This window comes from Enterovibrio gelatinilyticus (assembly GCF_028683095.1).
GTDB classification, from domain to species: Bacteria; Pseudomonadota; Gammaproteobacteria; order Enterobacterales; family Vibrionaceae; genus Enterovibrio; species Enterovibrio gelatinilyticus.
The window spans coordinates 172,603-228,874 of record NZ_JAJUBC010000006.1 but is presented as its reverse complement, the minus strand read 5'-3'; the positions used below and the strand labels follow the sequence as shown (position 1 = coordinate 228,874).

At 44.8% G+C, this 56,272-nt stretch carries 52 protein-coding genes (1 of these 52 cut by a window edge); 22 read left to right on the top strand and 30 right to left on the bottom strand.

The features are described from left to right. Positions 1-139: 139 nt before the first annotated feature. The gene (locus LRP50_RS07730) at positions 140-766 is read right to left on the bottom strand and encodes a tRNA-uridine aminocarboxypropyltransferase (RefSeq protein ID WP_274163880.1); all 627 of its coding nucleotides are present in this window, start codon (positions 764-766) and stop codon (positions 140-142) included. Positions 767-815: 49 nt separating this feature from the next. Here LRP50_RS07730 and rrtA point away from each other — a divergent pair, with 49 nt between their 5' ends. Continuing rightward, a complete protein-coding gene (rrtA, locus tag LRP50_RS07725; protein WP_274163879.1) occupies positions 816-1,391 on the top strand; it encodes a rhombosortase in 576 nt (191 codons plus the stop codon). 49 nt (positions 1,392-1,440) lie between these two features. On the opposite strand, the gene LRP50_RS07720 is transcribed toward rrtA, so the two are convergent. Further along, on the bottom strand, positions 1,441-2,655 hold the full coding sequence (locus tag LRP50_RS07720; RefSeq protein WP_274163890.1) for a pyridoxal phosphate-dependent aminotransferase: 1,215 nt from the start codon (positions 2,653-2,655) through the stop codon (positions 1,441-1,443). Between the two features lie 409 nt (positions 2,656-3,064). Between LRP50_RS07720 and LRP50_RS07715 the strand changes: the two genes are divergently transcribed. Genes LRP50_RS07715 through menE form a run of 6 tightly spaced genes read left to right on the top strand, consistent with a single transcriptional unit; the run spans position 3,065 to position 10,284 of the window. Then, entirely contained in the window at positions 3,065-4,381 is a 1,317-nt protein-coding gene (locus tag LRP50_RS07715) for an isochorismate synthase (RefSeq protein WP_274163878.1), read from the top strand. Between the two features lie 8 nt (positions 4,382-4,389). Continuing rightward, entirely contained in the window at positions 4,390-6,195 is a 1,806-nt protein-coding gene (menD, locus tag LRP50_RS07710; protein WP_274163877.1) for a 2-succinyl-5-enolpyruvyl-6-hydroxy-3-cyclohexene-1-carboxylic-acid synthase, read from the top strand. Beyond that, on the top strand, positions 6,179-6,997 hold the full coding sequence (menH, locus tag LRP50_RS07705; protein ID WP_274163876.1) for a 2-succinyl-6-hydroxy-2,4-cyclohexadiene-1-carboxylate synthase: 819 nt from the start codon (positions 6,179-6,181) through the stop codon (positions 6,995-6,997). Before menD ends, menH begins: the two co-directional genes overlap by 17 nt. Before the next feature lie 10 nt (positions 6,998-7,007). Continuing rightward, entirely contained in the window at positions 7,008-7,874 is an 867-nt protein-coding gene (gene menB / locus LRP50_RS07700) for a 1,4-dihydroxy-2-naphthoyl-CoA synthase (protein ID WP_274163875.1), read from the top strand. Positions 7,875-7,885: 11 nt separating this feature from the next. Beyond that, positions 7,886-8,869 carry an o-succinylbenzoate synthase gene (gene menC, locus LRP50_RS07695; RefSeq protein ID WP_274163874.1) on the top strand — a complete coding sequence of 328 codons (984 nt, stop codon included), beginning with the start codon at positions 7,886-7,888 and terminating at the stop codon, positions 8,867-8,869. Continuing rightward, complete coding sequence (menE, locus tag LRP50_RS07690; RefSeq protein WP_274163873.1) at positions 8,848-10,284, top strand: o-succinylbenzoate--CoA ligase; 1,437 nt, start codon at positions 8,848-8,850, stop codon at positions 10,282-10,284. The genes menC and menE overlap by 22 nt, the downstream gene beginning before the upstream one ends. Here menE and LRP50_RS07685 read toward each other — a convergent pair. The 3 genes from LRP50_RS07685 to LRP50_RS07675 form a co-directional block, all read right to left on the bottom strand. Then, on the bottom strand, positions 10,277-12,142 hold the full coding sequence (locus LRP50_RS07685; protein WP_274163872.1) for an MFS transporter: 1,866 nt from the start codon (positions 12,140-12,142) through the stop codon (positions 10,277-10,279). The two genes, menE and LRP50_RS07685, sit on opposite strands and share 8 nt — an antisense overlap. Positions 12,143-12,174: 32 nt before the next feature. Next, on the bottom strand, positions 12,175-12,774 hold the full coding sequence (locus tag LRP50_RS07680) for a TetR/AcrR family transcriptional regulator (protein ID WP_274163871.1): 600 nt from the start codon (positions 12,772-12,774) through the stop codon (positions 12,175-12,177). A 136-nt stretch (positions 12,775-12,910) separates the two neighbouring features. After that, complete coding sequence (locus tag LRP50_RS07675) at positions 12,911-13,306, bottom strand: NINE protein (protein WP_274163870.1); 396 nt, start codon at positions 13,304-13,306, stop codon at positions 12,911-12,913. 268 nt (positions 13,307-13,574) lie between these two features. Here LRP50_RS07675 and LRP50_RS07670 point away from each other — a divergent pair, with 268 nt between their 5' ends. The 3 genes from LRP50_RS07670 (at position 13,575) to LRP50_RS07660 (ending at position 16,393) form a co-directional block, all read left to right on the top strand. After that, a complete protein-coding gene (locus LRP50_RS07670) occupies positions 13,575-14,465 on the top strand; it encodes a Tim44 domain-containing protein (protein WP_274163869.1) in 891 nt (296 codons plus the stop codon). Positions 14,466-14,830: 365 nt separating this feature from the next. After that, a complete protein-coding gene (locus LRP50_RS07665; RefSeq protein WP_337992901.1) occupies positions 14,831-16,018 on the top strand; it encodes an MFS transporter in 1,188 nt (395 codons plus the stop codon). 132 nt (positions 16,019-16,150) lie between these two features. Then, positions 16,151-16,393, top strand: coding sequence for a TIGR02647 family protein (locus LRP50_RS07660; RefSeq protein WP_028024923.1), 243 nt, complete (start codon positions 16,151-16,153; stop codon positions 16,391-16,393). Between the two features lie 138 nt (positions 16,394-16,531). On the opposite strand, the gene LRP50_RS07655 is transcribed toward LRP50_RS07660, so the two are convergent. The 6 genes from LRP50_RS07655 to dinG all read right to left on the bottom strand — a co-directional run bounded on the left by LRP50_RS07655 (position 16,532) and on the right by dinG (position 22,956). Further along, positions 16,532-17,950 carry an alanine/glycine:cation symporter family protein gene (locus LRP50_RS07655; RefSeq protein WP_274163868.1) on the bottom strand — a complete coding sequence of 473 codons (1,419 nt, stop codon included), beginning with the start codon at positions 17,948-17,950 and terminating at the stop codon, positions 16,532-16,534. A gap of 464 nt (positions 17,951-18,414) precedes the next feature. Then, entirely contained in the window at positions 18,415-18,576 is a 162-nt protein-coding gene (gene rsmS / locus LRP50_RS07650; protein ID WP_274163867.1) for a pleiotropic regulatory protein RsmS, read from the bottom strand. Positions 18,577-18,581: 5 nt separating this feature from the next. After that, entirely contained in the window at positions 18,582-19,496 is a 915-nt protein-coding gene (locus tag LRP50_RS07645; protein WP_274163888.1) for a histone deacetylase family protein, read from the bottom strand. Between the two features lie 11 nt (positions 19,497-19,507). Next, positions 19,508-20,056, bottom strand: coding sequence for a primosomal replication protein (priC, locus tag LRP50_RS07640; RefSeq protein ID WP_274163866.1), 549 nt, complete (start codon positions 20,054-20,056; stop codon positions 19,508-19,510). 26 nt (positions 20,057-20,082) lie between these two features. Then, entirely contained in the window at positions 20,083-20,856 is a 774-nt protein-coding gene (locus tag LRP50_RS07635) for a sulfite exporter TauE/SafE family protein (protein ID WP_274163865.1), read from the bottom strand. A gap of 24 nt (positions 20,857-20,880) precedes the next feature. Further along, entirely contained in the window at positions 20,881-22,956 is a 2,076-nt protein-coding gene (dinG, locus tag LRP50_RS07630) for an ATP-dependent DNA helicase DinG (protein WP_274163864.1), read from the bottom strand. A 517-nt stretch (positions 22,957-23,473) separates the two neighbouring features. Here dinG and LRP50_RS07625 point away from each other — a divergent pair. From LRP50_RS07625 to LRP50_RS07615, 3 genes are all read left to right on the top strand, one after another. Beyond that, on the top strand, positions 23,474-24,478 hold the full coding sequence (locus LRP50_RS07625; RefSeq protein ID WP_274163863.1) for a porin: 1,005 nt from the start codon (positions 23,474-23,476) through the stop codon (positions 24,476-24,478). Positions 24,479-24,545: 67 nt separating this feature from the next. Beyond that, the gene (locus LRP50_RS07620) at positions 24,546-25,178 is read left to right on the top strand and encodes a YccT family protein (protein ID WP_274163862.1); all 633 of its coding nucleotides are present in this window, start codon (positions 24,546-24,548) and stop codon (positions 25,176-25,178) included. A gap of 22 nt (positions 25,179-25,200) precedes the next feature. Beyond that, entirely contained in the window at positions 25,201-25,593 is a 393-nt protein-coding gene (locus tag LRP50_RS07615; protein WP_274163861.1) for a hypothetical protein, read from the top strand. A gap of 6 nt (positions 25,594-25,599) precedes the next feature. On the opposite strand, the gene LRP50_RS07610 is transcribed toward LRP50_RS07615, so the two are convergent. Then, positions 25,600-25,986, bottom strand: coding sequence for a TraR/DksA family transcriptional regulator (locus LRP50_RS07610; RefSeq protein WP_274163860.1), 387 nt, complete (start codon positions 25,984-25,986; stop codon positions 25,600-25,602). A 282-nt stretch (positions 25,987-26,268) separates the two neighbouring features. Here LRP50_RS07610 and LRP50_RS07605 point away from each other — a divergent pair, with 282 nt between their 5' ends. The 5 genes from LRP50_RS07605 (at position 26,269) to recR (ending at position 30,824) form a co-directional block, all read left to right on the top strand. Next, the gene (locus tag LRP50_RS07605; protein ID WP_274163859.1) at positions 26,269-26,667 is read left to right on the top strand and encodes a YbaN family protein; all 399 of its coding nucleotides are present in this window, start codon (positions 26,269-26,271) and stop codon (positions 26,665-26,667) included. A gap of 135 nt (positions 26,668-26,802) precedes the next feature. Then, complete coding sequence (apt, locus tag LRP50_RS07600; RefSeq protein ID WP_274163858.1) at positions 26,803-27,348, top strand: adenine phosphoribosyltransferase; 546 nt, start codon at positions 26,803-26,805, stop codon at positions 27,346-27,348. A gap of 105 nt (positions 27,349-27,453) precedes the next feature. After that, entirely contained in the window at positions 27,454-29,739 is a 2,286-nt protein-coding gene (gene dnaX / locus LRP50_RS07595; RefSeq protein WP_274163857.1) for a DNA polymerase III subunit gamma/tau, read from the top strand. A gap of 134 nt (positions 29,740-29,873) precedes the next feature. Continuing rightward, positions 29,874-30,203 carry a YbaB/EbfC family nucleoid-associated protein gene (locus LRP50_RS07590; protein ID WP_028024937.1) on the top strand — a complete coding sequence of 110 codons (330 nt, stop codon included), beginning with the start codon at positions 29,874-29,876 and terminating at the stop codon, positions 30,201-30,203. 18 nt (positions 30,204-30,221) lie between these two features. Continuing rightward, a complete protein-coding gene (gene recR / locus LRP50_RS07585; protein WP_274163856.1) occupies positions 30,222-30,824 on the top strand; it encodes a recombination mediator RecR in 603 nt (200 codons plus the stop codon). Positions 30,825-30,924: 100 nt separating this feature from the next. Here recR and LRP50_RS07580 read toward each other — a convergent pair whose 3' ends face one another. Then, positions 30,925-31,479 (bottom strand): regulatory protein ToxS, encoded by a 555-nt coding sequence (locus LRP50_RS07580; protein WP_274163855.1) that lies wholly within the window; start codon positions 31,477-31,479, stop codon positions 30,925-30,927. Then, the gene (locus tag LRP50_RS07575; RefSeq protein ID WP_274163854.1) at positions 31,470-32,363 is read right to left on the bottom strand and encodes a transcriptional regulator; all 894 of its coding nucleotides are present in this window, start codon (positions 32,361-32,363) and stop codon (positions 31,470-31,472) included. The genes LRP50_RS07580 and LRP50_RS07575 overlap by 10 nt, the downstream gene beginning before the upstream one ends. Positions 32,364-32,611: 248 nt before the next feature. On the opposite strand from LRP50_RS07575, the gene htpG reads away from it, so the two are divergent. The 4 genes from htpG to LRP50_RS07555 all read left to right on the top strand — a co-directional run bounded on the left by htpG (position 32,612) and on the right by LRP50_RS07555 (position 38,043). Next, positions 32,612-34,519: a molecular chaperone HtpG gene (gene htpG, locus LRP50_RS07570; RefSeq protein ID WP_274163853.1), complete on the top strand. Its 1,908-nt coding sequence runs from the start codon at positions 32,612-32,614 to the stop codon at positions 34,517-34,519. A 279-nt stretch (positions 34,520-34,798) separates the two neighbouring features. Then, positions 34,799-35,443: an adenylate kinase gene (gene adk / locus LRP50_RS07565; RefSeq protein ID WP_028024942.1), complete on the top strand. Its 645-nt coding sequence runs from the start codon at positions 34,799-34,801 to the stop codon at positions 35,441-35,443. Positions 35,444-35,650: 207 nt separating this feature from the next. Then, on the top strand, positions 35,651-36,622 hold the full coding sequence (gene hemH, locus LRP50_RS07560) for a ferrochelatase (protein WP_274163852.1): 972 nt from the start codon (positions 35,651-35,653) through the stop codon (positions 36,620-36,622). A 116-nt stretch (positions 36,623-36,738) separates the two neighbouring features. Beyond that, entirely contained in the window at positions 36,739-38,043 is a 1,305-nt protein-coding gene (locus LRP50_RS07555) for an inosine/guanosine kinase (protein ID WP_274163851.1), read from the top strand. Between the two features lie 169 nt (positions 38,044-38,212). Here the strand turns inward: LRP50_RS07555 and LRP50_RS07550 are convergent, their stop codons facing one another. From LRP50_RS07550 to wecB, 16 genes are all read right to left on the bottom strand, one after another. Further along, positions 38,213-38,656, bottom strand: a complete 444-nt coding sequence (locus tag LRP50_RS07550; RefSeq protein ID WP_274163850.1) for a low molecular weight protein-tyrosine-phosphatase — start codon at positions 38,654-38,656, stop codon at positions 38,213-38,215. Further along, positions 38,649-40,076 carry an O-antigen ligase family protein gene (locus LRP50_RS07545; RefSeq protein WP_274163849.1) on the bottom strand — a complete coding sequence of 476 codons (1,428 nt, stop codon included), beginning with the start codon at positions 40,074-40,076 and terminating at the stop codon, positions 38,649-38,651. The genes LRP50_RS07550 and LRP50_RS07545 overlap by 8 nt, the downstream gene beginning before the upstream one ends. Before the next feature lie 78 nt (positions 40,077-40,154). Further along, on the bottom strand, positions 40,155-40,616 hold the full coding sequence (locus LRP50_RS07540; RefSeq protein ID WP_274163848.1) for a hypothetical protein: 462 nt from the start codon (positions 40,614-40,616) through the stop codon (positions 40,155-40,157). Positions 40,617-40,712: 96 nt separating this feature from the next. Beyond that, the gene (locus tag LRP50_RS07535) at positions 40,713-41,108 is read right to left on the bottom strand and encodes a VanZ family protein (RefSeq protein WP_274163847.1); all 396 of its coding nucleotides are present in this window, start codon (positions 41,106-41,108) and stop codon (positions 40,713-40,715) included. A 712-nt stretch (positions 41,109-41,820) separates the two neighbouring features. Further along, a complete protein-coding gene (locus LRP50_RS07530; protein ID WP_274163846.1) occupies positions 41,821-42,870 on the bottom strand; it encodes an acyltransferase family protein in 1,050 nt (349 codons plus the stop codon). 53 nt (positions 42,871-42,923) lie between these two features. Continuing rightward, positions 42,924-45,092: a choice-of-anchor A family protein gene (locus LRP50_RS07525; RefSeq protein WP_274163845.1), complete on the bottom strand. Its 2,169-nt coding sequence runs from the start codon at positions 45,090-45,092 to the stop codon at positions 42,924-42,926. Between the two features lie 80 nt (positions 45,093-45,172). After that, on the bottom strand, positions 45,173-45,907 hold the full coding sequence (locus LRP50_RS07520; RefSeq protein WP_274163844.1) for a WecB/TagA/CpsF family glycosyltransferase: 735 nt from the start codon (positions 45,905-45,907) through the stop codon (positions 45,173-45,175). Positions 45,908-46,120: 213 nt separating this feature from the next. Further along, entirely contained in the window at positions 46,121-47,320 is a 1,200-nt protein-coding gene (locus tag LRP50_RS07515) for a YyaL domain-containing protein (RefSeq protein WP_274163843.1), read from the bottom strand. Next, on the bottom strand, positions 47,317-48,381 hold the full coding sequence (locus LRP50_RS07510) for a glycosyltransferase family 4 protein (RefSeq protein ID WP_274163887.1): 1,065 nt from the start codon (positions 48,379-48,381) through the stop codon (positions 47,317-47,319). Before LRP50_RS07510 ends, LRP50_RS07515 begins: the two co-directional genes overlap by 4 nt. Positions 48,382-48,386: 5 nt before the next feature. Further along, positions 48,387-49,730 (bottom strand): phenylacetate--CoA ligase family protein, encoded by a 1,344-nt coding sequence (locus tag LRP50_RS07505; RefSeq protein ID WP_274163842.1) that lies wholly within the window; start codon positions 49,728-49,730, stop codon positions 48,387-48,389. Position 49,731: 1 nt separating this feature from the next. Continuing rightward, positions 49,732-50,232 carry a serine O-acetyltransferase gene (locus LRP50_RS07500; protein WP_274163841.1) on the bottom strand — a complete coding sequence of 167 codons (501 nt, stop codon included), beginning with the start codon at positions 50,230-50,232 and terminating at the stop codon, positions 49,732-49,734. A gap of 37 nt (positions 50,233-50,269) precedes the next feature. Further along, positions 50,270-51,472, bottom strand: coding sequence for a VpsF family polysaccharide biosynthesis protein (locus LRP50_RS07495; RefSeq protein ID WP_274163840.1), 1,203 nt, complete (start codon positions 51,470-51,472; stop codon positions 50,270-50,272). Beyond that, a complete protein-coding gene (locus LRP50_RS07490) occupies positions 51,465-52,895 on the bottom strand; it encodes an oligosaccharide flippase family protein (RefSeq protein WP_274163839.1) in 1,431 nt (476 codons plus the stop codon). Before LRP50_RS07490 ends, LRP50_RS07495 begins: the two co-directional genes overlap by 8 nt. Then, positions 52,888-54,030: a VpsD family glycosyltransferase gene (locus LRP50_RS07485; RefSeq protein ID WP_274163838.1), complete on the bottom strand. Its 1,143-nt coding sequence runs from the start codon at positions 54,028-54,030 to the stop codon at positions 52,888-52,890. The genes LRP50_RS07490 and LRP50_RS07485 overlap by 8 nt, the downstream gene beginning before the upstream one ends. Before the next feature lie 96 nt (positions 54,031-54,126). Then, positions 54,127-55,365, bottom strand: a complete 1,239-nt coding sequence (gene wecC, locus LRP50_RS07480) for a UDP-N-acetyl-D-mannosamine dehydrogenase (RefSeq protein ID WP_274163837.1) — start codon at positions 55,363-55,365, stop codon at positions 54,127-54,129. Between the two features lie 124 nt (positions 55,366-55,489). Further along, positions 55,490-56,272, bottom strand: partial view of a non-hydrolyzing UDP-N-acetylglucosamine 2-epimerase gene (gene wecB, locus LRP50_RS07475; protein ID WP_274163836.1) — the 3' portion only. The gene runs 354 nt beyond the window's last position; only the last 783 of its 1,137 coding nucleotides appear in the window; its start codon lies off the right edge, out of view — the gene reads right to left on this strand; its stop codon occupies positions 55,490-55,492.

Genomic DNA, 56,272 nt, shown 5'->3' with positions numbered 1-56,272 from the left:
AGGAAAAGCAGTTCCGTTGATTAATTTACTCGTGCCTGTTTTATTCAACCTCAGAGAATCTCGGCTAAACAACTGATGGAAAATTCCTTCTAGGACTCTAGGACTCTAGGACTCTAGGACTCTAGGACCTCAGCTCTTGTCATTCCCCTTTATTTCCATAATGCCGCTCGTAAACCCCTGGTGGCATTTGGCTTATTTGGTATTCAATCATCCCATCAAAGGCTGTTAGCAGGGGCTGATAGCGCAGGGTGTCGCCTGTCATTGCTGAAAGGGCGTGATACCCAGCCTCGACAGTCGATAACCCACCTTCAACTGGCGATTTTCGAATGCGGTAATTTCCTTCGCTAATGTCATCGAGCTTCACCGCAGGTAAGTCATGTAAGTTGCGCGAAAGCTGATACATCTTAAATGCTTTTCGCCATGTGCCGTCGAGTAATATGATACCTCGCGTTTTATGGCTAACCGCTTGCCAGCAAGAGACGGAGGTCGCGTTATCGGACGGGTAGAGCAAAGCAAAGTCGGTGTTGTCTTGTGCCAGCATGGCGTTAAGTTCGGCATGTTCAGAAAAGTCCTCTCCCACGAACAATACGCAATTGGGAAGAGACAACGACAGAATACGCGCGGTGCCAATGGGCTGATTCACTTCTGAAGGGTGTTGAAGCACGATGACGGGCACTTCACTGTCAATGCGTGAAATGAAGTGGCAGATACAGGCCTTATTGGCTTTCCCGCAATGTTCGCAATATCGACTGGCTTTCTTATTCATTACCACGGTACGCTATAACTAAATGAAATCTCGAGCGTTGGAGACACGATTGTCAGTTTCTCGAATATTGGTTCTTTTGGTTGTGATTACCTTGTTCGCACAGGTTCCCGTTGTTCATCAGGCATTGGTTTGGGATCGCCTTGATATACACGCAGGCCAGTGGTGGCGAATCGTAACAGGAAACCTCACTCACACCAATGCTATCCATATGATGATGAATTTAGCTGCGCTTTTTGTGTTGGTGTGGCTTCATCGTGCCTACTATTCATCGCGTGCCTTAATCATGATGCTCGCCAGTATGATGCTCGTCATCGGGCTGGTGATGTTTCTCAGTCCATTTGATTGGTATGCAGGGCTTTCTGGCGTGTTGCATGGGTTGTTTGTGTTTGGTGTCGTTAGAGACATTCAAAACAAGGTGCCGCTGGGATGGTTGATGTTGATGGGGGTGGCAATCAAGCTGGTATATGAAGCCTATACGGGTGGCGACTCCATGACTGCGGCGTTGATTGAAGCAGGGGTGGCGTATCAAGCTCACTGGGCTGGGGCTGCTGTAGGCTTAATTTTCGCGTTAGTATGGAAACAGAGTGGAAGTGAAAATATTCAGGACCTAGGACCTAGGACCTAGGACCTAGGACCGCTTTCCAGCGATCCCAAGTCTTTATGAGCAATCGATATTACTGACTATACGTCGATAAGAAACGCTCAAAACGCCCAATCGCGAGTTCCAAATCGTCAACGCGTGGCAAAGTCACAATGCGGAAATGGTCCGGTTTAGGCCAGTTAAAGCCCGTGCCATGCACCATCAATACTTTTTCCTGCATCAGGAAATCCAGCATCATTTTTTCATCGTCGTAGATTTTATAGCGCTTGGTATCAATTTTCGGGAACAGATAGAGTGCGCCTTTCGGTTTGACACAACTTACGCCTGGAATTTGATTGAGTAATTCGTGCGCTTTGTCTCGCTGCTCAAGCAGACGACCACCCGGCAGAATTAGCTCATTAATGCTCTGATAGCCGCCTAATGCTGTCTGAATCGCGTGTTGCATTGGCACGTTGGCACACAAACGCATTGAAGACAGCATCTCCAATCCAGCAATGTAGCTTTTTGCTTTGTGAAGTGGCCCAGAGAGGATCATCCAGCCAGAGCGGAAACCACATACGCGGTATGATTTTGACAGACCGCTAAAGGTGACACAGAAGACATCAGGTGCCAGTGGCGCTATGGAGTGATGTTGAGCACCGTCATAAAGAATCTTGTCGTAGATCTCGTCTGAGAAAATAATCAGATTATGCTGACGTGCGATCTCCGCAACCTCAAGCAGGAAATCACGGCTATATACCGCACCTGTTGGGTTGTTTGGGTTAATCAGCACAATGCCTTTGGTTTTCGGTGTGATCTTGGCTTTGATGTCAGCCAAGTCTGGATACCAATCTGATTCTTCGTCACACATATAGTGAACAGGGTTACCGCCGGAAAGCGACACGGCTGCCGTCCACAGCGGGTAATCCGGTGATGGAACCAGCAATTCGTCTCCGCTATTTAGTAATGCCTGCATGGACATGACGATCAGTTCGGACACGCCGTTACCTAGGTAAACATCTTCCACATCCAAATCGAGCATGCCGCGTTTTTGGTAGTGCTGAACGACGGCTTTACGGGCAGAGTAAATTCCTTTGGAATCACAATAGCCTTGAGACGTTGGCAAGTTGCGGATCACATCAACCAGAATTTCATCCGGTGCATCAAAGCCAAATGGGGCTGGGTTGCCGATGTTCAGTTTTAGAATTTTGTGGCCTTCTTCTTCGAGGCGCTTAGCCTGTTTCATCACTGGACCACGAATGTCGTAACAGACATTATCCAGCTTGTTCGACATCCCGATATCTTGCATCATGATTCCTGAGCGTAAATTTTGTTATTTGCAGTAAATTACACTAACGAAAGGGGTTATATAAGTAGCTAATAGTAAAAAGCAGCGAAAAGGAGAGAAATCAATGATTAAATCCTGTTTAACCCAGACGTTATGCTAGAACATTCGATTTTCATCATAAACAATAAGGTTGTAGAATAGCTTTCCAACAGGAAATATTATCGAGTTTGTCGCGAATTACCGGTTGTTGGTGTAAAAATCGCCACTTGGGTGATGTTTTGCACGATTAACACGCGTGAAGTGTGTGAGCGCAGGTCGCGGCGGGGTTGGACCCGCTATGAATCCAAGCATATTTCGGTTGCTTGAGTGTCGTTAGCAAACAGCAATACCCAAGGAATCGGGCACTTTGTGAGAATTTAGTGAGGTTAGTGTGACCGATTTAAACCAAGCGATAGCCCAGCTTGTTGATTCCTTGTCGACGTTATCTCCGATCCCTCATCAATTAAGGGTGTCTTTTTCTTGGTCCGATTCGGTCGACCCGATCGAGTGGCTGGATGCCCAACCGATATTTCCCAAATTCTATTGGCAAACGCGTGATACCCGCGATGAAGTGCTAGTGCTTGGTCAAGTGAAGACATTTACTGATCCGCTCGCTGCCGAAACCGTGCTTGCGTCTGGTCAGCGTATATGGGGTGGCCGCTCTTTTGATGGCCGAACTGAGCGCAATCAGCGCTGCTTGCAATCTTTCTTCTTCTTGCCTCAAATCGAGATCGTGCGTCAGGGTGAGGCATGGTCCATTACGGTGAATTTTGGCGATGACCTCCTTAAAACGCAGGCCGCACTGTCAAAGTTGACGCTAGTTCCTCCCCCGTTGTCACCGCCTGAATGTCATATTATCTCTACTGAACATTCCCCGTCTTACCCGCAATGGTCAAACATGATCGATCGTGCCCTGACTCAGATCGATCAGACTGAGCTGCAAAAGGTGGTACTCGCGAGAAAGACGTCTTTGTCTTTAGATAGAACGGTCTCAGCGGCGCAGTTGCTAAAAGCAAGCCGTGATCAGAACAGCGCAAACTTTCATTTTATGTTGGCGTTGGACGCCAAGCATTGCTTCGTGGGCTCGACGCCAGAGCGCCTGTTTCATCGTCGGGCTCAAGCATTATCGACGGAAGCATTAGCAGGCACGATTGGCCGTGGAGCTAGCTCAGAAGACGATTTGGCATTGGCGCAGTGGCTGTTGAATGACAGTAAAAACGCGTATGAGAACCGTCTGGTGGTGGACGACATTTCCGCTCGTCTTACTGATTACTGTGAAACGCTGGCGGTTGAAGAGACGCCGCACCTTGTGCGTTTGCGAAAAGTGCAGCACCTAAAACGTGCGATTGACGCGGTGCTCAACCCTGATGTGACAAGCTCTGCCTTGCTAGATAGCTTGCAACCGACTGCTGCCATTGCTGGGTTGCCTCGCGAGAGCGCGGTTTCGTTTATTGTTGAAAATGAACCGTTTGTTCGTGGTTGGTATAGCGGCTCGGTCGGGTATCTTGGTACACAGCAAAGCGAGTTTTGTGTGGCGATACGAAGCGCGTTGATGATGGGCGATGCGCTGCATCTTTTTGCAGGGGCGGGTATCGTTCCGGGATCCGATGCCCTCAGTGAGTGGCATGAACTCGACAGAAAAGTATCGACCTTGCTTAGTCTTCTAAAACCGCTTCCGGATTCTACGCGCGAGAAAAAAGCAGGATAATCCTTTTGATGGCAAATCATACCGAACTAAACAAAGCCTCTTTAAACCAAGCACAACTAAACCAAGCACAGCTAAGCAAAGCACCGCTAAGTCAAGCGACATTAAACCGCATTTGGTCTCGCCTTGTGCTGACTTCGTTGGTTCGCTCTGGTGTGGTAGATATCTGTATTGCTCCGGGTTCACGTTCTACGCCGCTCACGCTTGAGGCGGAGCGTCTTAAACGTCACAACCCCAATATTACTCTCCATACACATTTCGATGAACGCGGTTTAGGCTTCTTGGCATTGGGTCTTGCGAAAGCTTCTCAGCGGCCTGTTGCCGTGATTGTCACTTCAGGTACTGCGGTCGCCAACTTGTTGCCTGCCGTGGCCGAAAGTCGGCTGACTCGTGAAAAGCTCGTGCTGTTAACGGCTGACCGACCCGCTGAGTTGATCCAATGTGGTGCGAATCAAGCGATCGGACAAAAAGCCATTTTTGGCGAGCATGCCGACCAGTTCTGTGATTTACCGTCTCCGAGCGAAACGATAGCGCCGACTTGGCTGTTGTCGCTATTGAGTGAATCCTTGCATCATCAGGCGGAAAGCGGCGGTAGCTTGCATGTCAATTGTCCGTTCCCTGAGCCTTTGTACGGTGACATGGATGATGCAAGTCATTATCTCGCCCCTGTTTTGCCATGGCTTAACAGTGATAAGCCTTATTTGACGCTGACCAAGATGTCGCCATGCTTGGATGATGTGAAAGCCCAATGGCAAAACAGGGTCAGTCAGAAAGGCGTATTGATCGCAGGTCGCATGACGCAAGACGATCGACGCACTGTCCAAATGCTTGCTGATCAATTGGGTTGGCCGTTATTGACTGATCCGCAAGCAGGAAAAGGCTCGGACTATTCAGGATTTGATGTTTGGTTACAGAATCCGGCCTGTGCAGAATGGCTCAAACACGCGGATTGTATTGTGCAATTTGGCAGTCGTTTGGTGTCTAAGCGCTTAGGTCAGTTTATTTCATCGTTTGTCGGCGATTATTGGCTGGTGGATGATCATCAAGGTCGACTTGACCCTTACCATCAGTCGGCATATCGCATTATTGCCTCACCTTCTGTAGTGGCAGACACCTTGATTCAATGCACATGCCAAATGAACCTGCCCCAACCTGTGAATGATTGGGCGAGAGACTTAGCGAGTGTCAGCCAACAGGTTATGGCGTTACTTCATGAGCAATGCCACTCCTCTTCTGGTGTGTCTGAACTTGCCTTTGCCACCGACGTTGCCGATTGGATAACACCTGATTGCGACGTGTTTATTGGCAACAGTATGGCGATTCGTTTACTGGACATGTGCGCTTGTTTGCCGGATGTGGCAGTGTTTGCAAATCGCGGCGCGTCGGGTATCGATGGCTTGATTGCGTCAGCGGCGGGTGTTCAGCGAACACGTCAAAAACCCATGTTATGTCTGCTTGGGGATACCTCTGCGCTGTATGATTTGAACAGTTTGGCGCTATTGGCAAACAATCCTCAACCGCTAGTGTTGGTTGTGATTAACAATAATGGTGGCGGCATTTTCGATATGTTACCTGTACCGGAAGCAGAGAAAGACACTTACTATCGCATGCCTCATGGCGTTGAATTCTCCCATGCTGCTGCCATGTTTGGGCTGAGGTATGCCAACCCGTCTATGTTGAAGCAAGCACGTCAGGTTTGTCTCGAAGCAATGAATCAAACGGGCACGACGGTGATTGAGTTGACAGTGCCAGCAGGCGAGTGTGGTCGCGACTTGAAAGCCCTTTTTGAAACCGTCCGTCATGCCAACCTGTTGTAGCCAATTGTCGGCTCGCCTTTCTGGGGCTAAAGACCGACCCGCTGTTGTGTTTCTTCATGGCTTGCTAGGTTCAGGCAAAGACTGGCAAGGCGTGGTTGATATTCTCGAACAAGACTTTACGTGTTTGACGATCGATCTTCCTGGGCACGGTGAAAGTAAAAACGTCTGTGTGAAAGGTGTTGGGGAGACCGACGGCTTTGAAGATACGGGCAAGTTAGTGATTCAAGCGATTCAATCCCATCTCAATCAACCTTTTTGGCTCGTTGGATATTCCCTCGGCGCACGAATTGGCATGTATATGTGTGCTTTTCAGCGCTATGCGTTGGCGCGAGGCAAGGCCAACTTACAGGGGCTTATCATTGAAAGCGGTCATACTGGTTTGCCCGTGAATGAACGTGGCGCGAGATTAGAAAACGATGAGCGATGGGCGCGGCGATTTGCTGATGAACCTATGGTTGATGTGCTTCAAGACTGGTATCAACAAGCGGTATTTTCTTCACTAAATCATGAGCAAAAACAAAGTTTGGTGACCATTCGCAGTGATAACCTCGGGACTGAAGTAGCCAGCATGTTGCGTGCCACATCTTTGGCAAAGCAGCCATTGCTGATTGAGCCCCTCAGAACGAGCGGCCTGCCTCTTTATTATTTTTGTGGCGAAAATGACCCCAAATTTGGTGCGCTAGCAATGCATTCGGGATTTGAATTTCTCACTATTCCAGACGCTGGGCACAATATTCACGCTGAACAGGCCACCCTGTATAGCCAGCACGTAAAACGGCTGATCAATAAATTAACGAATTAATGGAAGCATTATGGCGATTACAACAGGTTTAACCGAACAGGAACTCTATGCATCGGTAGAGTGGAACGACTGCTCTGAAGGCTATGAAGATATTCTTTTTCATAAGTCTGTTGACGGGATTGCCCGTATTACGATTAACCGCCCGGAAGTGCGTAATGCATTTCGTCCGCAAACCGTCAACGAGATGATTAAAGCACTTGCTGACGCGCGTTATGACGAAAAAGTGGGCGTGATTGTCCTGACAGGCCAAGGCGAGTATGCGTTTTGTTCTGGCGGTGACCAGAAAATTCGTGGCGACTACGGTGGCTACCGTGACGACCAAGGTACTCACCACCTCAACGTGTTAGATTTCCAACGTCAAATCCGTACTTGTCCAAAACCTGTGATTGCCGCTGTGGCCGGTTATGCTGTGGGTGGTGGTCATGTGCTGCACATGATGTGTGACTTAACGATTGCGGCTGACAACGCTCAGTTTGGTCAAACAGGCCCGAAAGTCGGTTCTTTTGACGGCGGTTGGGGCGCGTCTTACATGGCACGCATCGTGGGTCAGAAAAAAGCCCGTGAAATTTGGTTCTTATGCCGTTTCTACGATGCGCAAGAAGCGTTGGACATGGGACTGGTTAACCATGTTGTGCCTTATGCGGAACTGGAACGTGAAACTGTGCGTTGGTGTCGTGAAGTGTTGCAACACAGCCCAATGGCGCTGCGTTGTTTGAAAGCGGCGTTGAATGCTGATTGTGATGGTCAAGCTGGTCTCCAAGAATTGGCAGGCAATGCAACCATGATGTTCTACATGACGGAAGAAGGTCAGGAAGGGCGCAACGCATTTAATGAAAAGCGTCGTCCTGACTTCGATAAATTCCCACGTAACCCTTAATGAGCAAGGCAATGAGACGCGCGACGGTTTATCGCTATGCTTTGCCAATGGACAGTGGTGTGATATTGCGTCACACCCGTCTTGCCACTCGTGATGGGTTTATTGTCGAGTTGCATCAAGATGGAAAGCAAGGGCGTGGTGAAATCGCGCCTTTACCCGAGTTCAGCCAAGAAACCGCGGATGATGCTGCTGCACAAATTGAGCACGTACTGTCAGATTGGCTTGATGACAAGTTGATCGATTGGGATGCGCTGTGTCCATCGGTTGCTTTTGGTATCACTATGGCTTTGGCTGAACTGAACGGCGAACTTCCAGCACAAGGCAATTTTCTTGCCGCACCGTTGTGTTGCGGTGATCCCGATGAGTTGGTGCAAAAACTGGCTGAGATGCCGGGCGAGAAAGTGGCCAAGATCAAAGTTGGGATGTATGAAGCGATTCGTGACGGCATGGTCGTGAATATGTTTCTTGAGGCAATCCCTGATCTTAAGCTACGCCTTGATGCCAACCGCCAGTGGACGCCAACTAAAGCTCGCCAGTTCGCCAACTATGTGAGCCCTGCATTTCGCTCTCGTATCGTTTTTTTGGAAGAACCTTGCCAAACACCTGCAGAGAGTTTGCTGTTTGCACATGATACTGGCATTGCGATAGCGTGGGATGAAACCGTGCGTGATGATGACTTCGCGCTGAGTGCACAAAATGGCTTAAGTGCGGTGGTGATTAAACCTATGCTGGTGGGCAGTGTGCAAAAGGTTCAAGATCTTGTCGCACAAGCACACGCATTGGGGATGGATGCGGTCATAAGTTCCAGCCTTGAATCAAGCTTTGGGCTTAATCAATTAGCACGTCTTGCTCAATGGCTAACGCCGGGTACTCTGCCAGGTTTAGACACGGTGGATTTATTTGGTGCGCAACTTGAAATACCGTGGCCTCACTGTTCTTTGCCGCTGGTATCGTTGACTGACTGCGAAGTGACATGGCACCACTCAAACCAATAAGTTTTTCACAATGGCCGTGGCATCACTGGATGGATGTGCATCCGGATGAGACGGCGATTCGTTGTGACCGCCAAAACATTAGTTGGCAACAGCTGTGCAGCGACATTGATGGCGTTGAGTTCGATCCTACTCTGTCAAACTCGTCCCTCGTTGCCATTCTCAGTGAAAACCATTACGACACTTTGGTGCAGATGCTAGCGGCGTGGCAACAGGGTTTTGCAACTTTGATGCTAAACCCTGCGTTTTCAGCGTCTGCGCGTTGTGAAATCTTCGAACGTGTTGGTATCGAGGGGTTTATTGACCCATCAAGTGATTTATTAAACGATGCACGAAATGATTCATTGAACCAGCCAGCGTTTTCTACTTGTTTTCGGCAACCCTCATTACCTTCCACTTCCAGAGCCACCGGCTATGATCCCCAGCGTTGTTTGACATTAACGTTAACCTCTGGCTCCAGCGGTTCGCCCAAAGCCGTGACGCACTCTGCCGACAATCACTTGGCTAGTGCGACGGGGCTATTCTCACTCATGCCTTTTGAATCCACCGATTGCTGGTTGTTATCCCTGCCTTTGTTTCACATTTCCGGCCTTGCGATTGTGTGGCGTTGGCTGGCAAAAGGCGCGACGTTAAAAGTTGCTGATACTTCGGGTGACAATCTGATTAACGCGCTGAACGGAGCAACTCACGCCTCGTTAGTGCCGACACAATTGACGCGTTTGGTAGAAGCCGCAAAGCCAACGAGTTTGCATTCGGTCTTGTTGGGTGGCGCGGTGATCCCTCAAGCTTTAGTCGATCGTGCTGAGCAACAAGGTATTGGTTGCTGGTGTGGGTACGGTATGACAGAAATGGCTTCCACCATTACCGCCAAACGCGCTAACGGCGCATTCTCTGTCGGCGCAACCTTGCCATTTCGACAATTGATGCTGTCGGATCAAGACGAAGTGTGGGTGAAAGGGGAAACGCTATCGGCAGGGTACATGGTTGATCGTGCGCTAGTGCCATTGGCTCAAGATTGGTTTCAGACCAAGGATAAGGGCTCATGGGCATCAGAACGCAACGATCTGATGATCATTGGTCGTCTCGATAACATGTTTATCTGCGGGGGAGAAAACGTGCAACCAGAAACGGTAGAGCGTTTATTAGGTCGCTTTGAAGGCATATCGCAACTGTTTATCGTGCCATTGGCGGATACAAGGTGGGGCTACATACCGGTCGCACTTGTTGAGGGTGATACTGATACTGAGGCATTTTTGACATGGTCAAAGACGCGGGTGCCAGCCTATCAATGTCCAAAGGCTGTATTTCCGCTACCCAGCCATTTGCTGTCAGGGGGGATCAAAATCTCTCGTCAGGCACTTTCGGAATGGCTGCATGAACAGATCCATTCACTCCGCAATACCTCAGAATCTAACTGACCTCTCCACGTAACGCTTTTACTGCATTAAACAATCGTTCTGATGAGGCTTCATTCGGTAAGACAGGCGAACCAGCTTCAATGATGACATTGGAGCGACAGCACCTAGGTAGCTTCAGTAAAGCGCGTCCGCCTTCTCGGCTAAAGTAGCTTCCCCATAAGCCTTTTAACGCAATGGGGATAACCGGGACGGGCGTTTGCTTGAGGATCAAGTCAATACCACGCTTGAACGGGATCATTTCTCCGTCCGAGGTCAGTTGCCCTTCTGGGAAAATACACACCAATTCCCCTTCTTCCAGCTGTTCTTTGATTTGATTAAGCGCACTGCGGATCGAGCCACTGCTGAGTTTGATAGGGATTACACGACTGGCTTTGAAAAAATAGTGCAGCACGGGAAGGTGGTAATAGTCTTCGTCCATGACAAAACGAATAGGACGAGGGCAGGCGCCCGCAAGTAGCAAGGCATCCACGTAGCTTACGTGATTACTCACCAACAACGCTCCGCCTTTTTCAGGAATGTGCTGCAAATTTTGATGCTTCACGCGATAAACACTATGACTGAGTAGCCAAACGATAAAGCGCAGCGCGAAAACGGGCACTTGTTTACCGACATATAACGCCACAACGAGATTCATGACGGATAGCGTCAAAAAGAAAGCGGGAATACTCAGTTCAGCAACACCAAGCAACACAATGGCGAGTATGGCACTGACGACCATGAATAAGGCGTTGTAGATATTGTTCGCGGCGATAACTTGTGAGCGCTCACTTTCCGCTGAGCGACTTTGCATCATGGCGTAGAGTGGCACAATGAAGATACCACCAAATATGCCAATGAATAGCAGGTCGACAAATACCCACCAAAGCGAGGGTTCGGATATGAATTCGACAAACGAGTGAGTGGTGGGCGCGATGTGTGGCGTTGAGAGCATGAGGTGAGCGCCAAATATCGTCAAGCCTAACGCTCCAATCGGAACGATACCCGGTTCAATACGATGACATGACAGCTTGTCGCACAGGAGCGAGCCAAGGGCGATGCCAATAGAAAACAGAGTCAACAAAAAAGAGACTGAGGCTTCATTGCCTCCTAAGTAGATCTTGGCGTAATTGGGAAACTGTGTGAGGTAACTTGCACCCAAAAACCAAAACCAACTGATCCCAAGAATGGATTGCAGTACGACTTTGTCTTTGTGGGCAATCGCTAACGTGGTTTTCATTTGACGGATAGGAGAAAATTTCACCTTTAGCGAAGGGTTGCCTGCACTGGCTTCAGGAATATAGCGCGCACTAAGGTAACCGAGGACAGCAAAAAGCACCACCGAGGCCGCTGCGAGCAGTTTAGCGTCGTGTTGGTTAGCAATAACCCCAGCAACGATGGTGCCGAGCAGAATAGCTAAGAAGGTGCCTGTTTCGACCAGTGCGTTACCCGAAATCAGTTCGTTCGGTTTCAATGTTTGTGGGAGCAATGCGTATTTGACGGGGCCAAAAAACGCCGATTGCGTGCCCATTAAAAACAGTAAAAAAAGCAGCAACATGTAGCTTTCGTAGATAAACGCGATCGCCGCCACGCTCATAATGACGATTTCGACTAGCTTAACGACGCGGATAAATTGGGACTTTTCGTACTTATCGGCGAGCTCACCAGCAAACGCGGAAAAGAGAAAAAAAGGAAGGATGAACAAACCCGCGGCGAGGTTGATAAAGAGGTTGGTACTCATACCCAAGGCGCTAGGGGCGGCAAAAGCAACCAGAATTAGCAGGACATTCTTGTAGACGTTGTCATTAAATGCACCGAGTGCTTGCGTGACAAAGTAGGGCAGAAAGCGTTTTTGAGCTAACAGGGCTGATTGCTTCGACATGGAATCTTCTTAAACGGAACCGTTTGAAATAATTAGGCTTCAACCCAGCTAGAGAGATATCCCGTAAGTAGGTTTTCTATCAATTTACCACCGTCGACATGAGCGTCAGTAAAAAGCTTGTCATCCACACTCAAAAGGGTAATACCATGGACGCCAGCCCAAAGTACACGACTGGCTTCGACAACTTTTTCATCACTTTTGTTAGGTGAAAGTTGGCGAAGCAGCGCTTCTAGCAAGCCCGTCATGTTTTGAATTCTGTCGCTATGCCATTCCGGCATTTTGTCGCCTTGCATCGTGTGTTCAAACACGAGTTGCCAACGGTTAGGGTTGGCAGCGGCGAAATCTAGATACAGGTGCGCCAGTGAAAAGAGCGCCTCTTTGGGTGAAGTTGCGTGAGCCAGCTTGTCTTGGGCTTGTTGATGAAGATCATCCAAGGTGCGTGCGACAATATGAAGAAGCAGTATGTTGTAACTGCCAAAGACGTTCACCAAGGTGCTTGGGACGTAGCCGATCATGCCGGCAATTTTTCGAAGGCTGAGAGATTGGTAAGGAGCGGATGCGAGATATTCTTCAACACAACGAAGTGTTAACTCTACCAATTCTTCGCGACTGTGGTCGTTTCTGCGGGCCATTACATCGTGCTGCAAAATAGTGAACAATGTTCGATATTCTAGGAGTGCCTTAATTAAAGGGCAAGTAATGTGCCTCTCAGTTTGAAGATATATACTTAAGCAACTTGAAGATGCTTGCTGAGAGGCATAGGGAATATTAAGAGAAACGTTTGGCGTTTTTGATAGACACTTGGTCGTTTAGTGTCCAAAAGTCATAAATCAATCCGATCAGGAAAAATCCACCCGTAAACAGGTAAAGAATACCGGTAAGCCATTTCCCCATGTACATGCGGTGAACACCGAATAAACCAAGAAATGTGAGCAAAATCCAAGCGACGGAATAGTCATACTGCCCAGTGTTAAAGCGAAGGTCGGCTTCGCGATCCATCGATGGGATCAGGAATAAGTCGATGAGCCACCCAATGCCGAATAGACCCAAGGTAAACAACCAAATGGTGCCCGTCACAGGCTTTCCGTAATAAAAACGGTGTGCACCAAGGAAACCAAAAATCCAAAGTATGTAACCGATAACTTTGCTATGCGTGTCGTTCATAAAACCTCCCCTTGAACAGTTAAGCGGCGAGAGTGTAAATCAACTGTCGCGCAAAGTGACTGATATAAATCGTATTCAGCCACATTTTTTTTCGAAGTCGCTAAAAGAAGAATACTCACTCGCAAAAAATGGGCTGTCTGTGCGGAAAAAGATAAACGATTAGTAACATTTTCCGGGAGGACATGGATTGACTTTATTTGCGATCAGCTTAGCATGAACTTATGTTACGCTTTGTGCGTAGTCTTGAAACTGAACGTAAAGGTTTGCAATGAAACGTTTTTTTGGATTGTTCGCGCTGATGTTTGTGATGGTGGTTTCTGCCCCGCACGCTGAAGCGAAAAAATTTGGTGGCGGGAAATCTTTCGGCAAGAGCTTTAAGACAGCGCCTGCGCCTAAATCTCAACCAACCAACACAAATTCTATCAACAAGCAAAATGACCCGTCTGCTGCGGCGAAATCGTCGTCTAAAAAAGGCATGCTGGGTGGCTTGATGGGCGGCTTATTAGCGGGTGGTCTGATTGCTGCGATGTTTGGTGGTGCATTTGATGGTTTCCAGATGATGGACTTCCTGATCATCGCTGTGATTGCATTTGTGCTGTTTAAGATCTTCAAGAGCATGATGGCTGCGAAAAGTGGCGCAATGAACCAGCCCAATCGTCAGGCTTATGCGGGTAACAGTTCGCAAAAAAGCGATGGCTACTACCATGAGCAACCGCAGTTCCGTGAGTCGACAGCAACGTCTTCTACCGGTGGTGGTTTTGGTGCCGTTAACAATGATGTTCCGTTTAACTTCCCACCTAACTTCGACATGGCAGGTTTCGTAAACGGTTCTCGTGAGCACTATCGTATTCTGCAAGGTGCATGGAATCATAACCAACTTGAAACGATTCAAGAGTATGTGACGCCTGAGCTTTACAATGACTTGTCTGAAGAGCGCCGTAAGCTTGAAGGCGAGCAGCACACTGAAGTGATGTATGTGGACGCAGAGATTGTTCGTGCGGACTACGACAACCAACGCGCCCAACTGAGCCTGCAGTTCAGTGGTCGCTACCGTGATGGTCATGAAGGTGTTGAAGAAGATATCACTGACATCTGGCACTTGGAGCGTGACATGACGCAAGCCAATGCGCCTTGGTTGATTGTTGGAATTCAAGCCTAAGGTTTGTCGCCCATGAGTAGATAAATGTCTGCTCGTGAAAGGCCGCAAAGACCTGTAGACATGAAAAGCAGCTGTTTGTCAGCTGCTTTTTTATTACTCGTAGTCTGTTTCTGTCAGCCTACACATTGGCGTCTTGGCGTCGCGTTCAATCCGCCCTGACTGCTATTTTCACTCAGCCCCCCAGATAGACACAGCTCGTCATCATGCTATTCCACAATATCCCGAGATGTTCTCACCATAAACACGGGAAGTATGCGTGCTGGGAGACATCAATGTTGTTGATGTTTGACGTTAAATATTCTCGTTCGCATATTTGTTGTGACACGGTTAGAGTGTCAAGAAACGCATTCTTGTGGAGTAATAGCGTGAACGCACTGCGAACTCGAACCCATCTTCTGATTGCCATGGCTTTTATCATGGCAATGACCTTTTCTGTTTGGAATGTTCTTCTCAATAATTTTGTCATTGAGAAAGCGGCTTTCACGGGCAAAGAAATTGGTATTTTGCAAAGCCTTCGAGAAGTGCCCGGCTTTCTCGCATTTACGGCGATATATTTGCTGCTTTGGTTTCGCGAGCAGACCTTTGCGATCCTATTTTTGGCTGTAATGTGTGTAGGCGTGGCAGTAACGGGATGGTTTCCTAGCGAGTGGGGGCTTTATCTCACTACCGTGGTGATGTCGATAGGGTTCCACTACTTTGAAACCGTCAACCAGTCATTAACCTTACAATGGGTTGATAAGGATAAAAGTGCGCATTTCATGGGGCAAGTGTTGGCATGGAAAGGTGCGGCTAGCCTGATTGCCTATGGCACCGTCTGGCTGATGATGGAATGGCTCGGGGCAGACTATAACCTTGTCTATATGTTGTTTGGCTTCTTTGGTCTTTGTGCGGTGCTGTTTCTATGGTTCTTTTTCCCGTCTTTTGAATCTCCGCATGTGCAAACGCGCAAACTGATTTTGCGTCAGCGTTACTGGTTGTACTACAGCCTGACGTTTCTCAGTGGTGCAAGACGACAAATCTTCATCGTGTTCGCTGGCTTTATGATGGTTGAGAAGTTTGGCTATTCTGTGGGTGAAGTCAGTTTACTGTTCATTATTAACTACCTCTTCAATATGCTATTTGCCACTAAAATCGGTTCATGGATAGGACGAGTCGGAGAGCGTAGAGCGTTGACGGTGGAGTACATTGGCTTGGCGATTGTGTTTACCAGTTATGCCTTTGTAGAGAACGCTCAAATGGCAGGTGCGCTTTATGTCATTGACCATTTGTTCTTCGCGATGGCGATTGCAATAAAAACGTATTTCCAGAAGATAGCGGACCCACAAGACATTGCTTCTACGGCTGGTGTGAGTTTTACCATCAACCATATTGCGGCGGTTGTGATCCCTGCGGCGCTAGGTTTGGTGTGGTTGTATTCACCGACAGCTGTTTTCTTGGTGGGGACAGGACTGGCGATATGTTCTTTGATTTTGTCTCGCTTTATACCAACGACACCAGATGCGGGTAACGAAGTACGATTTTTCAGCGCGAAGCACGCTCAAGATGTGGCATAAATCAAAATTCTGGCGATTTACCGATATTTGAATACATTGATCGACCAGTTCTTGATCTCGGCACAGATTACTGTCCGTTTGAAGGTCTATATTGACTCAACTGATTGATTGTAAATGATTGCGGGAGGCCTTATGCCATTTACCTCTGAAATGCTTGAAGAAATGAATGTTCTGGTGAAGTTTACGCTTTCAACAGATATGGCTGGAATCAAGGTCCACAGCGATGCCGATCCTATTCTTGTTGCTGCGACTGAGCGACTTTATGAGAAGAAGTTGGTGACAGCAAAAGATGGTGGGTACTTGACGTCTATCGGGCGCGATGCTGTTGAGCATGCGAAAGAAGCGTTGCGCATTCTAAGGTCTGAGCCTCAGTAAGCGCTTCTGATTACGGTTTCTAATGACTTAGCGTCGAAACCATTTTTCTGAACATATAAATACCACATAAATATCAAAGGGAGCCCGAAGGCTCCCTTTTTCGTAAGTCACAAATCCTGTGAGACTAAACGTTGGGTATTACCAAACGTCTTTGTCGATCTCTTTATCGAGTTTCGGGAATTGAGTACGGTCGAAAGTCGGAGTTTTACCGGCTTTACGTTGTGCCTCGTAGTCTTTCAACAGGGCAAATGCCACACCCGATAGGCCTAAGATGGCCACCAAGTTGATGATTGCCATCATACCCATGGACAAGTCGGCAAAGGCCCATACCGTTGGTAGGTCAACAACAGCACCCACCACAACCATTGCAAGTACCGCAACGCGATAGATATTTATCGCCAGTTTGCTTTTGAAGATGTACTCGATGTTTGATTCGCCATAAGAGTAGTTGGCAATCAAAGAGGTAAAGGCAAATAGCAGAATGGCAATGGCAATGAAGCCTGCGCCCCAAGGGCCTACTTCGGTGACCAGCGCCGCTTGCGTTAGCGCGATTCCTGTCACACCACTTTCAGTGTCTAACATGCCTGATAGCAAGATAATAGACGCTGTCGCGGTACAGATGACGATCGTGTCAATAAACACGCCCAGCATTTGCACATAGCCTTGTGCTGCCGGGTGGTTTGGACGCGTAGATGCAGTTGCAGCAGCATTTGGCGCAGAACCCATACCGGCTTCGTTCGAGAACAAACCGCGTTTAATACCTTGCATCATTGCAGCACCAATGGCACCGCCAGCCGCTTGCTCAAAGCCCAGCGCACTTTTGACGATGGTTGCAAAGATTTCAGGCAGAACGCCGATATTAATCGCAATCACGTAAACGGCAACAATCAGGTAGCCGATTGCCATGAATGGCACAACCAGTTCTGCAACGCGTGCGACTGAGCGCATACCGCCAAAGATAATAGGCGCCACACCAACAGCAAGGATAATACCGACCCAAGTGTTATCAGTGCCAAACGCAGTGTTCATAGCAGCGGCAATAGAATTTGATTGAACACCGTTAAATGCTAAGCCAAACGCCACGATCAAGCATATTGCAAATGCAATACCTAACCAACGTTGACCTAAGCCTTTCTCGATATAATAAGCGGGACCGCCGCGGAAGGTGTTGTCATCGTGATTCACTTTGTACGCTTGCGCCAAAGTAGATTCGATGAAGCTGGTGGACATGCCGACAAGCGCTGTCACCCACATCCAAAATACTGCACCAGGACCACCAAGGTAGATAGCGACGGCAACGCCTGCCATATTACCCGTGCCTACGCGTGCAGCAAGGCTTGTACTAAATGCTTGGAATGAAGATATACCACCATTAGCGCCTTGGCGGCTGTCTTTGATGAGGGAGAACATGTGCCCAAATGAGCGGAATTGAATGAAACCAGTGCGAAGCGTGAAGTAGATACCTGCACCGATCAATAGGTAAATCAGTACGCTTCCCCATAGTAAGCCATTCCCGGCATCAACAAAGGAAACGAATCGTTCTTTTAGTTCCATCATAACAAACTCTACTGTCGTCAAAAATAAATAGGCAGCGGAGTGATAAGGAGGTGACAAGGGTTTTGAAACATCCTTTCCAGCTCGCTACCCCGAGTGCATAAACGTCACTCTGGCGACGCTTCCTTGCAGAGATTCTTGGTCCGTAGCGGTGCGCGTCTGTTGCGCTATCTCCAAATCCTTTTGAGCATATCCCTACGGCCAGCTTAACTAATGAGCTAAAGCGCAATAGATACAAAGCGGCAGGATAATACTTCACATTCGGTGATTGAGCATCAGAAAATTTCAATATTTGGTCACTATTCAACCAAATGAGGAGGTTTTGTGGTTAAAAAGCAACACAAATGATAACACTGATTAACATGGGGAGGTTGGTGTGACTTTTATATCATTCTTGTGCGCTGTCAGCGACGTGTTGCTAACAGCAGCTGTGTATGAGTGAAGGCAATCCGGGGGAGGGTAGAACGCTAGTTGTTTTGATCTTGTGCTTTCTTCTCGAAATCAGCCCTAACGATATCTAGTGCCTTCAATACGGTTTCTGGAGCGACCTTATTGCTTTCAAGCAAATAGATAAGATCGACGGCGAGTTTGATGTCGTCAGGGGCTTGCTCTAATCCAGTTTTGCTCATCTCTATTATGTTCCGCTAAGTGGGTAGTATGTCTGTAAGGCTGAAAGCACTAGCTCAGCATGAAGCGGAACGAGCGTCTCTTGGTCGGTACGATACCCCCCTCCAATCACTGCGGCAACGGGAATTTGATGGTCTTGGCATGCAGAGAATACCGCTTGGTCTCGCTGACCAATGCCAGATTGGCAGACTGATAGATAACCCAGTTCATCATCCACGTGAATATCTACCCCAGCATCATAGATCACCATGTCAGGTTGGTGTTGGGCGAGAGCGATAGTCAGACAGGGCAAAAACTCGCGCAGGTAACTGTCACTGTCTGTGCCAATAGGTAAGGGTAAGTCGATATCCGATTCAGGCTTACGAGAGGGAAAATTCTTATCACAATGTACAGACAAGGTGATGATGTCAGATCTGTTTTTTGCTAGCGCTGCTGTCCCATCGCCTTGATGGACATCGCAATCCACAATCATGACTTTTTCAATATGCGGATATGACAAGGCGTGATTTGCGGCAAGAATCAAATCGTTGAATAGGCAAAAGCCGCTACCAAAATCATAATGGGCATGGTGATAGCCTCCCGTAAGATGAATAGCGACACCGTGTTCAATGGCTTTATCCACGGTTAGTGTCGTCCCTCCAAGGGAAGTCAGTGATCGATGTATTAAGTTTTTGCTCCAAGGAAATCCGATACGACGCATTTTCACCAGTGGAAGCTCACCCGACATCAGTGCATTGACATAGTCAGGGTCATGAATAGATTTTAACGTGTCACTGTTCAACAACGTAGGTTCGAACGTTTCAACTGGCCAGCGCTCACTATCAATGTGAGTTTTGAGCAATTGGTACTTTTGAAGCGGGTAACGGTGCCCGTCTGGTAGCGGAAAATTGGAATAAATCGGATGATAAATAACAGGTAACATCATATAGGTAGCTACCCTTTCTTTTCTCTAAAAGTAATACGCGCTTCGATTTTCTTTTTCGATTCACGGCAACGCGCTAATCGGCTTTCTGCCACTAACAAACTTTTTTGCGCGTGCTGTTGCTGCGCAATGGTCTGACTATGTGCCATGTTGGATTCGGCATCGCGAACCATATCGGCAAGGCGTCGTTCCCACTCTTGATGTTGAGCAAGCTCTTGATATAGCTGGCCCGTTGATGTGCCAAATTTTGGGGCAAAGCTCCTTTCTTTTTGACGAATGGATACGGTGGCAATCTCTCGTTGCAGCGCACTGACTTGGTTTACTAGGCGCTCACAAAGATGTTCGGCGCGCATGGCAGAGAGTTTGCCGCTCGATTGCTCTCGCTCCAAGGTGTCGACCACACTTTTAGATTCGGCAACGCATGGGGTAAGCAAGCGAGCAAGGCAGTTAAACAATCGCTCATCGAAAAGCGGCTTGATGCCTTCTCCTCGGCGTCTATCAATCTCTGCAGCTTGTAATCCTAACGCGTGGAGTTGTTCTTTTATTGGGGATAAATCCATGACAATTCTCAATCGAAAATGGCAGACTAAAACCACGCATCAATAGCGAGTTTTACTGACAGTATCACGACAACGGTGATGAACACAGGGCGAATAAAAGCGCTACCAAAACGGATGGCGGAGTGTGCGCCAATGTAGGCGCCAGCCATTAGGCACACGCCCATGGTTAAGCCAATAGCCCAATTCACATGTCCCAAAATAATAAATGTAACAAGAGAGGTGATGTTGCTGGTGAAATTCATGGCTTTTGCCAAACCGGATGACAGCAGCATATTCATCTTGTACATCGACATTGATGAGACCACCCAAAATGCCCCGGTTCCTGGCCCTACCACGCCATCATAAAAACCTAGTGATAATCCTTGTCCCCACTGTTTGGTGTTGAGTTTAGGGTCATCTTTTGGCAGTCGATGATTTTCCACTTTTGATGGAGGGCGACAGATTGTATAAATAGCAATGATAAGGATGATCAGAGGCAGTCCTTTTTCAAGCCATACCGTACTGATGACGTCTACCAATAAGGTACCGAGAACGGCGCCAATCAATGTTGCAAAGAACGCGTGTCGCCAAAATGAGGGAGAAAAAAGTTTTTTTCGATAGTACGTAACGGCGGCTGTTGATGAGGCGAATGTTGCAGCGAGCTTGTTGGTACCCAAAGCAATGTGTGGTGGTAAGCCAATAGAAAGCAATGCAGGAACGGTTAACATACCGCCTCCGCCAGCCACTGCGTCAATAAAGCCCGCGGCAAATGCCACCATGGCCAGAATGGCGATGGTGGAAGGTTCAAGAATTTCAAGCATGAAAGTTGGGCTCAATAAGGGTGGTTAATATTCAATGACACGTTTGAATGGCGGTAAAGCATCAAGCAGTGATTTACCGTAGCGACGGTTAACAACGCGTCGATCTAGCAAGACGACACGACCAGAATCACTCTCTTTGCGTAGCAATCTACCTGCTGATTGTATTAGTTTTTTACTCGCTTCAGGAACAGAAATTTGCAAAAACGGATTCCCGCCTTTTCTTTCTATATATTCAGCATGTGCCTCTTCCACTGGAGATGTCGGTACTGCAAAGGGAATTTTGGTGATAATCAAATTTGTGAGCTGGTCACCGGGTAAATCCAAACCTTCGGAAAAGCTCCCTGTTCCAAAGAGAATGCTGACTTTGCCGTCCTTACAACAGCGTCTATGTGCATCAAGGGTGACAGTGCGAGAGGCTTCTCCTTGTATATGGAGGTGCCAACCATTCTTTTTGATTTGGGCTCGCATTTTCTCGGCCACTTGGTTCATCTGCCAATAGGAAGAGAAAAGGACAAGACTGGCGGTTTGCCCCTCTAAGTATTCCAATAAGACACTAGGCAGCATATCTGTAAACCCGTCTTGTTGGGGTTCAAACGGCAATGATGGAACAACTAATCGTGCGTTTTCTTGGTAATCAAATGGAGAGGGAAGAGCCAAAAAGCGCGTACCATCGTTCTCATCGAGTCCCACTTGACGACAAAAATAGCTAAATGAATTGAGTGCTCGGAGTGTGGCTGACATAAGCCCAACCCCAGCCGCTCGTGACCAAAGCAATTGATCAAGACGCCAGCCGATTTCCAGCGGGGAAACATGTACCACCAAATCGTTTTCGCGTTCGGGACATTGTTGTATCCACCGCGCTAGCGGTGCACCCTTGTCTGAATTTGGCTGCGCCATTAAGGTCCATACTTTTTCGAGATTTTCCATTCGCTGAAGGAAGAAAGCGGACTCTGCTAGCAAGGGGTCGGCGATGCGTGAACTGATCTCCCCATCTTTTAAACGCTCTGAGACTAAATCGTGAAGCTTTGCTTGGGATTGATGGGCTTTTTTTACGGCTTTTTGTAGCTCTTTCGCTTCGGTGATGAGGCTTTCTGGTAGTTCTCCATCTTCAAATCGATAGATACCATCTTTGCTTAAGGGAAGCGATTTCAGCATTTCGCGTACAGAGCGCAAGCCAGGTATGAGAACTTGAATACCTGACTGAAGCGCATCAAGAAAACGGCTACTGCGTTTGATGTCGCCTGCATTCGCAAGTTTAGACGCGGATTGATTGAGTTTCTCCAACCAAGACGCCGCGCCAATCAAACTGGCGGAGGCGGCAGAAAAATCACGAGCAACAATAGGAAGGTGATGTGCCTCATCTATCATGTACAGCGCTTGTTCGGGCTCGGGGAGTATTACGCCACCGCCGAGTTCGAGGTCTGCCATGAGTAGGCTGTGGTTGGCCACCACAACATCGGCTTTGTCGAGAAACTCTCGGGCTTTCGCAAAAGGGCAGCCTCGGTGTGCGCTGAGCCCTGAATGACAGGTGTGTTTATCTGAGACAATGCTCATCCAAACGGTGTCGGGAATGGCTTTGGGCCAGTTGTCTCTATCGCCATCCCATTTTCCGCGAGAATAGGCTTTGTACATATCGTTGATTAAATCGATATCAGACTTTTTAGGTTTTTTTTCAAAAAGTGCTTGTTGCCCAAAGCCCTCTGCACTTGCTGCTCCCGCCAGTTTCTCACCACAACAATAGCGTTGACGGCCTTTAGCCAGAACAAAACTAAACTCTTTCGGAACAATACGTCTAAACAACGGCAAGTCTTTTTCGACTAACTGCTCCTGCAACGCGACAGTCGCGGTTGAGATCACCACTTTTTTATTATTGTTTAATGCAAAAGGTATGGCCCCCATTAGGTAAGCCATTGACTTTCCGATCCCCGTCCCAGCTTCTGCAACCATGATTCTGCGTTTTGGGTTGTACTCGCCCGCAAGGGTTTTTGCCAACTCAGCTACGAGATAATTTTGCGCCTTCCTTGGAATAAAATTCTGCAACTGAGCTTTCAAATTCTCGTAGCTGCAACGGATGTCTTTTTTAACTGATGGACTAAGCATGGAGGACACATAAAGGTAACGGGAACCGCATTATATCACGGTCGGAGAATGTGAATGAGTTCAAGTATTCGATGATTAGTTTTTTGTTTTGAGATTTAGATCACGAATATGAGTTGAACTAATATTAGCTATCACTATGAAAAACATAGTTAATGCCATTCACTGCATGAATGAGGTGTTGGCGATATATTATCCTGTAATTTAGATTATATTTGCTATATTTCAGTTTAAAATACTGATTGAGTAATGCGATCAAGTTTGCAGAAATTTTACATTTCCATTTAATTACCGTGATGTCACTCGAGGGTGTTTGCCTATATATCTGTATTTAAATGCTTTTTTGTTTTTTTGATATTGTTTTTTGTGGATTTGACAGATTTTAGATTTCTCTGCACTCTAAGTTTCGAAGTTAAAGCGTATTTGTTGCAGGGTTTTTGTGACGCTGTGACAAGTACAAATATAAAAGGGATCCTGGAACAGGAATTCCATTCTAATAAAGAAAAGGCAGTGGATTAACATGAAAAAGACAATTCTAGCTATGGCAGTTCCAGCTCTTCTGGTTGCAGGCGCAGCAAACGCAAGTGTAAACCTGTACGATGCAGACGGTGTTGTTGTAGATATGTCAGGTGCAGCAGAGATTCAATTCTACAAAGGCTACAATAAGTCTAACGATGCGTACCTGCGCATTGACGATGCTGACCTAATTTTTACTACTACTATTGCAGTAACTGATAGCCTCGACGCTGTTGCTGGTATGGGCTTCAAATATGAAGGCGATACAAATGACACTGGCGGCGTAGAGAGCGATGAGCTTTACGTTGGTCTTGGTGGTGATTTCGGTACATTGACGTTTGGTCGTCAATTGCTGATCTCTGACGATGCTGGCAACCAAAAAGATTACGAGCTTGGTACTGAGCAAATCGATTTTGTTAAAACAAGCGGCGCGCAAGTAATCAAGTACGTTTACGACAACGGCATGTTCTATGCGGGCGCGAACGTTGATTTGGACAACGATATCAGCGAAGGCACAGACGGTCGTTCGATTGTTGGTGGTCGTGTTGGTGTTCGTTTTGACGCTCTAGATGCTCGTGTATACCTGTACGATGGTGAGAATCTAAGTGGCAAAATTAATGGCACTGCATACACTCTAGACACGTCTGGCTTCAACGCAGAATTGGACTACGCAATCAGCGATGCTTTCGATGTTGCAGTGAGCTACGGTCAAGTTGAATACAAAGTTGTTAGCAGCTCTCTGAAATCTGATGTTGATGTATTTGGTATTTCTGGTGGCTACCAGTTGGATGAAGCGACTTCATTTGCTGTTGGTTATGACATCATTGATGCAGATGGTAAAGGTGGCGTTGCTGACGCGAAAAGCGACAGCTTGTATGCAAACGTTACTTACAAACTGCACAGCAATGCAAAAGTATATGCTGAAGTGGGTGTTACCGATGAAGAAGTTGGTGGTGCTGACGTAGATACTGACACTGGTTACGTGTTGGGTATGGAAGTTAAATTCTAAGAATTCCTTAGAAGAAAAAATATTGAAGCCGCCTTTTTGGCGGCTTTTTCTGTCGGGAGAGTTTTAAATGAAATTGCTGTTCATCGGGCTACTTGCATTATCTGGTGTTGTTAATGCCGCTGAAATTACTGCAAAAAATGGCGTTGAGTTTCTGGTTGTTGATGGTAAGGACGTCAAGAAAATTTCAAGTGATGCCGATAAGAGGTTGGAGTTATCTCCGGGTCGTCACCAGCTTGTTGCTCGATATGACGATGAAGTGAAACGTGGTTCTAAAAACGTCATATTCACGTCGAAGCCCTATGTTTTTGATTTAGACGTGACCAATGAGAACGTAGTGTTGAACGTCCCAAAGTTTAGATTTGAAAGCCAGGCTATAGCTTTTTTCAGGAATCCTGAGTGGGTGCTTGAGAATGTATCTACGGGCAAGACAACTTTCATTTCAAGCACCTTAATGACAGGGAGTGGCTTCGGTGCTTTTAACAATATGGAGCAAGTCGTTGCCGATTATAATCGCCAAAATGGGATCATCATTGAAGGCGGTGAAGCAAAAGATTTAGAAGAGGTTTTGGTTAGCGTTGATAAGAAAGGCAACGTTGATATCAAGGGTGATACAGTTACACAGCTAAAACTTTGGTATACAAAAGCAACCAACGAAGAGAAGAAAGCATTCAAGCGTTGGATGATAGAACAGGACTTTTAATTTTAATATCAAGGATGGTTGTATGAAGCATTGGGCTGTATTGGTTCTTCCTCTCGTATTGGGTGGGTGTCAAAACTCACTGGTAAATAGTTTGCCAGCGTCTGATTATCAGGGAAAAGTTTCTGATGGGCTAAACCAACAACTGTTAGCTTTGAATGATGCCCCAATGCAGTCTTCTCGAGGTGCAACGACGCACTTTATTTATGAAGAAGATAAGGCTTTGCTTACCATTGTAGAAAAACTTCGTAGTAATCGTTGGTATTGGAACATGAACAAAAGTGATGTTGCAGACGATATTAAACTTTATACCTGCGAACAATTTGGTGATGCTATTGACGAAGGGTTGGGCGTACGTACTTGGTTCGTCAATGGCTTTGTTACCGATGTCATTTCTAAAGGTGACTGTAATGAGTAGAAGCCTCTAAAAAGAGGCTCTTACATGGTGGTAGTGATTGTGATTACGACACTCTTCGCAACGCAGTTCAGCAGGATCTTTCTGCAAATCTTCTAAAGCAATGCCCTCTTCGCAGTCTGCACAGAGCCCATAGAGACCTGTGTGGATTGCACAAAGTGCCGCATCAATTTTCTCAAGGCGTAAGCCATCTTCATGCAGAGAGTCACTTTCTCTTCTGCATAGTTTAATCAGATGTGCGGTAGGCACATTTGATACATCTAATCCGGTTAGTGTTATTAACGCATCTTCCAATCTGCTACGAACGGTTTCTTTCTCATTTATGAGCTTTTTTTGTAGCTGTGCTACGATTTCTATATCAAGCATGGTGATGTCTCGGTGTGCGTTATCAGCCAAGTAGTGTAGCTAATCACGATGTTCATGCTCTGATATATATCAAGACAACGCCGATAAACCCTGATGTTTGTCGGTATTTAGCGCGGTAGTAAACGGGTATATTGTCAGGCCACTCAATACATTTTGAAGTTGAAAGGATGCAAACGATGGATGAGAACTATAAAGACCCGTTTAACGCCGTATATTTTCTGGGAATGGTTGCTGTGCTGTTGATTCCAACATTACCAGCGACCCTGACCTGGATTGGCATGCTGAGCAGATAATCTGCAAGCAGGGGGAAGCGTGCAACTCTCTTTAAAACGATTTCTACTGATTGTTATTGGATGGATATCTGTGGTTTTAGGGGTATTGGGTATCTTCCTCCCGTTACTGCCAACAACGCCTTTTATGTTGTTAGCAAGTGCTTGCTTCATGCGTGGTTCACCTCGGATCGCTGCGTGGCTTCATCAACACCCGACGTTTGGGCCCATCATTTGTAATTGGAATGAGCACCGCGCGATTGATCGTAAAATTAAGCGACGTGCTAATGTTTTCATCGTATTGAGCTTCACCCTTTCTGTCGCAGTCGTTCCTGAACTTTGGCATAAATGCATGTTGATTGTGATGGCCTGCGTGCTTTTAACGTGGTTTAACCGTTTGCGTGAAATCGAACCTGTTGCCCACGTCCCCGAAAATACATAACATGGCGGTTTCGTCCCCGTTGTCTGGCGGAGCGTCATGGCATATTGCAATGCACTCAAGCTCTGGACTTATGTAATGGGACATACACGACTTCCTGATTATTCTGGAAGCCACTTATCGTGGTGAGCAGTTATTATGAGCCAAGACAAAATCGCATTTATCAAAGACAGCATCAAAAGCATTCCTGATTATCCTAAGCCAGGCATTATTTTCCGAGACATCACCAGCTTGATGGAAAATGCAGAAGCCTATCAAACAACGATTGCACTGTTGGTTGAAAAGTATCGTGATCAAGGTTTCACAAAAATTGTCGGTACAGAGGCTCGTGGCTTCTTGTTTGGTGCGCCTCTTGCACTTGAATTAGGCGTAGGTTTTGTGCCTGTTCGTAAGCCGGGCAAACTTCCTCGCGAAGTGATCAGTGAAAGCTATGAGTTGGAATACGGTGTAGATACCTTAGAAATTCATGTCGATGCGATTCAATCGGGTGACAAAGTGCTAATGGTTGACGACTTGTTGGCAACGGGCGGTACCATTGAAGCGACGACGAAACTTATCCGTCGCTTAGGTGGTGAAGTGGCTCATGCTGCATTCATTATTAACCTGCCAGAGATTGGCGGAGAAGCGCGTCTTGAAGCGCTAGGTTTGGATGTTTACAGCTTGTGCGAGTTTGACGGTCACTAATTGCCCGATTGAACCTGTATTGAGAGAAGAGCGTGATCGTCAGGATCGCGCTCTTTTTGTGTCTGTGCTAGGATTGCGGAAGATTATCGCCAGAATTTACAACGCATGAGTTATCAGGTATTAGCCCGAAAATGGCGTCCGCATCAGTTTCGTGATGTGGTCGGCCAATCACACGTTCTGACTGCGTTGGCTAACGCGTTAGATCATAATCGATTGCACCACGCTTACTTGTTTAGCGGTACGCGAGGTGTGGGTAAAACAACGATTGCCCGCATCTTTGCAAAGGGACTGAACTGTGAGCAGGGTGTAACTTCTACCCCGTGTGGTGTTTGTTCGACGTGTCAGGAAATTGATCAAGGACGCTTTGTCGATCTCATGGAGATTGATGCTGCGTCACGCACCAAGGTCGAAGATACACGCGACTTACTTGATAACGTTCAATACAAGCCTGCCCGTGGACGCTACAAAGTCTATTTGATAGACGAAGTGCACATGCTGTCTCGACACAGTTTCAATGCGTTGCTAAAAACGCTGGAAGAGCCGCCTGAGTACGTTAAATTCCTGCTCGCAACGACCGATCCTCAAAAGCTTCCCGTGACCATTCTGTCTCGTTGTCTTCAGTTTCATCTGAAGCACCTTGACGGAACTCAGATCAAAGATCAGCTAACACATGTGTTAGAGCAAGAAGCAGTGCCTGCCGAGCCACGAGCGCTGTCGCTGATTGCACGTGCAGCCGAAGGCAGTATGCGTGATGCGCTGTCTCTTACCGATCAGGCAATTGCACTCGGCAATGGGTCAGTGATCGAACAGCAAGTCACCGAAATGCTTGGAACGCTGAGCACGGATCAAGCGCTTCTTTTGTTGGAGGCACTTGCTGAAGGCAATGCTGATCATGTGATGCAGTGTTTGACGCATCTAGCAGAAGTGGGTGTTGAGTGGGACGGGTTGCTAAAAGAAATCGCGTCACAGCTTCATCGTGTTGCAATGGCACAAGCGTTGCCAGAATCTGTTGATGCATCATCACCGGATGCCGAGCGCGTGTTGCTCTTGGCGCAAACGCTGTCTCCGCAAGATGTTCAATTGTTCTACCAAATCACATTGCAAGGCCGTCAGGATTTGCCGTACGCACCGGATGGGCGTGCAGGTTTAGAGATGGTGCTGCTTCGATTACTGGCGTTTCGACCAGTCACTTCGTCACAGTTTGAGCCTTCGACGATAGCCGTGCCAGCGACAGAACCGACAATCCAAGGTTCTGTTTCGCCGTCTGCTCCTGCTTCCGCTGCACATAATCCAGCGCAAGACCGATTGGCATCATTAAAAGCGCAAGTCGCATCGAGCAGAACGCCACAGCCTGCACCTGCACAGCCGCCGTTGGCACCTGTGCCTCAAACCGCGCCAACAAATATCGTTGAACCTCTGGAGGCTAAAGCGCCCGTGCAAACAGGGGCAACGCAACATCAAACGGTATCGCAACCACAAGTGCCGCAGTATCAAGAAGACCCGCAACTGTCATCGCACTTAGCGGCGATGGAGCAAGATGCTCAGCGAGAATATGACCTAGATGTCTATCACCCTCAGGGGCAAGACTCTGCAGGTATGTCGTCTCAACAGTCCCAGCCGCAGAGCAATGCCTCTCAAACACCGGCATCATCGAATTCTGCGACACAAGGCGGTTCGTCAGCGGGGAATTTGTTGGCCGCTCGAAACATGCTAAGAAGTCGTGTTCGTCAGCAAGAGGGCCAATCGCCAAAAAAGGGTAAATCGGTATCGGCTGGCAGCGATTCGCTGTCAGTGATGGAAAGGATCGCGGCAAAACATAAACCCGCCGATCCAACAAAGTTCCAGGCTGCGTCGATGCCGACAACTGATCTGAATGTGGGTGATGATGCGTATCGTTGGAAGCCGACCAAGCTTACGCCTGTGGCCGAAAAAGTCGTTATCACTCCAGAAAAGATCAAACGAGCACTGGCACATGAACGCACGCCGGAAATGCGCGAAAAGCTGGAAAAAGAATCGATAGAGCAAGATACTTGGAGTCAAATCGCTAATGCGCTTGATGTTCCTCGTCTTGTGAAGCAAATGGCACTCAATGCGTCGATGGAACAAGAGGGTCAACAGATCCATCTTTCATTGCGCGCTGAGCAAGAGCATTTGAACACTGAAAAATCACACTCGGTGCTTTGCGAAGCATTGAGTGAGCAGCTTGGGTATACCGTCACTCTTTCTGTTGAAGTGGGAGTGAAAGGAACGACGCCATTGGAATGGCGAGACAAGCTGTATACAGAGAAATTGACTCAGGCGAGTCAGAATTTGACTGAGGATCCAAATGTTCTCTTTATTTGCCAACGTTTTTCGGCAGAGATTGATGAAGAAAGCATTCGACCAATATAACCCCCTAAGAGGCCGTTAATCTCGATACGAATTCTTTGCCATGCACGCGTTGTCTTGTCTGAATGCAAGTGTGGCTTTGAGCTAAGAAAGAGAAACCGTAAGGTAAACGGCCCACAGTGAAAAGAGAGAAAATTATGTTTGGTAAAGGCGGAATGGGCAACCTGATGAAGCAAGCGCAGCAAATGCAAGAGCGCATGCAGAAGATGCAGGAAGAAATTGCAAACATGGAAGTGACCGGTGAAGCAGGCGCAGGCCTTGTTAAAATCACCATCACTGGCAGCCACAGCGTTCGTCGTGTTGAGATCGATGAAAGCCTGATGGAAGACGAAAAAGACATGCTGGAAGACTTGATTGCGGCAGCATTCAATGACGCGGCGCGTCGTGTAGAAGAAGCACAAAAAGAAAAAATGGGCGATGTGACTGGCGGCATGCAGATGCCACCAGGCTTTAAAATGCCTTTCTAACGATTATCGTTACGTATTATGCGTACAAGCCAACTGCTTGAACAATTGATGGAGTCACTACGTTGTCTGCCGGGTGTAGGCCCGAAATCAGCCCAACGTATGGCGTTTCATCTTCTACAGCGCAATCGACAGGGCGGTGTGAGGCTTTCCGAAGCTCTACAATCCGCAATGACTGACATTGGGCATTGTGGTAAATGTCGTACTTTCACGGAAGAAGAAGAGTGCGCAATTTGTACAAACCCTCGTCGTCAGGAGAATGGTCAAATTTGTGTGGTCGAAAGTCCTGCTGATATTGCAGCGATTGAAGCGACAGGCCAATACTCAGGACGCTACTTTGTGTTGATGGGTCACCTTTCTCCACTCGATGGTATCGGCCCATCTGACATCGGTTTGGATTTGCTGGAAAAACGATTGGCGAAAGAATCAATTTCTGAGCTTATTTTGGCAACTAATCCAACCGTTGAAGGCGAAGCCACTGCGCATTACATCAGTGAGTTATGCGTTGAACATGAGGTTGTTGCTAGCCGAATTGCTCATGGCGTGCCGATGGGCGGAGAGCTGGAACTCGTGGATGGCACCACGCTTTCCCATTCTATTATCGGCAGGCATCGCTTAGGTTGATACTTATATCAATCGGATTGAGCGCAGTTAGCATGGCTCCAATTAAAATGGCCGCTTCATTGAAGCGGCCATTTTTTAGTTTTTTTGTCGAGATTAACGATTACGACGATTTACTGTAAAGCACCATGGAACCGTGATTTAAGCTAGTAAGGAGCAACGAACCATCGTTTAGCACATCGATGCGGCGAACTTTTTCTGCCCCCAAGCGATAGAAGGTACGAACCAGCGTCAGATCTTCTTCAGAAAACTCTGTGGTATCACCAGTGGTGACATCTTTGATTTCGCCGAGCTTGAGTTTGAGATAACCGCCACTGACTTCCCACTCCCCAGATTCAGAAACCGACATCACGACTTGAATGTTGTCTGACTCATTCTTCAATATGATCTGAGTGTCTCGTGAGTATGTGTTATCTGGCAGAAATACCATGTTGCTGTTTTGTTCGGTCGTCGTAAGACCCGTTACATCGCGGTAAGACGACTCTTCAATGTAATTGATGGTACGAGAATTCCAGTGTTTAGATAGCAGCAAATTTGCTGTTCTAAAATCTTCGCCAAGATATACCCAGCAACTCCCTAACAGGGAAAGAAGTAATAGAACAAAAGGGGCAAGACGCTTGATTTGGTCTCTTCTTCGGGTTGTATTCATTAACGACATAACGTGTGACTCTCCTCTTGGCTCGTCAGCAGAACGTAGGTGAGGTTATCGTCCGCGTCGCTTGCACTGTGTATGTAGTTTAATGAGATTTGGTTATCTTGACCGCCTGTCACAATCACTTCATCCAATTCACTGCTCTGGCCATAGAAGCTGATGTATTTTGCAACGCAACGTTCAATCACTGGCTTCCACTGACCAATACGCGCGTTTGTGACGGGGACATAAACAGGGACAGATTGGACGTTGAGGATCTCGTGAAAAGCTTCAGATTTTGGCGTTGAATAAAAACTGAAAGCAAGGGGAACGAGTAGGGCCAAAATTAATGCCGCCCAAGACCCTAAAGGAGTTTTAAATAGGTTTGCAGTAGGTTCTTGTTGTGGACTGTGGTTTGGCGCCTCCGCGGGTTCATCGACTGAGGACTGTGCTGGCGCTGAAGGCATAGCTTCATTATTTTCCACCACGTCAGCAGGTTGCTCAACCACGATAGTTTCGACCAACACTGGTTCGTCAACATTCGGTATATCGACAACCATTTGGTCATCGTACGCTTCGACAGAGCAAATTACCTGATAACCGCGCTTAGGAACGGTTTTTACAACCATTGGGTTTTTTGTAGAATCTTTTAGGGCTTTTCTCAGCGTTGAAATAGATTGTGTGAGGCTAGAGTCATCAACTTCAAAGCCTTGTTTCCGCCAAACATAGTCATGGATGCGGTTACGGGTCACGATAGCGTGTGGCTCTTCGATGAGAACCATAAGCACTCGGCACTCGTTACTGCCCAATCGGACCAGGTCATCATTTTCATGAAGGTCGATCAATGAGCTTTCACTGGGAGAAAAGACAAAACGCTCTCCCAAAAGGTAACGATTCGATTTATTGATCATTCGATATTTTTTAACCTGCGCGAATTTCAAACTATTTAGGTGGAAAATGTCTGAACTAGAACGAAATTGAAGGAGATTATACTCGAATTGAGAAAAAGACCTCAAGAAATCAAAAAATGAAATTTAGGACTTGAAAAGCCTCGTTCTGACCCTATTTAGAAAGAGCATACCCAAGTAACTTGTGGGGTACCCAGATTAGGTTGCTTCGGTATATATCTAATAGAGCTAAATATTTGTTTGGAGTCACAATGAGCGATCAAGCCACACAACAACAAAAAGAAACACGCGGTTTTCAGTCTGAAGTAAAGCAACTGCTGCACCTCATGATCCACTCACTCTATTCCAACAAAGAGATCTTTTTACGTGAATTGATCTCAAACGCATCTGATGCAGCAGATAAACTGCGTTTTAAAGCGCTGTCTGATTCCGCTTTGTACGAGAGTGATGGTGATCTACGCGTTCGCCTAAGCGTTAACAAAGAAGCTGGCACCTTAACCATTGAAGACAATGGTATCGGTATGACGCGTGAAGACGTGATCGAGAATTTGGGAACAATTGCAAAATCCGGCACCGCGGACTTCTTCAAACAGCTTTCTGATGACCAAACCAAAGACAGCCAGCTCATTGGTCAGTTTGGTGTAGGTTTCTATTCTGCGTTTATCGTTGCCGATAAAGTGTCAGTAACGACTCGCGCTGCAGGCGCAGATAGCGCTGAAGCCACATTGTGGGAGTCGGCAGGCGAAGGCGATTACACCATTGAAGGTGTCACTAAAGAAACGCGCGGTACGTCTATCACATTGCACCTTCGTGAAGATGACAAAGAGTTCCTTGATGAATGGCGTCTTCGTGACGTTATCGGAAAATACTCTGACCATATCGGCATTCCGGTTGAAATGTGGACCAAGGAGCGCGATGAAGAAGGCAATGAAACGGATGTTGGCAAGTGGGAGAAAATAAACAAGGCGCAAGCGCTTTGGACCCGAGCTAAATCAGACATCAACGAAGAAGAATACAAAGAGTTTTATAAACATCTGTCGCATGATTTTGCTGATCCACTTCAGTGGAGCCATAACCGTGTGGAAGGTAAGAATGATTACACCAGCTTGCTGTATATCCCATCCAAAGCCCCTTGGGATATGTTCAATCGCGACCACAAACACGGCCTGAAGTTGTATGTTCAGCGAGTGTTTATCATGGATGACGCTGCGCAATTCATGCCGAACTACCTTCGTTTCATTCGTGGTTTGATTGACTCTAACGATCTGCCGCTGAACGTGTCTCGTGAAATTTTGCAAGACAACAAAGTGACGCAAACCTTGCGTAATGCGTGTACGAAACGCGTATTGACCATGCTTGAGCGTTTGGCCAATAACGATGCTGAAAAATACCAAAGCTTCTGGAAAGAATTTGGTCTGGTGTTAAAAGAAGGCCCAGCAGAAGACCACGCTAACAGAGAAAAAGTCGCGGGCTTGTTGCGCTTTGCGTCTTCTACCACCGACAGCAGTGAGCAGACAGTATCGTTGGCTGACTACGTTTCTCGCATGAAAGAAGGGCAAGATAAGATCTACTTCTTAACAGCAGACAGCTATCAGGCGGCGAAAAATAGCCCTCACCTTGAGCAGTTTAAAGCCAAAGGCATCGAAGTTGTTTTGATGTATGACCGCATCGATGAGTGGCTAATGAGCTATTTGCCTGAGTTTGATGGTAAGCAGTTCCAAGCCATCACAAAAGCCGATTTGGATTTGAGTAAGTTTGAAGACGACGCTGAGAAAGAAAAGCGTGAAGAAACGCAGAAAGCGTTTGAATCGGTTGTTGAACGCACGAAAACGTACCTTGGTGAGCGCGTCAAAGATGTTCGCACCACCTTCAAACTATCGGGAACGCCTGCAGTTGTGGTGACTGACGAGTTTGAAATGGGTACGCAGATGGCGAAGTTGTTAGCGGCTGCAGGCCAGCAAGCTCCGGAAGTGAAGTACATCTTCGAGCTTAATCCCGAACATGCGCTGATCAAGCAAATGGCCGATGAAGCCGACGAAGCGGTATTTGGGCGCTGGGTGGAAATGCTACTTGGCCAAGCGATGCTTGCTGAGCGCGGTTCCATCGAAGATCCATCTCAGTTTTTGACTGCGGTGAATCAACTTCTGACTAAAGGCTAATTGCAGCCGATTCGTCGATAGATAAATATGAATCAATGAAGTAAGCCCAGCCGAGTTGCTGGGCTTACTTATGTCCTATACCTAAATTCCCTTGTCGTACGTGCTGCACGGTTTGTTGTGGTACAGAGTGGTAAATGTCAGTGCAATCAGCCTTTAGTGGGAAACCGCTCGAAACGTGCTCTGACGTACTAAAACACAGGACGTGAGGTTGTTTAGGTATCCATAACCGTGTATGTTTCAGGTTTTTGCGAAACGCCAAAGTAAAGAAAGGGGATAACTATGCGCATCATTCTTCTGGGTGCTCCAGGTGCAGGTAAAGGCACACAAGCTCAATTCATCATGGAAAAATACGGAATTCCACAAATTTCTACTGGTGATATGCTGCGTGCTGCAATTAAAGCCGGCACTGAAATGGGCAAACAGGCGAAAGCAGTTATCGACGCAGGTAAGTTGGTATCTGACGATATCATTCTGGGTTTGGTAAAAGAGCGCATCGCGCAGGAAGATTGTGCGAAAGGCTTCTTGTTAGATGGCTTCCCACGCACGATTCCTCAGGCTGATGGCCTAAAAGAAATCGGTGTAAACGTTGACTACGTTCTGGAATTTGACGTTGCTGACAGCGTGATCGTTGAGCGCATGAGTGGTCGTCGTGCTCACCTAGCATCAGGTCGTACTTACCATGTTGTTTACAACCCACCAAAAGTGGAAGGTAAAGATGACGAGACGGGTGAAGATTTGGTGGTTCGTGATGACGACAAGGCAGAAACTGTTTTGGCTCGTCTAGGCGTTTACCATGAGCAAACGTCACCGTTGATTGCTTACTACCAAAAAGAAGCAGAAGCGGGCAACACTCAGTACCTGAAATTCGACGGTACCCAGCAAGTGTCTGACGTTAGCGCTGCAATCGAGAAAGCACTAGGTTAATTCCTACTTTTCGATGCAAAAAGGGCAATCTTAGGGTTGCCCTTTTTTGATCTATTTATTCAGCAGCCAAGTATTGAGATGTTGATGTTTTATGTCGAAAAAGCGCGACTTAACACTCAGTGTTTATCACGCTTTGCCTTTGCTGAGAAACCCGCTAATCTTCGCAAAGACATTTTAGTAATAATGCTCTTGTTAAAGCAGGTTTAAATGGAAAATAACAAAAATAATGTTGGCGTGTTGCTAGCGAATTTAGGGACACCCGAAGCGCCAACAGCAAAAGCAGTCAGTACTTTTCTAAGCGAATTTCTTCATGACCAGCGTGTTGTAGATATGACTCGCTGGCTTTGGTGTCCTTTACTGCACGGTATTATCCTTCCCGTTCGTTCGCCTAAAGTGGCAAAACTTTATCAAAGTGTATGGATGGATGAGGGTTCACCGTTGATGGTGCATTCAAAGCGCCAACAAGTCGCCCTTGAAAAAGTGCTGGGTATTCCCGTTGAAATTGGCATGACCTATGGTGCGCCGAGTTTGGCATCGGCGGTAAGTCAATTGCAAGAAAGGGGTTGCGATAAAATTTTGGTGTTGCCGCTTTACCCGCAGTACTCTCGAACCACAACAGCGGCAGTGTTTGATAAGCTGGCGAAATCACTAAAGGATCAGCCAGTGATCCCTGAATTTCGTTTTGTGAATCACTATTACAGTGAAGCCAGCTATATCGATGCGCTAGCGCAATCGATAGAAAGCCATTGGGAACTGAACGGCAAGCCAGACATGTTGGTGTGTTCTTATCATGGCATTCCTAAGCGCTATGCTGATAACGGAGACCCATATCGAGAACATTGCCATGAAACGACAGAACGTTTGATTGCTCGATTAGACGCTGACGTGAAAATAAAGACGACATTCCAATCGCGTTTCGGTCGCGAAGAGTGGCTACAACCCTATACTGATAAAACACTAGAGAAACTGCCAAGCGAAGGCGTTAAGCGTCTTGATGTTATCTCTCCTGCTTTTTCGGCTGATTGCCTCGAAACATTGGAAGAGATTGCGGAACAATGTCATGAGAGCTTTATTGAGGCGGGCGGTGAAGAGTTTCGTTTTATTCCGTGCTTGAATGATTCCCCTGCACACATCGACATGATGCGTCAGTTAGTGGAACGTCACACCCAGGCTTGGTAGGGTTCAATTGAGAGATTGTTGAGTTTCTATCGCACCAATTTGTACGCTGGATGTTCCCACTTTAAATTTGTGTGATAGAATTCTCATTTTCGCCCCCAACAACGACGCATCGAATCATGAAATTCCCAGGCCAACGTAAGTCTAAGCATTATTTCCCTGTACATGCCCGTGATCCCTTGCTTGTCCAAGCGAGTGAACAACGTAAGCTAAAACGCCCTCATGTTATTGGTATTGATCAGACCCTAGTTGATATCGAAGCTAAGGTTGATGATGCGTTTTTGGCTAAGTATGAATTGAGTAAAGGCCATTCATTAGTGATTGATGACAAGCGCGCCGAAGCCTTGTATCAAGAACTAAAAGAAAACAACATGATTAGCCACGAGTTTGCAGGGGGTACGATTGGTAACACACTGCACAACTACTCGACGTTGGCCGATGATAAATCAATATTGCTTGGTGTGATGAGCCGCGATATTACAATCGGTAGCTATTCATACCGCTATTTGTGTAATACATCTAGCCGTATGGATCTGAATTACCTCCAAGCGGTTCAAGGGCCAATCGGCCGTTGCTACGCCCTTATTAGCGAAGAAGGTGAACGAACTTTTGCGATCAGCGAAGGCTTGATGAACCAACTGTCGCCAGAATCTATTCCTGAACACATTTTCAAAAACGCCTCCGCATTGGTGCTGACCGCTTACCTAGTACGTTGTAAAGAGGGCGATCCTATGCCTGAAGCAACGATGAAAGCGATCGAGTACGCGAAAAAATATGACGTGCCAGTGGTTATGACCATGGGTACAAAATACGTGATCCAGAATAACCCACAATGGTGGCGTGAATTCCTGGCAGAGCACGTATCAGTGGTCGCCATGAATGAAGAAGAAGCAGAAGCACTGACGGGTGAGTCAGATCCGCTTCTTGCCGCAGACAAAGCCCTTGAGTGGGTCGACATGGTGCTTTGTACCGCAGGACCTATTGGTCTATACATGGCGGGTTACACCGAAGACAGTGCGAAGCGTGAAACAACGTTGCCATTGTTACCGGGCCCAATTGCAGAATTCAACATGTACGAATTCAGCCGCCCAATGATGAAAAGAGATTGCGACACCCCGTCCAAGGTATATTCGCATATTGCCCCATACATGGGTGGCCCAGAGCGCATCAAAAACACCAACGGTGCTGGTGATGGCGCACTGTCAGCCGTGCTTCACGATATGTCAGCAAACCGTTACCACCGTGATAACGTGCCAAACTCTAGCAAGCACAGTTTCCAATACCTGACTTACAGCTCGTTCTCGCAAGTGTGTAAGTACGCTAACCGTGTAAGCTATGAAGTATTGGCACAGCATTCCCCGCGTTTATCGCGTGGTCTTCCTGAGAGGGAAGATTCGTTAGAAGAGGCTTACTGGGAACGCTAATCTCTTCGTCCTTGGCTCCGATACTGCGTTGGCTGAGCTCACTGGCTCCGGTCACTTAGTGAACTAAGCTCCCAGAGATCCGTTTGCTTGACGCCTTGTCTCAGCACCAATGACATTGAGATTTCTCAGACATAAAAAAACCGCCGTTATGGCGGTTTTTTTATTGCTGCTAAGTTAGCTTTTTCACCCAAGCAGTAGTTGCGCGAACCAAGGTGTGAAACAGTACATCGAAGGATGCTTTGGGCTGGTGGACGGGGTCGTCTATATCACCTTGACCAATCCATTGCCCTAAAAGCATTGTTTTGCCTCTTGATCCAGGAGAAAGCAGAGCGACTTCATCGACGTGTTCGTGTGACATCACTAAGATTAAGTCAAACTGACCGCATAATTCTGGAGTGAGTTGCCGAGCAGAATGCCCTGAGATGTCAAAGCCATGCTCTGCACACACTCCTTGAGAGTGTTGGTGTGCTCTCGCATTCAACAAATTGCTAGACGCAACCATGGTACCGGCTGATTCGATGACGTGATTAGGTAGATTCGCTTTCAGCAGTGCCTCTGCGACCGGTGATCGGCAGATGTTAGCAGTACAAACAACGAGAATACGATCAAACATGCTCAGTGCTCTCGACATAGTGTTTGCTGCGTTGAGATGAACCTATTGTTACCAATTTACCTGTTGCCGGTAAGACCGCACTCGCGTTGGCGAGGAACAGAATCAATATAAATGTCAGCGCGTTGGCCATGGGCTGAAGATTAAAATCGACACTAATGTGGATAAGCATCCCTATGATAGACATGATGCAACCTAGTGCGATCCCTTTCATTGTTTTACTGTGTCGTGTTCTGATTGTTGAAAAGGCACGCCATAAAGCGTAAAGCACGACAATACCTAGCAGAAGTGTCGCCGGAATACCCGCTTCAACCATAAATTGAATATAGTCATTATGCGCGTGGTCGTAGAATCCAATGTCTGCTTTTGAATACATCGGAAAAATTGTATAAAAGCTTGCCATGCCCGTCCCTGTGAAAGGGAAGTCCTTAATAATATCAAGCGACCAAATGACGACTTGGTCTCGAGACTCCGCACCGAGAGAGGTTTCGACGAGACGTTGTTTGACATTCTCTAGACCAAACAACGCGCCAACAACGATAGTGTCTATCGCAATAACACTGCCAACCAAAGCGGTTAACGCGCGAGGTTTGTTCTTATAAAAAACAAGCGCGATGATCCCACCGATAGCGGTCGCTGCGAAAAAAGCCGTATTTCCCATGCGAGAGCGTGTCATGACGAGCGCGATAACCATGATAACGAGACACAAACGTATGTACATTTTCCGGCTTAAAATACCTTCTAATAGCCGTTTTATGAAGACAAAGCGCGAGTCAGAAGGACTAGTGTGTAGTTGAGTAGCAATTAAACCTAAGCCCATACATAATGCCATCATGAGATAATTGGCTAAGTGGTTTTTATAGACAAATGAGCCTGTTGCAATCCCTTTCTCGGTAAAGCCAAATACTGGACTTTCTGTAATATCAAGCAGGACCACCATTGCTGCATAGAAAGCTTGCAGAGTGCCGCTTATCACGATTATCAACACCACTTGCTTAAGTCGCTTGCTCGAATTAACGAGAAAAATGGCATTAAAAACCAGCATGGTGTAGGCAATGCCTTTAAATAGCGAAGCTAACGTCATTCGCGAATCTAAGGAAATAAACCCTTCTGGCGCACCGACAAGCTGGTATATTTCAGCGCTTTTGCTTGAAAGGATCGATAACCATTCCCAGTGTATTGGTAGTGTTTGAACAAACACCCACAGTTGAAATGTCATGAGACCGAAAAGCAGTGTTTTGTATTGCTTTAGTGGTTCAAAAGGTAGGTTTCCACGATAAGCGATAATCAGCATTATCGATTGAAGTGCTATCCATATTTCGGCTATAGACCAAGCCCAGTCCCTGTTGCTACCAAGCGGAATTGGCAACCAAACTATAAGTGCAAGAAGGGAGTAGAAAGAGAGTTTTTCAAACGTTGCCATACAAATCGCTCAGAATGCGAATACAAAAAAAGCCCAACAAGTGATGGGCTTTAAAAACAAATACCGAGAGCATATCGGTTAATTTGGTGAGATGACATTCTCACCACCGCCACCTTGGCCACCCACTGCCGGAGCAGAAGGGGGAGCAGGGCCGACTGCAGCAGTTTGTATACCTGCAGCGGTCGCTTCTGCGATTTGAGTCGGATCGACCCCTGCCAACAGAGCGGCAGTCGTAATGTTTTCGCTTGCAACTCCTGCATCACGTGCAACTTGCGCGATTTCCAATGCGCTATCCGGCGCCGCTGTCATTGCTGCTTGAACTGCCAACTGAGGGTCGACCCCTTCAATGTCCAACAAAAGCGTTAAAATTTCGACAGCAAGCTCTGCATTCTCAAACAAGACGCTTTGGTAAGTTTCCTCAGTCGGAACATCACCAAGTTGCGACACGATAGCGTCACGTTGTTCGTCACTTTCGAATGCAAATGCCATCGAAGACAAGGCTAAGGTTGTCACACCAAAAATGGTGGTTGTAATTTTCATGATTATTCCTTGAAAGTGGTTTCAAGAGTCTGATTTAAAGACTATATCAAAGTTAAGATGATAAAAAGTGGGTATGGCGATACTAGAAAAACGCAATCAGCGAAACGCTTTTGTTTTTGAATGAACCGTCGCAATTGCGCTGCAAAAAAATGTACCAGAAAGCAAACCAAAAACGTTAACGGTCATATCTAGCCACGAGAACTGACGTGAAGGAATGAGTGACTGTAATGACTCATCTGCGACGAGCAGCATCAAAACGAAAAGGGTAGGAAGTGGCAATCCAAAACAACGGTTACTTTTAGATGTAAGTCGGCAAAGTATGCCTAAGAAAAAAGAACCACAAAGATGGAGATAGATAGCACCACCTATCATGATTTCAGCTTCTCGGACTTGGTCTCCCAAAATATCTGCAGATTTTAGAACCGAGGCACTGCCAAAAATAACCACGAAAACGACGAGTATGGACAAAGGGACTTTAGAAACATTAGCCACAAGCTTGCACCTTAATCCTATTAAACGCCAACAGGTTGCACATGCGTTGTTTGCCTTCTGAGTATGTGATCATGGTGTTTAGCGCGTTACGATATCGCCAACCGTTTGCTAGAGAAATGAGCTGCCGAGAGGCATCAACTCTATTTTCCAACTGCATGGATTCCCAATTAGAAAAGGCTCTGTCAATCAACATAAGATGGCTTGATAGTGAAAAAGGCCCAAAGAGAGATGCGAAAGAGCGAAGTCTTTCTGCATCCGTCGGAGTTTCTGCAAGCTTGACCAATTCTACATATGTATTTGACCAAGTGGGTCTGATATGTGTGCTTGACGTTAACAATGCGACAAAATCTAGAGAATTTTTCATGTCATCATTTATGTAGGACAGCCATTGGTTGAGCAAGACAAAGTTATTTACACTGGACGCAGTAGTTTTTGAACCATTCGGGTTAAAATTACCTAACTTTACGTCATTGGGTCGTAAAACTGGATTGGGATTATTGGAAAAATAGTTGAGCCTTGACGTGATAGCACTCGTTGTAAGTGCACTATGAAACGCAGTATAGCTTGAATACAATAAAAATAGGGACAGAAATATGAATGCAATGTTTAAAAAGTTAGGTTTCATAAAATATAGTATATCTTCATGTGAAGGAGTAGTAATCACTTTAAGGAAGAAGTAAGCCCTTATCGAAACAAGGGATAAGGTGGTGTGTTAATAGCCAGTTATATATCGGCTATATTTCGGGGCTAATTTTTTTATGAGAATGGCAATGGCAATACAACAAACCATTATCGAGAACAAAAGAATGGAATATGTAAGCCAACTTCCATTGTCAAATCCAAGATCTGTTTTTTTATTTAACATGCCCAACGCCCATGCAAAGTAAATATGTAAAAAATAGATTGAAAAGCTGGTTGATGCGATTAAAGTGACAGCTTTGCTGTTAATGTTGTCATATCTCTTCAGATATGTCATAAGAAATAAGCAAAGTAACAGTTTCTGTATGTAGATGAGATCTATTCCGGAAAGCACCATGGCAGATTTATGATAATTTCCGCTGTGACCAGAAATGGTTTGTATGAAAGCTAAAAGAAGAACAGAAATAAATAATTGTGGCTCTATTCTATTTAATGCTTTAGTGCATTTCTCATAGTGAACAGAGCAAAATATCCCAGTCAAATAAACAGGTGTGTAATATACTAAGTGTTGAATTATAGATATATTATCAATTGGTCGGTGAATAAATATAGCCACAATAGTCAAGGCTGTAATAATAAAAATTTGAGTAACGACATTAAGGTATGCAAACTTTCGATGCAGTGGAGCCATGGAGAATAGCACCATAGCAAATGGGATATACCAATATGCTGCCATAAACCGGCCTGTTGCATAGTATTTTAATGCTGGAATGATATAAAAGTTGATCAAACCATCACCTTGTGGGTAAAAAAAACCACCCCAGTCTTGCTTAAAACTAAGAACATGATAAACAAGTGGGATAAAGCCAAGAATGACATATGGAAAAAAAACGTATTTTATCTTGTTGCTGTAAAATTTCTTGAAATTATAATTTCGGCAAAATACGTGAAAAAACAAAAAGCCAGATATGAAAACGAATAGGGAAGTTCCGCCTGCTACTAAATTTCGAAAAAAAACACTGCCGAAGTTGTCAAACTGAATCCCAGCGGCATTATACAAATGAGCTGCAACAATGAATACAATCGCGATAACTCTAAAATAAGTAAATGAATTTAAGTGCATGTTATATCCAAGGAAGGCGGAATGAACCGCCTTTGGTATATTAAAATTAACGGCTATTTTAATGTGCTATTTCGATAGGAATTATTTACTTCCCAACTATTAAGTGCTTGCTGTGGTAAAGAACCATCTTGTTCAATGTTAGTTTGATGATAAGAATGTTGGTTCCATATGCGAGTAGCTCCCTTCCAAGGGAGGTCATCTGAGGTGGCACCAAACACTCTAACACCTTTATGGGTGTTCCATTTGGAACTAAAGTCATTTGCTACGAAGATCAATTCGGCGTTATTGTCACCTTCTAGATCGGCAACAATAGGATATTCCCAAAGCGTACTGGTGGAGTTAGCTGTTTCAAACAATATTTTTCCAGTTAGTGAATCTAAAATGCCTACTTGGTTATGATCTTGATAGATAACTTCATCACGACCATCTCCGTTGAAATCGAAAGCAGTTACACCAACCTTCCCGCTACCTGAATCATCAATGCCAATTTCCCATATGAGATCGCCTGCCGCATTTAGCATCACCAACTTTTCATATCCTGAGTAAGCTATTCCAGGTTTACCTGAAGTAAGAAAAGCTCCGATAGTCTGTGCACCACCACCATTAGACGATATGTTCCGTTTTTCCCATTTAACAGATCCGTCGTGATCTAACAGTGCTAACGTCTGATAAGTCGCAAACGTACCTGGTATGGAGACGATTATTTCTGGCTCTGCATCTTGGTCGAGGTTAGCCACAACAGAGAACCATGCGGCATCATGACCTTCGTATGACCAGATTTCGTTACCTGATGCATCATAGAGGATGCCATTTGCAACAAAGTTTAGAATTTTGTCGCCATCTGCATCAAATACTGAATAGTCGGCTTTCCAGCTATCAAGAGTGTAAAGTAAGCCAGAAGAATAATTGTAAACGGACGTACCCGTTAGGATCTCAGCAACACCATCTCCATCAAGATCAGCAATGCTTACATTTCCAACTTTGTTATCAATTTTGGGAAAGATTTTTTTAGTGTTTCCATCGTTACTAACAACGCGGATTTCATTTACAGACTTGTCAGAAACCACGATATCAACATAACCATCGCTGTCTAAATCTGCCAACGCGGGTGTAAATCGGGGGTCAGAGTATATCGGACCGTTTTCGTAGTCCCAAAGTTCTTTACCATCGATTCCACTAAGCGCTCGTACTATGCCAGGCTTGGTGTATTGACTTCCTGCGAAAGTAACCACGATGACATCAGCGATATCAGAGCTATCGATTTTACCGTCGGTATTATCATCATTCAGTTGTGCGACCAGAGGTGTCCCCATTACTTGGTCGTATTCTGGTTTAAAAGTGCTGTTTTGCCAGTGCCACTTCAACTCGGCGTTTATCGGGTTTGGTTCTTTGCTTGGAAGGTTACCGTTAAACGGCAGGTAGCCTAGAGACATAGATCCCTTCCAACTATTCGCTATAATTCCAACATTGGACGAACCGGACGGAGCAGTTATGTCTGCTTTTGGTGCTAAGACCATACCTTCCAAAGCAACCCCAGAAATGTTTAACGAGGTTGCTTCGTACAAATTGAAGATGGTTTGCTGTCTGGTAAGAGCGAAGTCACTGAGACTGATATTACTTAGCGGTGCGAAATTTTGCTTGTTTCCACTAATGTTTACTAGCACAGTCGCGGTTTCGGGAACGCATTCAAGGGCGAGAGTATGGGCTTTTTCAAGTTGAGTTCCGTTAAGATTGAAAACTTGGAAATCACTGCTGCAGTCACCCTCCAGGTATATACCTCCCCATTGATAAGCCACCGTACCAACATTCTCTTTCTCGCTCAGGTCTAATGACAGGGCGCGATGAGCATCTTTTAGTTGATTAAAGTCGATTGGGAGTACTGCTGAACCAGAAATCGAACTGCCAGCGTCGAGGCCTGAGTATATGGTTTGCGATACTTGCGAAATATCACCACCAACGATGATGCTACCTTTATATACGCGCCCGGATTGGTAAGACAGGTCACCACCAACAATCAATGAATTATCTTCTGGAGGAAATTCATTGTAGCCATGCATGATACTATAACCATTGAAATAGGCATCTTTTCCTATGGCAATAGGCCCATCACTAGAGGAGTGAGGGGACGTGAAATCTTCAAAAACAAGTGCACTGTATTCTGTTGGAAGTGCGATAATCTTAGAGCTAAATATCATAAGTATTAAGCAAAATGTCTTTTTCATTAGTTTTCCTTGAATAGACAAATATGAAGTAAGCCTATTAAACATAGATATGAGACTACAATAGACCATATGACTGATAGTTATTTGCTTGAGAACCTTTCTTTCATAAGTAGTAATGCATACTTTGAATTTGTTACCAAGTATCGCTTCCACATACGACGAGGTTCTTGAAATACACGGTATAGCCACTCTAAACCAGCCTCTTGCATCCATGTTGGAGCGCGACTGACTTTTCCAGCGACCACATCGAAAGTGCCACCTACACCCATAACGAAATCTACACCAAGCTGATCTTTCCACTTATTAATGAAATTTTCTTTTTTAGGTGAGGTTATCGCAACGAAAAGTAGTTTTGCACCTGACTCTCTGATCTTATTCACAACCTCTTGTTCATTATGCCAAAAGTAACCGTCATGAAATCCAGCGATATTGAGGTCAGGGTACATTTCAAGGAGTTTTTTGTTCGTTGTAGAGACGACCTCTTGCGTTGCACCTAACAAGAAAATAGGAAAGCCCCGATATACGCTCATCTCCAATAACTGATGAAATAGGTCTATTCCTGCCACGCGTTCTGGTACTGTGTGCCCTAAAAATCTTGCTCCGAAAACGACACCCATGCCATCGATATTAATCACATCACATTCTCTGACGGATTCAGCTAATGTGGGATTTTTTCGCATGTTAACGATCTTTGCGACGTTAACGACAACATGCTGAATAAATTCGCCCTTGATAATTTTTGATTCAATATGAGAAACAGTGTCGGACATTGTTGAAATATCCATAGGAGTTTCTAAGAATTCAATACGTTTCATAAACAGCCCGAAATGATATTAGTTAGTGATTGAGAAAAAAATAATAAACAGAAGTTATTCAGCAGTGATTTTGTATGGTTGATTTTTATGGAGTGCTATATGGACTTTACGCCAATAAAATCAGAGCTTTAATTGTCAAGGAGTATGAGGTTTTTTATAATGGATGGCTAAAATCGATAACAGTAAACCGACAATTTTACAATGACTGCTGAATTATTTAGGTTCAGTTTTATTTATATAGTTAGATGTTTCACTATTAAAGAAAGATAAAGAATAATAAACCCATGCTTGCGTCCATCGAAGATAATCGACGTTGTTTGTGAACAATTTATTCTTTTGGTAAATAAAACGTTGCTTACGAGGTAAATATAAAGTATCGAATGAACGATAGATGATTTTTTTAGCTAGATCTATATCGTCTTGGGTTCTACCAACTTTCAATAATGTGATTATTGCCTGCGAGACACTATGCATATCAAGAGGATAACGATTGTTGTTATAATATTTGGCTGTCCCATCTTGCTCGAACAAGTGCTGCTTGTAGTAATCGAGTCCTTTTTCTATTGATGCTTGGAATTCTTGAGTACTAAGCGCATCGCTCAGCATCCAAAGTGCTTCTAAGTTATAGCCAGTGTGAAATCCGTCTATAAACTGATGATGGTGGCGGGAACCATAGACCCATGATCCATCGTTACTTTGCTCTTTTATCGATTGCCTTGCAGCTTTTAGTGCTAATTCCTTGTAGCTATCGTTACCGGTTAACGAGGCTACCTTCGCAACCCATGCAGCTCCCCAAAGGCTTGCATTGTGAACAAACGCTTCTTCACCAGGAATATAGGCAAAGAATTGGCGGCCTTCATGCTCAGTGTATAAATGCTTGACTATGAAATGAGCACTATCTAAAGCTGGCTCCAGGTATTTTGTGTTTTCAGTTACCTGACTTAATGCATACAGAGCCTGCGCTACATAGATCGTCGTAATAACATTTGGTTTGCCTTTGGGAACGAAGAAAGCGCGAGCATTCCAATCGAAATGATATCCCCAACAACTGTGTTGCCAAATGGCCACATCACTTTGCTTGGTTAACAACCAATCGGCTAGATGAGTCGCCTCGGCTAAGTATATTTTATCACCTGTTGCTTTATAGTTTTCTAGCAAGCCCAAAATAAATAAACCGATGCCCTTTGGATTTCGCTTAGGTCTAATACCAAATAAAGGGCGCAGGTTTATCGCTAGACGTTTGTGTAGTTGTGTCCATGCAAGACCAAAAAATCCTTTTTTTAATCTAGGGAATAGAGAGAAAAATACACTGTTTAGGCCATCGAAAGGATCGTATCCGGAGAAATCGTTTTTCTTTGCTTGATTCATTATTATTGTAGGGATATGGTTTTGTAATTGTTGTCTAGATTTCATACGTCCAATAGCTCTTTATAGATAGAATCTAATTTAGGGAAAACTGCCTTCTTACTGAATGAATTGCCAAATTTTAAATGGGCGGATTGAGAAAATTCTGCGTTGGTCTGGCGATTATCAATGAGGAGTTGTAAATGAGATGCAAGAGTATCAATATCACCGGGTTGAACTAGAAGGCCTTCCAAGCCGTGTTCAATAGCGTCTGGGATACCACCTGCTGTCGAAGCTACAATAGGGACTCTTGCAGACATTGCCTCTATGACACCCATTGGAAAGCCTTCATTGTAACTAGGCAAACAATATATATCCGCTTTACTTAACCACGTTTCTTTTTCCTTACCTGATATCCAACCAAGAAAATCAACATTGTTAGATATCCCCAAAGAAGCTACCTGATGTTTGAATTCTGCGATATCTCCATCACCTCCTAAAGCTAATCGAGCATGAGGGATATCTTTCAAAACAATCGAAAAAGCATCAATCAGATCCTTAACTCCTTTTCTTTTTCCGAGCCGACCAAGAAATAGTATTAACCCTTGCTCTGCATGAGACCGATCAATTTCCAATGAACTAACGGAATTGTAAACAACCCGGGCTTTACTTGGATTGTCAATAATGGTTTTCATCCATGATAACCATTGACTTGACAATACAATAACGACATCACTCAGATTGAATGTTTGCCTAATGCGTAACTGTTTATTGGCGTTGCATTCACAAACATAAAAATTTTGAAACTCTGCTCCATGAAGGTGGAGAACAACCTTTGCATTATATAATTTTGCCAATCGAACAAATAGAGACTTTCTGAAATAACTTCCTCTCGATGCCATGTGTATATGGACAATACCAACATTGTAGAAAGAGAGAAGATAGGTCAATTTAAACACTGCGGTAGCAAATAAAAATAGCTTATTTGCACCAAAAAATAGTGATTTATTCGTATGTGAGGTGACAAATTTCATATCCCACTTCTGAAAAAAACCATCATTTAATACATTCAGTACTGTTGCAATCCCGCCCATCTCCTGCATACCTGTAGCAACAGTGATGTTAATCATACGTTTCACAGTGATTCCTCAATAGTGCAAATTGCTTGGCGAGTCTTCCCATTCTTGGTCTTCTGTATTTTTTCAACTATTTTTACCGATATTTCCATTGACTTACCTAAGCGGGCTTTTGTGTTATTAATTAATATCTGCTGTTGCTTATCATCAAAGATTAAGGGGTCGACGACTGCTTCGACTTCTATATGGTTCCATACACTTTGCAAGAACTGTGTTGCTAACAGGCCTTCCACACCTTTCGGTATATGGTTCAATATGTGAACTCTTTGTCCATCTTCTCCAATTAGGTAGTCTCCGATGCGACCTTCGATCCGATCTATGATGGGGAAGACACGCCCACAAGGACATTGCTTTTCATCAGAAAGATATACATAGTCGCCGGTTCGGTAGCGAATAAGTGGTTGAAGATCATTATTGAAATTAGTGCCAACAATTTCATGTCGGCCATTTCCAACATCAATAAGTTCTACGTGAGAGTAATCACTGATTATATGATAACGACCATGTTCGCAATTTCCGATGGCTGCTACTCGCTCAAAGAGGCCATACCAGTCGAAAACTTTACATTTAAATCGCTTCTCTAGAAGTTGTCTGTCTTCGCTACTTAAGGACTCAGAAGAGGTTACGATTGATTTGAGGTTTCCTGGGTAGTATTGATCATTAACTTCCAAATATTTCGCTAATGTAACAATAGAGGATGGGTATGCCTGTATAATATCTACGCCATAATTCACCATTGCATCAATATATTTTTTCAAGTTCTTCGGTGACATATGAAAAGAAGATAGCATTATGATTTTTTCAAACCAAGAATAACGCCAAAAAGGTCCTTCTTTTTGGTCTGGTGGCACTATCATGTCACCACGGATCCATGCTCGTTTATCGCCAGCTTTAAATCCTGCCCAGTTAAGATGTCGAGCTACAAACGCTTGCTCTCGAATCACTGAGGTCATATCTTGTCTAATAACTAATGGTGTGCCCGTTGTACCGCTTGTTGCTCCAGAGACGATAACACCGCGATGATTGTCAGATAAGAAATTATCTGCATGTTCTCTAATCTCCACTTTACTTATTATTGGGAAATCAGCAAGATTATAAGTTGTTGATACCATGGTGCGTTTGTAAAATGGAACGTGTTTTGTGGCTTGTACCAATGTATGAGTTAATTGAGTATCAACAAACGATCTCATTACAGATGCATCGAATTCATTCTTTTGAATATCGTTTAAAAGAATGAATTGATCCTTTCCCTCTCTTAATATTTTTCTAATCAATGCTCTACAAGATAATAATCCATTTTGGATAGGGATAGGTGATTTTTGATATATGTTTTTCGTAAACATTTCAGTCCTTATTTGTGGACATATATGGAGCTATGTCATCCAGGTAACTTTCATTTTTTAAAATGTCATATTCTAAATCGTGAATGTTCCCAATGATTTTGGCAGGTATTCCTCCAACAATGGATCCACTTGGAACACTTTTAGTGACAACTGAGTTAGGTGCAATAATAACCTTATTTCCTATCTCAACAGGCCCAACAATGACTGAGCCAGGGCCTAGAAAAACATCATTACCTATATTTGGTACTTTTTTATAAGGGCCTTTGCCAACGATTTTACAGCCAATACCAATTCGGCATCGTTGACCTAGTTTTGCATTATCAATAATAACGACGCCGATCCCTTTTACTACCAAAAATGAATCTTTCCCAATATCTGCTGTTGGAGGTAATTTTGAATTGTATAGTACAAAAATTAATAGTTGAATGATTTTTGGTAGAAAAGGAACTTTCTTTAAGTGAAGCCATCGTGCTATGCGATAGAAAAAAATTGCGTTTGGCATAAGTATCTCTTCAAATTTTAAGAATTTAGTGGAGAGTCTAAATCTTAACTTTTTCGCGTAATCTAAAACAAAGGTATAAGGCAGAGAACATAAAAAGTAATGCAGGTGTTTTTGTTGAAAGAGAGTTGTTTGATATAGAAACAATTAAAAAAGTTAAGATAGATAAGAAAGCAAGGCCACGAGCTTTTATTGCAAGAGAAAATAGAGTTATTAATAACATTGAAAGTAAAGGTAGCGTTCCGATAAGACCAAATTTATATATCCATGCAATAATAAAATTTTCTATCACAGAGATCCCTAAGTATAACTCAATGGCACTTTGTAAATTATTCGATGCTCCCCAAAACCACTCACTAGGTGAGAGTTGATCCAATAAGTAAAATACCGTGAATCTTGCTGAGGCACTTCCATCAATATGCAGTTTACTCATTATCCTTTCTGATATCCCGCTTTCTATAAGAGCAATGCCAACAAAAATGCTTGAAAAGTAAAATAGACAAAGCATGGCCGCTAATCGCTGCTTGCTTATTTTAATTCCTTGAGTGAAAAATCGAAATACGTAAGGAACACAAGCAATGGATGATGATAGCAACAAAACCCCTATTGCAGCGCGTCCACCGAAGGCAAACATAGCCAATAAAATCATGGCAAGATAGATAACAATAGGGATGCAAGTTTTATTGAAAAGTAATAACGTTAGACCAGCGGTAATAAATGCATTATTTAACGGGTGGGTTAATAATGCAGTTGAACGAAAGTAAGAAAATGATGAAAATTCAACATCAACAAGGTGCGATCTGGTTATAAATTCAAATACAGCAAGGGTGGAGTTAAACAGAAGAAGCCCAGCGATTAGAGACAATAATCGTTGGCATTCTTCTGTATTTAATCGAGACAGCAATAGCAAAAATAACAAAGGTGTAAGGAAGGTGTCGATAATATAAGCCATACCCGATGTACCATAGCGGAACAAACCATAAAGTATGACAAAACTCACCATGGTGACAGAGAATAGCCAAGGTTTTGCTAACGTATTTAAATAAAATAGTTGTTCTTTCATTCCTTCTTTTAAGGTAAATAATCCAATCGTTAGCAGTATAATGTAGGAGTAAATATGTATTTTTAATAAGGGAGTTCCTCCTTCAGATACGTACTGTATTCCCATGCCTTCAAGCATATAACCGCCTAAAAAGAAGGCGAGCATGATAACTGCTGAGCAAATAAAATAGGGTCTAAGCATTTTCTTTACTTATTTTATCTTTAACCAATCTTCTTGAACCCATCAAATTCATTGCTAATGAGGATAGTGCAAACATAGGGATACCCACAGCGATTGAAATAGCGATTTGTAACGCATCAGATATTGCCCAAAGAGGTGTTTGTCGGATTAAGCTCAGGGTAAGAGCCATCCCTCCTGATGCAACTAAAATTTTTATTAATTCACTATTTATCAAATATTTATGTCCTGCTTTTTTTGCGAATACAAAAGACATTACTAAAGCAATTACGTTACATATGAGTGATGCATAGGCTGCACCATATAAGCCTAAACTAGGTAGTAAGACAAAGAGCATGGTGACATTCAAAGAGAGTGATGCACCTAATATAAAAGGTAATATATTGGTGCGAGAGGCAAACTGTAAACCATGATCGATGTAATGCATTCTTAAGTTAAAAATAAAAGCCGAGGAGGCTAATATCCAAAAAATAGGTATTCCTGCTGAAAGGTATGATTCCCCCAAAAATAATCGAATTAAAGGTTCTGCAATAAAACATAATCCAATCAGCGCGGGAAGAGAGATAGTTAACATCATCGCTTGATAGCGTTGGTGTGCATTGAAAAGTTGAGCTTTATCATCGGCTTTACGCGCAAGGTCAGGGTAGAGAGGAAGCGCGACAACCATGAATACGAGCGCCATCAAACCAAGTAACATATTTGATAGTGCTGAGTAAACCCCTGCATCGGTATACCCTAATTGGTCGGCAATAAAAAAACGGTCAATACGTGATCCAGCAACCCCAATTAAGCCAGAAACCATGAGAGGTAATCCATAACTAACCAAGGTAGATATGGCGGGTTTTGCTTGGTTGAGTGAAGCTCTAGATGGTAAAAACCATACTAGGGGAAGTGATACAAAATAGCTTAGCGTTAAGCCAAATGTGGCACTGTCTACTGATGGAGAATATTCAAGTAATAGCCAAGTGAATGTCATTGAAAGGATTGATTGTAAGGCTGTTGCTCTTCGGTATTGAGATACGCGATCATTAAGTCTGGCCATTTCTTGGAAATAAATGAAAAAAGACTTAATCACCAGTAATCCAAGTAGCGAGGTTAAATTAAGCCAAGTTACCCCTTCAAAAAAAGCAAATAAAGCCAGAGTGAAAAGAATACTGATAGGAAGAAATAATCCAACAATACCTGAAAAAACAACACTAGCGTAAAGGGGTTTATCTGTTTTATCCGCCCCTGGATAATGTCGAATTAATGCGGTATTTAGCCATTGGGAATAAACCGTTCTTGTGATTTCTACTAGTACCAAATATACGGATAAAACACCGTAAGCCTCAACGCCTAGGTGACGGGTTTGTAAAGCAATTAAGACAAATACACTCAGTGCTGAAGCGATTTGTACCGGAGCATAATGAAGTAAGGTTTTAAGCATTTAATAGCGTCTTATAAATATGGAAATATTGCTTATTCACCGCATTGACGGAAAATTCATATTTTAAGGCATTACAATCCACTTCTGGAAGCTTGTCGATAAAAGACATTGCCTGAGAAAGTGATGCGTCTTCTTGGGTTGGGTCTATGATGCAGGTGCCGATAGAGGTAAAAAAGTCGGGGCGCTCTGCGATAATGCCAACGGAGCTCGAGATTAAAGGCAGGCCACTGGCTAACATTTCAAGAGGAGCAAGCCCAAAGGTTTCCTCTGAAGACAGAAAGATACCCACGTCTGATTGTGCATATAACGTGATGATTTCATCTGTATTTTTACTCCCTGTAAATGTGATGTATTGTTCTGTTTTTTCTTGCTTCACAAGGTCTTTTAATTCTTCACCATATTGGTTGTCTACCACTGGGCCAATTATCGTTAATTCAATATTAAGCCCTTGTCGATGCATACGAGAGACGAGCTTAATAACCGCATCAATGCGCTTTTTTCGGCTGAGCAATGCACAGGTCACTAACTTAATTTTTGAGGTGTTAAGCCGATGATTGTTTGTAAAGTATGCTGGATTTACTGGATTACTAATAATTGATACTGGGGTATGCACATGTTTTTGCAGTTCAGATTTAAGCAGATCTCCAACGCAAGTGTATTGGTCAACATAAAAGTCACACAACCAAGGAAGGAGCTTTGCGTAAAGTAGGTCGTTTAAAAATGAGACAGGTTTACGCCCTATTTTTTTATAACTATGTAAAGTCGATACTGTTTTTATCCCTCGAATACCAAGCAACCAAGGTGCTAAATGGGAATGTACGATATCAGGCTTAAAAGTTCTTATTTCTTTTTTTATACGCATAAGATTATTTAAAAGGCTTGGTACTTTTACTACTTTTATTTTACCTTGAATAGGAATGTGTAAAATATCGATATTTGGTGATAAAGAAGCAATGGGGGTAATTACATTGACCTTAGATTTCGGGTCAAAAGCTAATATGCGAATTTGATACCCATTATACTCAGCTTCCGCTAAATCTTTTAATATGATTTGGCATACGGAATCAACACCACCGGTTGTGCTAGAACCAAACTTTAAAGTGGACACTGGTACGATTAACAGTATTTTTTTCATAATAGTATCTGCAGATGGTGATGATTTATTCTATTCGGAGTGTGAATTCAGTGTGAAGGTATATTTTCACAGAAAATACACCTTACCACTATTTTCTTAGATAATACCGCGAGTATCAATAACAACCTTTGTCGTAAACTGAATTTTATCCGCTGCTTTAAATTGTTTGTGATCAACAAGAACAACAATGATGTTGGCTTTTTCTAGCGCGGTTTCAAGCGTTACTTGCTCAACGCCCGCATGCACTAAGCTTTCAGGTAGTGAGTGAACATTGGGTTCGACAGCAAAGATCTGCCCAATATTTTTACTCGCTAATTCTTCAACGACTTGCAGCGCAGGACTTTCACGTAGATCATCAATATCCGCTTTAAATGCCAAGCCTAAACAAGCAATTACAGGGCGTTTAAATTCATCTGCTGCTTTCGAGATTTGATCAATCACATAGTGAGGTTTTGCATCATTGGTTAAGCGAGCTTGGCGAATGATGTTTGCATCCTCAGGGCAGCTGTCTACGATAAACCAAGGGTCAACGGCGATACAATGGCCACCTACACCAGGTCCTGGGTTTAGAATGTTTACCCTTGGGTGGCGGTTTGCTAGTTTGATTAGCTCCCATACGTTAATTTTTAGTTTGTCACTGATAACAGAAAGCTCATTGGCGAAAGCGATGTTCACATCACGGAATGAGTTTTCTGTTAGTTTTGCCATTTCTGCAGTACGAGCATTAGTGATAATGCACTCGCCACGAACAAAGGTTTGGTATAGCTCAACGGCTTTTTCACTACAGGCTTTTGACATGCCTCCAATAACCCGGTCATTAGCGATTAGTTCCTGTAATACATAGCCTGGGAGTACGCGTTCTGGGCAATGTGCAACCTTGATGTCTGCGCTGTCCCCCGTATCTTGTGGAAAGCTTAAATCTGGACGAGCTTCTTTTAACCATGCAGATAGTTTTTCTGTTGCGCCAACTGGAGAGGTAGACTCAAGAATAATTAGGTTGCCTTTTTCCAATACAGGTGCAATTGCTTTTGCCGCAGCTTCAATGTATTTAAGATCTGGGGCATTCCCTTCCTTAAATGGGGTAGGTACCGCAATCATGAAGGCTTCTGCAGGTTCCGGGGTAGTAGTTGCACGTAAATTTCCAGTGGTAACAACACCACGAACGACAATATCTAGGTCCGGTTCTACAATGTGAATGTTACCTTGGTTGATGGTATCTACCGCGTGTTGGTTAACATCAACACCGATGACCTCAATACCACGAGAGGCGATGACTGCGGCAGTTGGTAACCCAATATACCCGAGGCCAATGACAGACACTTTTTTAAAGGACATAACAGCTCCTCAAAGGCATACCTTTATCGGGTATGCGTTTCGATTTTATTAATAGTTAAAATGGGAATTAGATTCTGGGGTAATACAAGGCTATATATAGGGGCTAAATGAGTATGCTATGAACTTAGGCAAAGTTTTCTTTGAGTTTCTCTATAATTCGGTTGCATGCATGCCCATCGCCATAAGGATTATGTGCTCTGCTCATTTTCTGGTATTCAACGTTGTCGATTAACAAGTTTTCTACGGCGTATACGATTCTTTGCTTATCTGTACCAACAAGTTTGACCGTACCAGCCTCTAATGCCTCTGGGCGTTCTGTTGTATCTCTCATGACCAGAACTGGTTTGCCTAATGAAGGGGCTTCTTCTTGAATGCCGCCGGAATCGGTGAGAATGATGTGGGCTTTGTTCATCAGATACACAAAAGGCAGATACTCTTGCGGGTCAATCAGGTGAATATTGTCGATACCTTTTAGGATTCTATTAACTGGTTCTTGTACATTTGGGTTTAAATGTACGGGATAGATAATTTGGCTCTCTGGGTGGCGAATCGCGATCTCTGCGAGAGCTTCACAAATTCGTTCGAATCCACCGCCAAAGCTTTCTCGGCGGTGCCCTGTAACAAGAATCATTTTTTTAGTACTATCAATTTGAGGAAACACTGCCGCCAATGTATCAATCAGATCCTGGTCATTCTCTAGCTTTTCTTTAACAAGAAACAATGCATCAATAACGGTATTTCCTGTGATGGAAATATTCTTAGCGTCGACACCTTCGGCGAGTAAGTTCTTTTCTGATGTTTTTGTTGGTGCGAAGTGAAGTGTTGTTATTGCACCAGTCAGTTTACGGTTTCCTTCCTCCGGCCAGGGCGAGTAGATATTGCCTGTACGCAGCCCAGCTTCTACATG

Excerpts from the sequence above, each read along its gene's own strand:
- LRP50_RS07730 (WP_274163880.1), bottom strand. The coding sequence starts at position 766 with ATGAATAAGAAAGCCAGTCGATATTGCGAACATTGCGGGAAAGCCAAT.
- LRP50_RS07720 (WP_274163890.1), bottom strand. The coding sequence starts at position 2,655 with ATGCAAGATATCGGGATGTCGAACAAGCTGGATAATGTCTGTTACGAC.
- menD (WP_274163877.1), top strand. The coding sequence starts at position 4,390 with ATGGCAAATCATACCGAACTAAACAAAGCCTCTTTAAACCAAGCACAA.
- menH (WP_274163876.1), top strand. The coding sequence starts at position 6,179 with ATGCCAACCTGTTGTAGCCAATTGTCGGCTCGCCTTTCTGGGGCTAAA.
- menB (WP_274163875.1), top strand. The coding sequence starts at position 7,008 with ATGGCGATTACAACAGGTTTAACCGAACAGGAACTCTATGCATCGGTA.
- menC (WP_274163874.1), top strand. The coding sequence starts at position 7,886 with ATGAGACGCGCGACGGTTTATCGCTATGCTTTGCCAATGGACAGTGGT.
- menE (WP_274163873.1), top strand. The coding sequence starts at position 8,848 with ATGGCACCACTCAAACCAATAAGTTTTTCACAATGGCCGTGGCATCAC.
- LRP50_RS07685 (WP_274163872.1), bottom strand. The coding sequence starts at position 12,142 with ATGTCGAAGCAATCAGCCCTGTTAGCTCAAAAACGCTTTCTGCCCTAC.
- LRP50_RS07680 (WP_274163871.1), bottom strand. The coding sequence starts at position 12,774 with ATGGCCCGCAGAAACGACCACAGTCGCGAAGAATTGGTAGAGTTAACA.
- LRP50_RS07675 (WP_274163870.1), bottom strand. The coding sequence starts at position 13,306 with ATGAACGACACGCATAGCAAAGTTATCGGTTACATACTTTGGATTTTT.
- LRP50_RS07670 (WP_274163869.1), top strand. The coding sequence starts at position 13,575 with ATGAAACGTTTTTTTGGATTGTTCGCGCTGATGTTTGTGATGGTGGTT.
- LRP50_RS07660 (WP_028024923.1), top strand. The coding sequence starts at position 16,151 with ATGCCATTTACCTCTGAAATGCTTGAAGAAATGAATGTTCTGGTGAAG.
- LRP50_RS07655 (WP_274163868.1), bottom strand. The coding sequence starts at position 17,950 with ATGATGGAACTAAAAGAACGATTCGTTTCCTTTGTTGATGCCGGGAAT.
- rsmS (WP_274163867.1), bottom strand. The coding sequence starts at position 18,576 with ATGAGCAAAACTGGATTAGAGCAAGCCCCTGACGACATCAAACTCGCC.
- LRP50_RS07645 (WP_274163888.1), bottom strand. The coding sequence starts at position 19,496 with ATGTTACCTGTTATTTATCATCCGATTTATTCCAATTTTCCGCTACCA.
- priC (WP_274163866.1), bottom strand. The coding sequence starts at position 20,056 with ATGGATTTATCCCCAATAAAAGAACAACTCCACGCGTTAGGATTACAA.
- LRP50_RS07635 (WP_274163865.1), bottom strand. The coding sequence starts at position 20,856 with ATGCTTGAAATTCTTGAACCTTCCACCATCGCCATTCTGGCCATGGTG.
- dinG (WP_274163864.1), bottom strand. The coding sequence starts at position 22,956 with ATGCTTAGTCCATCAGTTAAAAAAGACATCCGTTGCAGCTACGAGAAT.
- LRP50_RS07625 (WP_274163863.1), top strand. The coding sequence starts at position 23,474 with ATGAAAAAGACAATTCTAGCTATGGCAGTTCCAGCTCTTCTGGTTGCA.
- LRP50_RS07620 (WP_274163862.1), top strand. The coding sequence starts at position 24,546 with ATGAAATTGCTGTTCATCGGGCTACTTGCATTATCTGGTGTTGTTAAT.
- LRP50_RS07615 (WP_274163861.1), top strand. The coding sequence starts at position 25,201 with ATGAAGCATTGGGCTGTATTGGTTCTTCCTCTCGTATTGGGTGGGTGT.
- apt (WP_274163858.1), top strand. The coding sequence starts at position 26,803 with ATGAGCCAAGACAAAATCGCATTTATCAAAGACAGCATCAAAAGCATT.
- dnaX (WP_274163857.1), top strand. The coding sequence starts at position 27,454 with ATGAGTTATCAGGTATTAGCCCGAAAATGGCGTCCGCATCAGTTTCGT.
- LRP50_RS07590 (WP_028024937.1), top strand. The coding sequence starts at position 29,874 with ATGTTTGGTAAAGGCGGAATGGGCAACCTGATGAAGCAAGCGCAGCAA.
- recR (WP_274163856.1), top strand. The coding sequence starts at position 30,222 with ATGCGTACAAGCCAACTGCTTGAACAATTGATGGAGTCACTACGTTGT.
- LRP50_RS07580 (WP_274163855.1), bottom strand. The coding sequence starts at position 31,479 with ATGTCGTTAATGAATACAACCCGAAGAAGAGACCAAATCAAGCGTCTT.
- LRP50_RS07575 (WP_274163854.1), bottom strand. The coding sequence starts at position 32,363 with ATGATCAATAAATCGAATCGTTACCTTTTGGGAGAGCGTTTTGTCTTT.
- htpG (WP_274163853.1), top strand. The coding sequence starts at position 32,612 with ATGAGCGATCAAGCCACACAACAACAAAAAGAAACACGCGGTTTTCAG.
- adk (WP_028024942.1), top strand. The coding sequence starts at position 34,799 with ATGCGCATCATTCTTCTGGGTGCTCCAGGTGCAGGTAAAGGCACACAA.
- hemH (WP_274163852.1), top strand. The coding sequence starts at position 35,651 with ATGGAAAATAACAAAAATAATGTTGGCGTGTTGCTAGCGAATTTAGGG.
- LRP50_RS07555 (WP_274163851.1), top strand. The coding sequence starts at position 36,739 with ATGAAATTCCCAGGCCAACGTAAGTCTAAGCATTATTTCCCTGTACAT.
- LRP50_RS07550 (WP_274163850.1), bottom strand. The coding sequence starts at position 38,656 with ATGTTTGATCGTATTCTCGTTGTTTGTACTGCTAACATCTGCCGATCA.
- LRP50_RS07545 (WP_274163849.1), bottom strand. The coding sequence starts at position 40,076 with ATGGCAACGTTTGAAAAACTCTCTTTCTACTCCCTTCTTGCACTTATA.
- LRP50_RS07540 (WP_274163848.1), bottom strand. The coding sequence starts at position 40,616 with ATGAAAATTACAACCACCATTTTTGGTGTGACAACCTTAGCCTTGTCT.
- LRP50_RS07530 (WP_274163846.1), bottom strand. The coding sequence starts at position 42,870 with ATGCACTTAAATTCATTTACTTATTTTAGAGTTATCGCGATTGTATTC.
- LRP50_RS07525 (WP_274163845.1), bottom strand. The coding sequence starts at position 45,092 with ATGAAAAAGACATTTTGCTTAATACTTATGATATTTAGCTCTAAGATT.
- LRP50_RS07520 (WP_274163844.1), bottom strand. The coding sequence starts at position 45,907 with ATGAAACGTATTGAATTCTTAGAAACTCCTATGGATATTTCAACAATG.
- LRP50_RS07515 (WP_274163843.1), bottom strand. The coding sequence starts at position 47,320 with ATGAAATCTAGACAACAATTACAAAACCATATCCCTACAATAATAATG.
- LRP50_RS07510 (WP_274163887.1), bottom strand. The coding sequence starts at position 48,381 with ATGATTAACATCACTGTTGCTACAGGTATGCAGGAGATGGGCGGGATT.
- LRP50_RS07505 (WP_274163842.1), bottom strand. The coding sequence starts at position 49,730 with ATGTTTACGAAAAACATATATCAAAAATCACCTATCCCTATCCAAAAT.
- LRP50_RS07500 (WP_274163841.1), bottom strand. The coding sequence starts at position 50,232 with ATGCCAAACGCAATTTTTTTCTATCGCATAGCACGATGGCTTCACTTA.
- LRP50_RS07495 (WP_274163840.1), bottom strand. The coding sequence starts at position 51,472 with ATGCTTAGACCCTATTTTATTTGCTCAGCAGTTATCATGCTCGCCTTC.
- LRP50_RS07490 (WP_274163839.1), bottom strand. The coding sequence starts at position 52,895 with ATGCTTAAAACCTTACTTCATTATGCTCCGGTACAAATCGCTTCAGCA.
- LRP50_RS07485 (WP_274163838.1), bottom strand. The coding sequence starts at position 54,030 with ATGAAAAAAATACTGTTAATCGTACCAGTGTCCACTTTAAAGTTTGGT.
- wecC (WP_274163837.1), bottom strand. The coding sequence starts at position 55,365 with ATGTCCTTTAAAAAAGTGTCTGTCATTGGCCTCGGGTATATTGGGTTA.